This window comes from Candidatus Allofournierella merdavium, from assembly GCF_944382735.1.
Lineage (GTDB): Bacteria > Bacillota > Clostridia > Oscillospirales > Ruminococcaceae > Allofournierella_A > Allofournierella_A merdavium.
Map to the genome: position 1 here is coordinate 1 of NZ_CALWND010000005.1, position 56,616 is coordinate 56,616.

The 56,616-nt window shown below is 66.2% G+C and carries 52 protein-coding genes; 42 read left to right on the forward strand and 10 right to left on the reverse strand.

All coding sequences use genetic code 11. The features are described 5' to 3' along the window. The 6 genes from ACH2A7_RS04665 to ACH2A7_RS04690 all read left to right on the forward strand — a co-directional run. Positions 1-765, forward strand: a 765-nt coding sequence (locus tag ACH2A7_RS04665; RefSeq protein WP_394960511.1) for an acetate/propionate family kinase, incomplete at its 5' end; no start/stop codon positions are given. A gap of 349 nt (positions 766-1,114) precedes the next feature. Continuing rightward, the gene (locus tag ACH2A7_RS04670) at positions 1,115-1,501 is read left to right on the forward strand and encodes a GntR family transcriptional regulator (RefSeq protein WP_394960512.1); all 387 of its coding nucleotides are present in this window, start codon (positions 1,115-1,117) and stop codon (positions 1,499-1,501) included. Continuing rightward, positions 1,498-2,391, forward strand: coding sequence for an ABC transporter ATP-binding protein (locus tag ACH2A7_RS04675; protein WP_394960513.1), 894 nt, complete (start codon positions 1,498-1,500; stop codon positions 2,389-2,391). Before ACH2A7_RS04670 ends, ACH2A7_RS04675 begins: the two co-directional genes overlap by 4 nt. 12 nt (positions 2,392-2,403) lie before the next feature. Then, positions 2,404-3,057 (forward strand): hypothetical protein, encoded by a 654-nt coding sequence (locus ACH2A7_RS04680; protein ID WP_394960514.1) that lies wholly within the window; start codon positions 2,404-2,406, stop codon positions 3,055-3,057. A gap of 7 nt (positions 3,058-3,064) precedes the next feature. Then, positions 3,065-3,793: a hypothetical protein gene (locus tag ACH2A7_RS04685; protein ID WP_394960515.1), complete on the forward strand. Its 729-nt coding sequence runs from the start codon at positions 3,065-3,067 to the stop codon at positions 3,791-3,793. 13 nt (positions 3,794-3,806) lie between these two features. After that, positions 3,807-4,739 carry a DUF3658 domain-containing protein gene (locus tag ACH2A7_RS04690; protein ID WP_394960516.1) on the forward strand — a complete coding sequence of 311 codons (933 nt, stop codon included), beginning with the start codon at positions 3,807-3,809 and terminating at the stop codon, positions 4,737-4,739. A 109-nt stretch (positions 4,740-4,848) separates the two neighbouring features. On the opposite strand, the gene ACH2A7_RS04695 is transcribed toward ACH2A7_RS04690, so the two are convergent. Both ACH2A7_RS04695 and ACH2A7_RS04700 read right to left on the reverse strand, forming a co-directional pair. Continuing rightward, positions 4,849-5,991 (reverse strand): acyltransferase family protein, encoded by a 1,143-nt coding sequence (locus ACH2A7_RS04695; RefSeq protein WP_394960517.1) that lies wholly within the window; start codon positions 5,989-5,991, stop codon positions 4,849-4,851. 74 nt (positions 5,992-6,065) lie between these two features. Further along, positions 6,066-6,890 carry a DUF4422 domain-containing protein gene (locus tag ACH2A7_RS04700; protein WP_394960518.1) on the reverse strand — a complete coding sequence of 275 codons (825 nt, stop codon included), beginning with the start codon at positions 6,888-6,890 and terminating at the stop codon, positions 6,066-6,068. A 183-nt stretch (positions 6,891-7,073) separates the two neighbouring features. Between ACH2A7_RS04700 and ACH2A7_RS04705 the strand changes: the two genes are divergently transcribed. The 22 genes from ACH2A7_RS04705 (at position 7,074) to ACH2A7_RS04810 (ending at position 31,328) form a co-directional block, all read left to right on the forward strand. After that, on the forward strand, positions 7,074-8,321 hold the full coding sequence (locus ACH2A7_RS04705) for a glycosyltransferase family 4 protein (RefSeq protein WP_394960519.1): 1,248 nt from the start codon (positions 7,074-7,076) through the stop codon (positions 8,319-8,321). 22 nt (positions 8,322-8,343) lie between these two features. Continuing rightward, complete coding sequence (locus tag ACH2A7_RS04710; protein ID WP_394960520.1) at positions 8,344-9,303, forward strand: glycosyltransferase; 960 nt, start codon at positions 8,344-8,346, stop codon at positions 9,301-9,303. Then, complete coding sequence (locus ACH2A7_RS04715; protein WP_394960521.1) at positions 9,300-10,301, forward strand: glycosyltransferase family 2 protein; 1,002 nt, start codon at positions 9,300-9,302, stop codon at positions 10,299-10,301. The genes ACH2A7_RS04710 and ACH2A7_RS04715 overlap by 4 nt, the downstream gene beginning before the upstream one ends. Before the next feature lie 27 nt (positions 10,302-10,328). After that, a complete protein-coding gene (locus ACH2A7_RS04720; protein WP_394960522.1) occupies positions 10,329-11,324 on the forward strand; it encodes a glycosyltransferase family 2 protein in 996 nt (331 codons plus the stop codon). A 21-nt stretch (positions 11,325-11,345) separates the two neighbouring features. Then, the gene (locus ACH2A7_RS04725) at positions 11,346-12,359 is read left to right on the forward strand and encodes a glycosyltransferase family 2 protein (RefSeq protein WP_394960523.1); all 1,014 of its coding nucleotides are present in this window, start codon (positions 11,346-11,348) and stop codon (positions 12,357-12,359) included. After that, on the forward strand, positions 12,356-14,593 hold the full coding sequence (locus tag ACH2A7_RS04730; RefSeq protein WP_394960524.1) for a glycosyltransferase: 2,238 nt from the start codon (positions 12,356-12,358) through the stop codon (positions 14,591-14,593). The genes ACH2A7_RS04725 and ACH2A7_RS04730 overlap by 4 nt, the downstream gene beginning before the upstream one ends. Positions 14,594-14,597: 4 nt before the next feature. Continuing rightward, the gene (locus tag ACH2A7_RS04735) at positions 14,598-15,659 is read left to right on the forward strand and encodes a glycosyltransferase family 2 protein (RefSeq protein ID WP_394960525.1); all 1,062 of its coding nucleotides are present in this window, start codon (positions 14,598-14,600) and stop codon (positions 15,657-15,659) included. Between the two features lie 29 nt (positions 15,660-15,688). Next, complete coding sequence (locus ACH2A7_RS04740; protein WP_394960526.1) at positions 15,689-16,753, forward strand: glycosyltransferase family 2 protein; 1,065 nt, start codon at positions 15,689-15,691, stop codon at positions 16,751-16,753. 78 nt (positions 16,754-16,831) lie between these two features. Continuing rightward, entirely contained in the window at positions 16,832-17,881 is a 1,050-nt protein-coding gene (locus tag ACH2A7_RS04745) for a glycosyltransferase family 2 protein (RefSeq protein WP_394960527.1), read from the forward strand. A gap of 34 nt (positions 17,882-17,915) precedes the next feature. Then, positions 17,916-18,974 carry a glycosyltransferase family 2 protein gene (locus tag ACH2A7_RS04750; protein WP_394960528.1) on the forward strand — a complete coding sequence of 353 codons (1,059 nt, stop codon included), beginning with the start codon at positions 17,916-17,918 and terminating at the stop codon, positions 18,972-18,974. 96 nt (positions 18,975-19,070) lie between these two features. Continuing rightward, positions 19,071-19,943, forward strand: coding sequence for an ABC transporter permease (locus tag ACH2A7_RS04755; protein ID WP_394960529.1), 873 nt, complete (start codon positions 19,071-19,073; stop codon positions 19,941-19,943). Positions 19,944-19,961: 18 nt separating this feature from the next. After that, positions 19,962-21,263: an ABC transporter ATP-binding protein gene (locus tag ACH2A7_RS04760; protein WP_394960530.1), complete on the forward strand. Its 1,302-nt coding sequence runs from the start codon at positions 19,962-19,964 to the stop codon at positions 21,261-21,263. Further along, a complete protein-coding gene (locus tag ACH2A7_RS04765) occupies positions 21,260-22,267 on the forward strand; it encodes a glycosyltransferase family 52 (protein ID WP_394960531.1) in 1,008 nt (335 codons plus the stop codon). Before ACH2A7_RS04760 ends, ACH2A7_RS04765 begins: the two co-directional genes overlap by 4 nt. A 79-nt stretch (positions 22,268-22,346) precedes the next feature. Further along, positions 22,347-23,081 (forward strand): 3-deoxy-manno-octulosonate cytidylyltransferase, encoded by a 735-nt coding sequence (locus ACH2A7_RS04770; protein WP_394960532.1) that lies wholly within the window; start codon positions 22,347-22,349, stop codon positions 23,079-23,081. A 106-nt stretch (positions 23,082-23,187) separates the two neighbouring features. Beyond that, complete coding sequence (locus tag ACH2A7_RS04775; protein WP_394960533.1) at positions 23,188-24,741, forward strand: aldolase catalytic domain-containing protein; 1,554 nt, start codon at positions 23,188-23,190, stop codon at positions 24,739-24,741. Between the two features lie 4 nt (positions 24,742-24,745). Further along, the gene (locus tag ACH2A7_RS04780) at positions 24,746-25,258 is read left to right on the forward strand and encodes a KdsC family phosphatase (protein WP_394960534.1); all 513 of its coding nucleotides are present in this window, start codon (positions 24,746-24,748) and stop codon (positions 25,256-25,258) included. Positions 25,259-25,288: 30 nt separating this feature from the next. Then, entirely contained in the window at positions 25,289-27,532 is a 2,244-nt protein-coding gene (locus ACH2A7_RS04785; protein ID WP_394960535.1) for a DUF2142 domain-containing protein, read from the forward strand. Between the two features lie 23 nt (positions 27,533-27,555). Continuing rightward, positions 27,556-28,632, forward strand: a complete 1,077-nt coding sequence (locus ACH2A7_RS04790; protein WP_394960536.1) for a glycosyltransferase — start codon at positions 27,556-27,558, stop codon at positions 28,630-28,632. A 24-nt stretch (positions 28,633-28,656) separates the two neighbouring features. After that, entirely contained in the window at positions 28,657-29,808 is a 1,152-nt protein-coding gene (locus ACH2A7_RS04795; protein ID WP_394960537.1) for a glycosyltransferase family 4 protein, read from the forward strand. Positions 29,809-29,828: 20 nt separating this feature from the next. Continuing rightward, positions 29,829-30,548: a glycosyltransferase family 2 protein gene (locus tag ACH2A7_RS04800; protein WP_394960538.1), complete on the forward strand. Its 720-nt coding sequence runs from the start codon at positions 29,829-29,831 to the stop codon at positions 30,546-30,548. A gap of 1 nt (position 30,549) precedes the next feature. Then, positions 30,550-30,912: a DUF2304 domain-containing protein gene (locus ACH2A7_RS04805; protein WP_394960539.1), complete on the forward strand. Its 363-nt coding sequence runs from the start codon at positions 30,550-30,552 to the stop codon at positions 30,910-30,912. Positions 30,913-31,025: 113 nt separating this feature from the next. Then, positions 31,026-31,328, forward strand: coding sequence for a hypothetical protein (locus ACH2A7_RS04810; RefSeq protein ID WP_394960540.1), 303 nt, complete (start codon positions 31,026-31,028; stop codon positions 31,326-31,328). A gap of 65 nt (positions 31,329-31,393) precedes the next feature. Here the strand turns inward: ACH2A7_RS04810 and ACH2A7_RS04815 are convergent, their stop codons facing one another. The 4 genes from ACH2A7_RS04815 to ACH2A7_RS04830 all read right to left on the reverse strand — a co-directional run bounded on the left by ACH2A7_RS04815 (position 31,394) and on the right by ACH2A7_RS04830 (position 35,571). After that, complete coding sequence (locus ACH2A7_RS04815; protein WP_394960541.1) at positions 31,394-32,236, reverse strand: glycosyltransferase family 2 protein; 843 nt, start codon at positions 32,234-32,236, stop codon at positions 31,394-31,396. 42 nt (positions 32,237-32,278) lie between these two features. Then, positions 32,279-33,745, reverse strand: a complete 1,467-nt coding sequence (locus tag ACH2A7_RS04820) for a hypothetical protein (protein ID WP_394960542.1) — start codon at positions 33,743-33,745, stop codon at positions 32,279-32,281. Positions 33,746-33,887: 142 nt separating this feature from the next. Then, the gene (locus ACH2A7_RS04825; protein ID WP_394960543.1) at positions 33,888-34,226 is read right to left on the reverse strand and encodes a hypothetical protein; all 339 of its coding nucleotides are present in this window, start codon (positions 34,224-34,226) and stop codon (positions 33,888-33,890) included. A gap of 160 nt (positions 34,227-34,386) precedes the next feature. Next, a complete protein-coding gene (locus ACH2A7_RS04830) occupies positions 34,387-35,571 on the reverse strand; it encodes an FtsW/RodA/SpoVE family cell cycle protein (protein ID WP_394960544.1) in 1,185 nt (394 codons plus the stop codon). 198 nt (positions 35,572-35,769) lie between these two features. On the opposite strand from ACH2A7_RS04830, the gene ACH2A7_RS04835 reads away from it, so the two are divergent. From ACH2A7_RS04835 to ACH2A7_RS04865, 7 genes are all read left to right on the forward strand, one after another. Then, positions 35,770-37,176, forward strand: coding sequence for an MBOAT family O-acyltransferase (locus ACH2A7_RS04835; protein ID WP_394960545.1), 1,407 nt, complete (start codon positions 35,770-35,772; stop codon positions 37,174-37,176). Between the two features lie 15 nt (positions 37,177-37,191). After that, complete coding sequence (locus ACH2A7_RS04840; protein WP_394960546.1) at positions 37,192-38,319, forward strand: hypothetical protein; 1,128 nt, start codon at positions 37,192-37,194, stop codon at positions 38,317-38,319. 83 nt (positions 38,320-38,402) lie between these two features. Next, on the forward strand, positions 38,403-38,828 hold the full coding sequence (gene tsaE / locus ACH2A7_RS04845) for a tRNA (adenosine(37)-N6)-threonylcarbamoyltransferase complex ATPase subunit type 1 TsaE (RefSeq protein ID WP_394960547.1): 426 nt from the start codon (positions 38,403-38,405) through the stop codon (positions 38,826-38,828). After that, positions 38,825-39,526 carry a tRNA (adenosine(37)-N6)-threonylcarbamoyltransferase complex dimerization subunit type 1 TsaB gene (tsaB, locus tag ACH2A7_RS04850; protein WP_394960548.1) on the forward strand — a complete coding sequence of 234 codons (702 nt, stop codon included), beginning with the start codon at positions 38,825-38,827 and terminating at the stop codon, positions 39,524-39,526. The genes tsaE and tsaB overlap by 4 nt, the downstream gene beginning before the upstream one ends. A gap of 33 nt (positions 39,527-39,559) precedes the next feature. Beyond that, a complete protein-coding gene (gene rpiB / locus ACH2A7_RS04855; RefSeq protein WP_394960549.1) occupies positions 39,560-40,009 on the forward strand; it encodes a ribose 5-phosphate isomerase B in 450 nt (149 codons plus the stop codon). Positions 40,010-40,090: 81 nt separating this feature from the next. Continuing rightward, positions 40,091-40,723, forward strand: coding sequence for a uracil phosphoribosyltransferase (gene upp / locus ACH2A7_RS04860; protein ID WP_394960550.1), 633 nt, complete (start codon positions 40,091-40,093; stop codon positions 40,721-40,723). A 36-nt stretch (positions 40,724-40,759) separates the two neighbouring features. Further along, complete coding sequence (locus tag ACH2A7_RS04865) at positions 40,760-41,731, forward strand: hypothetical protein (RefSeq protein ID WP_394960551.1); 972 nt, start codon at positions 40,760-40,762, stop codon at positions 41,729-41,731. A 60-nt stretch (positions 41,732-41,791) separates the two neighbouring features. Here ACH2A7_RS04865 and ACH2A7_RS04870 read toward each other — a convergent pair whose 3' ends face one another. Further along, on the reverse strand, positions 41,792-42,013 hold the full coding sequence (locus ACH2A7_RS04870; RefSeq protein ID WP_394960552.1) for a hypothetical protein: 222 nt from the start codon (positions 42,011-42,013) through the stop codon (positions 41,792-41,794). A gap of 426 nt (positions 42,014-42,439) precedes the next feature. On the opposite strand from ACH2A7_RS04870, the gene ACH2A7_RS04875 reads away from it, so the two are divergent. Beyond that, the gene (locus ACH2A7_RS04875) at positions 42,440-43,684 is read left to right on the forward strand and encodes a hemolysin family protein (protein ID WP_394960553.1); all 1,245 of its coding nucleotides are present in this window, start codon (positions 42,440-42,442) and stop codon (positions 43,682-43,684) included. A 15-nt stretch (positions 43,685-43,699) separates the two neighbouring features. Then, entirely contained in the window at positions 43,700-44,707 is a 1,008-nt protein-coding gene (gene asnA / locus ACH2A7_RS04880) for an aspartate--ammonia ligase (protein ID WP_394960554.1), read from the forward strand. Between the two features lie 66 nt (positions 44,708-44,773). Here the strand turns inward: asnA and ACH2A7_RS04885 are convergent, their stop codons facing one another. Both ACH2A7_RS04885 and ACH2A7_RS04890 read right to left on the reverse strand, forming a co-directional pair. Beyond that, the gene (locus tag ACH2A7_RS04885) at positions 44,774-46,918 is read right to left on the reverse strand and encodes a Tex family protein (RefSeq protein WP_394960555.1); all 2,145 of its coding nucleotides are present in this window, start codon (positions 46,916-46,918) and stop codon (positions 44,774-44,776) included. Between the two features lie 6 nt (positions 46,919-46,924). Then, on the reverse strand, positions 46,925-49,288 hold the full coding sequence (locus ACH2A7_RS04890) for a YfhO family protein (RefSeq protein ID WP_394960556.1): 2,364 nt from the start codon (positions 49,286-49,288) through the stop codon (positions 46,925-46,927). A 116-nt stretch (positions 49,289-49,404) separates the two neighbouring features. Here ACH2A7_RS04890 and yfbR point away from each other — a divergent pair, with 116 nt between their 5' ends. Then, entirely contained in the window at positions 49,405-50,004 is a 600-nt protein-coding gene (gene yfbR / locus ACH2A7_RS04895) for a 5'-deoxynucleotidase (RefSeq protein WP_394960557.1), read from the forward strand. 3 nt (positions 50,005-50,007) lie between these two features. On the opposite strand, the gene dusB is transcribed toward yfbR, so the two are convergent. Beyond that, positions 50,008-50,934, reverse strand: a complete 927-nt coding sequence (gene dusB, locus ACH2A7_RS04900) for a tRNA dihydrouridine synthase DusB (RefSeq protein ID WP_394960558.1) — start codon at positions 50,932-50,934, stop codon at positions 50,008-50,010. Positions 50,935-51,089: 155 nt separating this feature from the next. Here dusB and polA point away from each other — a divergent pair, with 155 nt between their 5' ends. The 4 genes from polA (at position 51,090) to ACH2A7_RS04920 (ending at position 56,521) form a co-directional block, all read left to right on the forward strand. After that, positions 51,090-53,606, forward strand: coding sequence for a DNA polymerase I (gene polA, locus ACH2A7_RS04905; RefSeq protein WP_394960559.1), 2,517 nt, complete (start codon positions 51,090-51,092; stop codon positions 53,604-53,606). Position 53,607: 1 nt separating this feature from the next. After that, positions 53,608-54,045 (forward strand): ribosomal protein S18-alanine N-acetyltransferase, encoded by a 438-nt coding sequence (gene rimI / locus ACH2A7_RS04910; RefSeq protein ID WP_394960560.1) that lies wholly within the window; start codon positions 53,608-53,610, stop codon positions 54,043-54,045. Between the two features lie 36 nt (positions 54,046-54,081). Next, positions 54,082-55,098 (forward strand): tRNA (adenosine(37)-N6)-threonylcarbamoyltransferase complex transferase subunit TsaD, encoded by a 1,017-nt coding sequence (gene tsaD, locus ACH2A7_RS04915; protein ID WP_394960561.1) that lies wholly within the window; start codon positions 54,082-54,084, stop codon positions 55,096-55,098. An 85-nt stretch (positions 55,099-55,183) separates the two neighbouring features. Then, on the forward strand, positions 55,184-56,521 hold the full coding sequence (locus tag ACH2A7_RS04920) for a replication-associated recombination protein A (RefSeq protein WP_394960562.1): 1,338 nt from the start codon (positions 55,184-55,186) through the stop codon (positions 56,519-56,521). Positions 56,522-56,616 lie beyond the last annotated feature (95 nt).

The following is a 56,616-nucleotide window of genomic DNA, read 5'->3' on the forward strand; positions in this document are numbered from 1 at the left end:
TTCGACACCACCTTCCACCAGACCATGCCTCCCAAGGCTTACATGTACGGCGTGCCCTACGAGATGTACGAGAAGTACGCCATCCGCCGCTACGGCGCCCACGGCACCAGCCACCGCTATGTGAGCATGGCCGCCGCTCAGTTCCTGGGCAAGGACCCCGCCGAGCTGAAGATGGTCACCTGCCACCTGGGCAACGGCAGCAGCATCACCGCCGTGGACGGCGGCAAGTGCGTGGACACCAGCATGGGCCTGACCCCGCTGGCCGGCGTGCTGATGGGCACCCGCTGCGGCGATGTGGACCCCAGCGTGGTGACCTACATGGAACAGAAGCTGGGCATCCACGGGCAGGAGATGGCCGACTACCTGAACAAGAAGTGCGGCCTGCTGGGCGTGTCCGGCGTGTCCAGCGATATGCGGGACGTGACCAGCGCCGCCGAGCAGGGCAATGAGCGCGCCAAGCTGGCCACCGATATGCTCAAGTACCAGATCAAGAAGTATGTGGGCGCCTACGCCGCCGCCATGGGCGGGCTGGACTGCCTGGTGTTCACCGGCGGCATCGGCGAGAACGACGGCGAGGTGCGGCTGGCCGTGTGCGAGAACATGGAGTTTTTGGGCATCAAGCTTGACCCCGAAAAGAACAAGCAACGCGGCGCCGACATCATCGACCTGTCCGCCGCCGACAGCCGCGTGAAGGTGCTGATGGTCTGCACCAACGAGGAGCTGATGATCGCCCGCGACACCCTGGCGCTGGTGACCGCGAAGTAAATCCTTTCCGGCTTTGGAGGGCCGCCCCGGTTTGGGGCGGCCCTTTTTGCGTGCCCTTTTCCCGGTGGGGGCGGTTCTTTTGCGTGTTCTTTCCCGGCCGGGGGCGCCCGCCGCTTTCGCCCCGCCGCCCGGCCCCGGCCCGCCCCTGTGGGGCATTCCCCCGCCCGTCTCCTTCCCCGCCCTCGCCGCACCCTCTGCGCACCATCCCCTCCCGCCTCCCCCGCGCCGGGCGTTATTTTTGCGCGCCCGGCAAAGAATTTTTTGCGCCGGGCTTGACATCCGGCTTCAAAGGTGCTATTGTTAGTTACACAAGTAATGAACCAACAAACACAGGGCGGAGGTGAACCGGGTGCATGGAAGTTTGAGCGACCAGTCGCTGATCTATCTGCAGATCGCGCAGATGCTGGAGGACGACATCCTCCGGGGCGTCTACCGGGAGGAGGAGCAGGTGCCCTCCACCAACGAACTGGCCCGGGAGTACGGCATCAATCCGGCCACGGCGGCCAAGGGCATCAACCTGCTGGTGACCGACGGGGTGCTTTACAAGCGGCGGGGCATTGGGATGTTCGTCGCCCCCGGGGCCATGGCCGCAGTGAAAGAGAAGCGCCGCAAGGCCCTGGGAGAGCAGTACCTGCTGCCCCTGCTGCGGGAGGCGAAGTCCCTGGGTCTGGGCAAAGAAGAACTGCTGGCGATGGTGAAAGACGCCATCGAACACGAAGGAGGAACGACGGTATGACCACCGGTATTTTGCAGGCCAGGGGCCTGTGCAAGGCATACAAGAAAAACCAGGTCCTGAATGGCCTGGACATCACCATCCAGCCGGGCAAAATTTACGGTCTCATCGGCCGCAACGGCGCGGGCAAAACCACCCTTCTGGGCATCCTCACCGCCCAGAACACCCACGACGCGGGCGAGGTGAGCTATAACGGCGAGCCGGTGTGGGAGAACCCCAAAGCGCTGGCGGACCTGTGCTTTTCGCGGGAACTTCAGACCACCCTGTTCTACGGCCAGAACACCCTGAAGGTGCGCAACTACCTGCAGGCGGGGGCCACCTTCTACCCCCGGTGGGACGAGGCCTATGCCCGGCGGCTGATGAAGGAGTTCAGCCTGGAGGAGAAAAAGCGGGTGAGCCAGCTCTCCAAGGGGCAGCTGTCCATGGTGACCATCCTCATCGCCCTGGCCAGCGGCGCGCCCGTCACCATTCTGGACGAGCCGGTGGCGGGGCTGGACGTGGTGGCCCGGGAACGGTTTTACCAGCTGCTGCTGGAGGACTACGAGCGCACGAACCGCACCTTCATCCTCTCCACCCACATCATCGAGGAGGCGGCGTCGGTGTTTGAGCGGGTGCTCATTCTGGACGACGGCCGCATCATCGAGGACGCGGAGACCGAGGAGCTGGTGGACCAGTTCCGGTATGTGTCCGGCGCGGCCGAGGAGGTGGACCGGGTGTGCCAGGGGATGACGGTGGTGAGCGAGCGGCGGATGGGCCGCCGCAAGACCGCCGCCGTGCGGGATACAGACGGCCGCCGGGCCGCCGACCTGGAGGGCGCCGGCGAGGTGGACGTGGTGCACATGAGCCTGCAGAATGTGTTCGTGGCGCTGTGCGGCCACGAGGCGGCGGAATGAGGGGGTGGCGGCATGGCGCGCTGTTTTCGGTTTCTGTTCCGTTTTGCCCTTGTGGATCTGGGCATCTTCGCCGGCGTGGCGGCGGTCATCGTGGCCGGAGCCTTCGTCACCGACGTGCCCGATGGCCACACAAATCTCTTTTCCACCTACTTTGACGGTTTCCCCGCCCTGGCGCTGCTCATCCTGTTCATGATGGGCTTTTCCCTGACCAGTACCCTCACCCTGGCCCTCAACTTCGGGGCCACCCGCAAGGCGCTGTTCGGCGCGGTGCAGGGGGTGCTGGCAGTCTACGCGGTGGGCGGCTGGGCCATCTCCGCTCTCTTTTCCGCCGTGCCGGTGTGGTTCAGCTGGCCACGGCAGGGGGCGGGGTCAGCGCTGCTGCTCAACTCCGGTCCCGCCTTTCTGGTGGCGGGGGCCGCCGCCGCGGTGCTGGGCCTGCTCAGCGGCGTGTCCATGTCCCGCAGCCGGGTGCTGGGAGGCATCCTCATCGCCTTCGCGATGATCGCCATGCTGGTGGGCGTGCTGTGGCTGGTCATCACCGGCGGCACCTTCTCCGGCGGGATGTGGGGCAGCCTGCCCTGGCTGCTGCCCCTGGCGCTGGGCGTGGCCGCGGTGATCGCCGACGTTTTTTTGTATCGCTATCTCAAACGCTATGTGGTGAGGTGACAAGGCCATGTTTAAAAAATTCTTGAAGATGAACGCCGGCGACTTTGCCCTCTACGCCGCGGTGACGGGCGGGCTGTTTTTGCTGGGGGAGATCGTCATCCTCTGCGTGATGGCCATTGTGAAGCCGGATACCGGCGTTCTGCTGGCGGGCATCGTGCTGCCCATCGTGGCGGCCTTCTCCCTGTTTATCATGAGCTTCACGAACTCGTGGGTGACCTTCGACCTTGCCCTGCGCTTCGGGCGCACACGGCGGCAGGGCCTGGGCCTTGTGGCCGGGCTGCTGGCGCTGGAGGGGGTCTTTGTCATGGCCCTCGCCGCGCTTTTGGCGGCGATCGAACGCTTTCTGCTGCCGGGGCTCTGGGCGCGGCTGGCCGGCCGGGACGGCTGGACCTGGATGAGCGCCGCCCCCGTCCCCGAGGGCGCCGAGCGCCTTTCGTCCGCTTTCTTGCAGGTGGAGGACTTTGTGCTGGCCTGGTGGTGGTACCCGGTGCTGTGGGCGGCGGCGCTGGCCTTCGGCCTCTTCGCCGGGGTGCTGCTCCAGCGACTCGGGCCCAAGGGCGCCTGGGTGCTGTGGTGCCTGTGGATGGGCGCCTGCTTCGGGCCGCAGCTGCTGGGCTTCAATATGTGGTTCATCGGCGACTGGAACCTCGGCCTCATCGCCGGCTGCGTGGCGCTGGCACTGGCGGGCTTTGTGTGGGCGGTGTGGTCCATGCTCCACGCGGTTGTGCGCTCGTAAGGGGGGTAAAGGGATGGTGCACGTCGTCTTTTCCACCTCCGCCAGGGGCAGCCTGCGGATGGCGCTGGCCGGCGCGGGCGGCGCGGCGGCGGTCGGGGCCATCGGCGGAACCGGCGGCCCGCTGGGCCGCCTTGCCGCAAAGCGGGAGGCCGCCCGTTCGAAACGGGAGACCGCCGAAGCCCCGCCCCTGGAGGGCACCCCCGCCGACGTTCTCTGTCTGCCCCTGGCGCTGAGCGTGGGGGACATTTCCGAAGCTGAACCGGGCGGCCGGCGCAAAGGGGTACTGGCGGGCCTTTGGGCCATGGGCCCCTTTGAGAACGAGGAATTTGCCGACAAGATGCTCACCGAAGCCCGCCGTGCCCTGGAGGCACTGGACCGCCGGGCCGGGGCGGGCGAAACCGTGCGGGTGTGGCAGGGCCCCGGGGCGGACGATGCCTGCGGGCTGCGCTTTCTGGCACATCGGCTGCGGCCGCTGGGCTTTGACAAGCTGCGGGCGGAGCGGGTGCCGCTGCCGGAGTTCTGGCCCCGGCCGGACGGCACGGCGGTGCGCTGTGACGGCTGGGGCGAGGTGGAGCCCCGGCACTGGGCCGCGCTGGCCGACCCGGAACCGCTGGCGGCCCCGGTGCTGAACGCCCTGGCCCAGGAGTGGGCGGCGCTGCGCGCCGAAAACGCCCCCCTGCGGGCGGTGGTGAACGGCCGCCTCATGAGCGCTGCGGAAAACTTTTACGACGGTTTCGTGCTGGAGGTCTTGCGCGCCCAGCCGGAACAATTCCGGGAGGCCGAGGCCATCGGGCGGCTGCTGGGGTCTCTGCGCACCGGCGTCAGCGACGGTTTTGCCGCCATGCGCTTGGAGGCGCTGGTGCGCAAGGGTCTGCTGGAAGTGGTGAGCGGCCCGCAGCCGGGCCGCCCGGTCTACGACCGGGTACTGCGGAAAAAGGGCATGTGATCCCCGCGCGGCACGCACAGACCCTTCCCCGTTGCATTTCGACCGATCTTCCTTCTTTTGCTGCGAACACAGAGGCTCCCGGCGAAGTTTCGCCGGGAGCCTCTGTGTTTCATCCGATCTTTCCGATTTTCTTTGCGACCTTTTTGCCGAACATGTTGCTGGGAAGCTCCACCAGGCGATGCAGCACATACGCCAGCAGGATCGACAGGCCCATCGTCACCGCTACGCTCACATACGGGTCGACCCCGACCATATCCAGCACGGACATCAAAATGTAGCCATTTACACCATGCACCACATAAAGCGGATAGCTGATATCGCCAAAGAACTGGAAAAGGCGATTGTATCGGATGCGTTCCTGCATCGCATGGCAGCCTGCGAACAACAGAAGGGCAAGTGTATAGGAGGTCAGATAAATGTTGTTGATGCCGGTATCCACGCCATTGAGCAGCGCCGCAATATACAGCAAATACAGCGATACCACGGCCACGATGGTCTTCTTCAGGTCCCAATATTTTTTGTAGAAATTGTAAAAGCAGACCCCGATGAACATATAGATCAGGTAAACAAAGGACATGGCAAGAATGTACACGATCCGATAACGGATAATGCTCGTCTGGAGCAAAAGGCCATACCGGTTGCTCACCAGAATGTTGAACAGACACATCCCCGCCGCAGTCGCCAGCAGCGCTCTCGCGCTGTTCAGCCTCCGCATCGCGTGGATGACGCAGATGAGAAGGTAGAATTTCAGTTCCACTTCCAGCGTCCAAACGATGCCGTCGATGCTCGGCAGCCAGAACCAGTCTCCCAGCAGCGACCCCTGTTTCAGATAGTCAACGATCGTATAAGAATATTCCAGTCCCAAATACTGCGTGAACGCAAAAATACTCAGCATGGTCAGGGCGAGGCCCACCAGATACAGCGGGTAGATCCGGAACACCCGGGCGACAAGAAAGCTGACGCTGTTTTGTTTTTCCAGGGAGAGGGAGATCACGAACCCGCTGATCAAAAAGAACAGCGCAACGCCGAAGCACCCCAGATCCAGGTTCATTCGGGCACACGCAGCGCCGATGCCTTCCAACCAGAACGCGGCATCGTGCAGTTCTCCTGCCATCCAGGGAAACGACACGGCGAGCGCATCGTGCGTCGTCCAGAATTTAAGCGCCAGGTGATATACCATTACTATCACCGCCGCAGCTCCCCGCAGTGCCTGTAAAAAGAAGATCCGTCCCGATCCCGCATTGCTTTGCATAACTACACGCTCCGTTTCTTTCTTGGCGGCCGCCCGCCCTTTTCAGACGAATTGCGCTGCAATATTGGTTTTCTTCAGCAACCCTTTATCTTGTAATACACCGCGAAGAGCGCCCGGCTCACCGGCTCAAAGATCCCCAGCTTCACCAGCGCCCTGCGCAGGCGGTAGGCGGGGGCGCGGCGGTCCTCCTCGGTGTTGGCCACGTCCAGAAAGCAGATCTTTTCCGGCGGGAAGTTGTGATCCGCCCAGATGCAGAGCAGATACTCCGAGATAAAGCCGCACATGCGGGGTGCGAGGACGCCCGCTTCTTCCCCCAGGCGCTCGAACTCCTCCAAAAGAGGGAACATCCAGGCGCTGTATTCGCAGAAAGTCTCCCGGCTCGCGATGAGCATATTGCCGAAGCTGGCCCGCCGGCCGTAGGCGAATTTTTCAAAGGAGGGCAGGTATTCCGGGCAGCGCCGGCGCACCAGTTCCTCCAGCAGCACCATGGGCCGGTTCTGCCCCTCCTTGGGCCGGTCGTGGAACAGGATACCGTTGCAGGCCAGCTTGTAGACGGGCTTGGGCAGGATGATGTCGTACCGCTCCAGCAGCGCCCGCGCCTCGGCGGCGGTGAGGATCTGGCTGCGCACGTCGGGGGCGTACAACTCCTTCACGAAGTACCGCCGGTAGTGCACCAGGCCCATCACCCGCGGCCCGGCCAGGTTTTTCCAGGCCCAGTACTGGGCGGTGAGTTCGCAGTACTGGCGGTTTTTCCCCGAGATGTTCTCCCCCTCGTCGTCCCGCTGGAAGCCCAGGTCGGCGTCCGCCAGCGCCGCCCCCACCTGCACCGGCAGATAGCCCTCCAGCGCCGGCGGGTCAAAGGGCTTGTGGGCCGCGATCAGGATCGCCGTGTCCCCCATGGCCGTTTCCTCCTTGTTCGGCCCGCGCCGGGCGGGCGGTGTTCTTTTTCGCCTATTGTACCACAGCGGCCGGCGGCATTGCAACGCCGCCGCTTTGTTGCAACAAATGCCGATTTTTGCTATACTCTAAACTGTATAAGTGTGGGCCGCGCGGCCAAGAGAAAAAGACGGAGGCGAAACGGTATGAAGGTGATGTGGATCCTGGATTTTCTGCCCCCCGTCTTTGCCCGGCGGCTGGGCCTTTCGGCCCAGGCCAGCGGCAGCTGGGTGGGCAGCCTGCAGGCGGCGCTGCCCGCCGGGGCGCTGGAGCTGACGGTCTGTGCCTTTTCCCCCGCCCTGACCGCCCCCTGCCGGCAGGTCAGGGACGGCGTGACCTATCTGGGCCTGCCCGCCGGCGACCGCCCGGCGCTGGAGCAGGCCCTGGCCGACGAGGCGCCCGACCTTGTCCAGCTGTTCGGCACCGAGAACGACCACGCCCCCTGGGTGCTGGAACTGTTCGACCCGGAGCGGGTGCTGGTGTACATTCAGGGCCTGGCCGGGCCCTGCGGCGAGCACATGGCCGACGGCCTGCCGCCGCGGTTTCTGCGCCGCCAGCCCCTGAAGGAGGCGCTGGCAAGGCGCACCGGCGGGCTGACGGTGCGGGGGCACCGCCAGCGGTTTTTGGAGCGGGGCGAAAAGGAGCGCCGGGTGCTGGCGGCGGCGCGGCACATCCTGGGCCGCACCGACTGGGACAGGGCCTACTGCGCCCGCTTTGCCCCCAGGGCGGAGTATCACCACCTGCCGGAGATCATGCGCCCGGTGTTCTACCAGGGCGGCTGGCGGCGGGAGAGCGCCCGGCCCCACCGGCTCTTTGTGAGCCAGGGCAATGTGCCCCTGAAGGGGCTGCACCGGGCCATCGAGGCGCTGCCGGAACTGGCGGCGCGCTGGCCGGACACCCAGCTGTTTGTGGCGGGCTGGCCCCCGCCGGACAAGGGGCCGCTGCTGCGGCCGCTGCTGCACTGGCTGGCGGAGTACACCGGCTATCTGGACAGCCTTGCCCGCCGGCTCAAGGTCAGCGACCGCATCCACTACACCGGCGTTTTGAGCGCGGAGGAGATGCGGGAACAGTTTTTGCTGGCGGAGACCTATCTGCTCTGTTCCAGCATCGAGAACAGCCCCAACTCCCTGGGGGAGGCCATGCTCACTGGGGTGCCCTGCGCCGCCGCCGCGGTGGGGGGCGTGCCCAGCATGCTGCATCCGGGCGAGGGGGAGCTGTTCGACCCCGCCGCCCCCGGCGCGCTGGCGCGGGCGGTGGCCGCCCTCTGGGCCGACCCGGCCGCCGCGGACGGCATGGCCGCCGCGGCCCGCCGCCGGGCGCTGGCCGTCCACGATCCCAAAGCCGTGGCCGACGCCCTGCTGGACCTCTACCGCCGCCTTTGCCCCGGCGGCTGACACCGCAAAGGAAGTGAACCGCATGCCCACCGCCCCGCTGGTGACGGTCGTCATCACCACCTACAACCAGGAGCGCTACATCCGCCAGGCCATCGACAGCGTGCTGGCCCAGAAGACGGATTTCGACTTTGAAGTTTACATCACCGAGGACTGCGGCACCGACGGCACCCGGGCCATCCTGCGGGAGTACGCCGCCCGGTTCCCCGAGCGCATCCGGCTGAACCTGCGGGATAAAAACGTGGGCATCAGCCGCAACTGGTACGAGGGTCTGTGCGCCGCCAGGGGCTCGTTCGTCTGCACCCTGGAGGGGGACGACTGGTGGCGGGACGACCGCAAACTGCAAAAACAGGCGGATTTTCTGCGCGCCCACCCGGAATACCTGGCGGTGAGCCACACCCTGCTGCTCACCGACGACGCCGGCAACACCTACGGCACCCTGCCCGACGACGAGCGCATCCTGAACGCCGACGCCACCATGGCCCTCTTTCTGCGGGGGGTGACCTACTCCTGCACCGCCTGCATGGTGCGCAACATCTTCCAAACGCCCGACCCGGCGCGGGAGGCCTACGTCACCGCCAACCGCAGCATCGCGGATTTCGCCCTGTGCATGCTGTATCTGGACGGCGGGCGGGTGTTCGTGATGGACGATGCCATGAGCGCCTACCGGGTGTCCGGCGGGGACCCGGCCCACCAGAACTACAACACCCGGGCCAGCGCCGTGAAGAAGTACGCCGATTTCCTGGACGTGGTGCTGGCGAGCAAAGGCTACTTCGGCCGCCGCTACCCCTTCACCCGGTGCCTGTTGGCGGGCACCTTCTACCCCCTCATCGACCGGGTCAAATACGGCGGCCTCGGGCCCTTCGCAAAAGAGATGGGCCGGCTGCCCGCCGCCGCCAAGCTGGCGCTGCCCTTTTATTTTGCCGGGCGGTGCTTACGGCTTGTGTGGGGCAAGTTCTTCGGCAAAAAGGAGGCCAAGGCATGAGCGAGGTGCTGCTGAGCGTCATCGTGCCGGTGTACAACGCCGCCGCCACGCTGGAAAAATGCGCGGCCAGCGTGCTGGGCCAGGCCCCCGAAACCGCCGAGCTGATTTTAGTGGACGACGGCTCCGCCGACGCCTCCCCCGCCCTGTGCGACCGGCTGGCGGAAAGGGACGGCCGGGTGCGGGTGCTCCACCAGAAAAACGGCGGGGCGTCCGCCGCCCGCAACGCCGGCCTCGCCGCCGCAAGGGGGCGGTATCTGCAATTTGTGGACGCGGACGACTGGGTGAACCCCGGCCTCTACGCCGCGGCGCTGCCCGCTTTGGAAGCGGGGGCGGACGTCTGCTTTTTCGGGGTGGACACCCTGTTGGGGGATGTGAAGGAGACCCTGCCCGCCGGGCGGATGGAGTCGCTTTCCGGCCTTGCCGGGAATTTCGCCTATTACCTGGTGGACACCGGCCTCTTTGCCGCCCTCTACAACAAAATTTTCCGCCGCGCCGCCCTCCGCGGCGTGCGCTTTGACGAGGCGCTCAAGGTCAACGAGGATCTGCTCTTCTGCCTTGCGGCGCTGAAGAACTGCGGCCCGGCGTACTTCATCCCCGCGGCCTATTACGTCTGCGACAACCGGGCGGAGGGCAGCCTCTCCCGCCGGCTGCGCACCGACCTGCTGGACGCGGAGGAGTACACCCGCCCGGCGGTGGCGGATTTTCTGGCCCACTATGGGGCCTCGGAGGCCGAACAGCGGCAGGTGCTGCTGGCGCGCCAGGGGGGCGTGGCCGCCGCCCAGTGCGCCATGCTGCTGGGGCGCAGGGGGGCGCTGCCCTTCGGGGCATGCCGCCGCCTGTTCGCCCGGCTGCTGGCCCCCGCCCACTGCCGCGCCGCGGTGGGGTCCTGGGTGCAACGCTGCTACACCGGCCCGGCCCGCCTGGTCTACGGGGCCTGCGTGCGCTTTCGCCTTGCCGGGGCGCTGGCCCTGCTGCGCTCTTTGCGCGCCGGCCGCTGAAACCACCTTCAAGGAGGCTTTTTTGCCATGCCCGCTGTCATCAGCTGTGTGATGCCCGTCCACAACGCCGAACGATACCTTGCGGCGGCGGTGGAGAGCGTCCTCGGCCAGAATTACCCCTATTTTGAACTGATTTTGGTGGACGACGGCTCCTCCGACGGCTCCTCCGCCATCTGCGGCGAATTTTCCCGCAGGGACGACCGGGTAAAGCTGCTGAGCCAGCCCAACCGGGGGGCCTCCGCCGCCCGCAACGCCGGCCTTGCAGCCGCCTCCGGCCGCTATCTGGCCTTTGTGGACGCGGACGACATTTTGAAGCCCGGCGCCTTTGCCGCCGTGGCCCGGGCCGCCGCGTCCGACCCCGACCTTGTCAGCTACGGCTTCGAGTGGCGGGAGGGGGAAAAGAGCACCCCCGCCCTCTACCCCGCCTTCCAGTGCGATCTCGACGGCTTCTGGCCGCACTTTGTGGGCTATTACCAGTCGAACCAGTTCTTTTCCCTGTGCAACAAGGCCTACAAGCTGGAGACGGTGCGGCGGGCGGGCCTTGCCTTCGACGAGGGCCTGCGCACCGGGGAGGACATCGCCTTCAACTTCGCCTTCTGGCCTCACATCGGCCGGATGGCCCATCTGGGGGAAAGCTTTTACGAATACTGGGTGCATCCTTCCACCCTGACCCACGCCGCCACGCTGGACAACCTCATCACCAGCCAGCGGGTGCTGGACCAGATGGAGGCCTTCGTCACCGCCGCCGGCCGCCCGGAACTGGCCGCCCCCCTCATCGACAGCCAGCGCCCCCACGACGCGCTGAGTTTTTACACCCTGCTCTTGGATCGCACCAAGCTTTACCCCCTGGCCAAGCGGCAGGCGGCGCTGGCGGCGCTTTTTTCCAGCGAAGTCTGGTACCCCGCCCTGCTCAAAGGCCTCGCGGGGGTGCCCGGCCTGTACGGCAAGTATCTCCGGCTGGCCGCCCGGGCCAAAAGCCCCGCCCTGGCCTGCCTGCCCCTGCGGCTGCGGGGCGCGAAATAACCCTGTTCAGGAGGCGCATTTATGCCCACCATCAGCATCATCACCACCGTCTACGACGCGAAGGACTATCTGCCCCTCACGGTGAACAGCATCCTGGCCCAGACCTTCACCGACTTTGAACTCATCCTGGTGGAGGACGGCAGCCCCAACGGCTGCGGCGAGGTGTGCGACGAGCTGGCCAGGGCCGACGGGCGCATCCGGGTGGTGCACAAGCCCAACGGCGGCCCCGCAAGCGCCGCCAACGCGGGTCTTGACGCGGCGACGGGGCGGTACATCAGCTATGTGGACTCGGACGATCTGCTGGAGCCGGATTTCCTGGAAACGCTCTACAAGATGGTGACCGAAAGCGGCTGCCCGCTGGCGGCCTGCGGCGCCGAGTGCATCGACGAGGAGGGCCGCCGCCTGGGCCGGGGGGTGACCGTCGCCGACGACCTTGTGGGCGAGGGGGACGCCTTAAACCAGTTCTACGACGTGCTGCGGGACGGCGGCATGTACTGCATGGTCACCTGGAACAAGCTGTACGACGCGCGCCTTTTTGAGGGCGTGCGCCACGACGAGACCATGTTCTTCGGTGACGACGCCAACATCATGGACAAAATTTACGACGGGCGGCGCATCGTGGCCACCAACAGGCCCCTCTATCTCTACCGGGTGCGCACCGGCAACATGACCAGCGCCGCCTTCTCGGTGAAAAAGCTGGACGACCTGCGGCTGTACGGCGGCTGGGTGGACTTTTTCGCGAAAAAGCCGGACCGCGCCGACCTTTATCGCCGGGCGGTGGCCCGCTACTGGCAGGTGTTCTATCTCTTTTACGTCCACGCCCGCGAGGCCGGGCCCCTCTCGCCGGAACTCAAGGCGGGCTTTGCGCGGCACAAGAAAAAGCTGAACAGCCTTGTGCCCGCCATTCTGAAGTGCCCCTATGTGCCCGCCGGCGAGAAGCTGCGGGCGGTGCTGTTCGCGCTGAGCCCGGAAGGCTGCTACCGGCTGGCGGCGGCCCGGGGCGCGCTGCACAAAGAGAAGGAGGCGGGCGCATGAGCGAAGAAAAACGCCCGGCCGTCAGCGTCATCGTGCCGGTGTACAAGGTGGAGGACTGCCTGCCCGCCTGCGCGGAGAGCCTGCTGGGCCAGACCTTCACCGATTTTGAGCTGATCCTGGTGGATGACGGCAGCCCCGACGGCTGCGGGGCCCTGTGCGACAGCTATGCCGCCCGGGACAGCCGGGTGAAGGTCATCCACCGGCAGAACGGCGGCCTTTCCGCCGCACGCAATTCCGGGCTGGACGCGGCCCGGGGCGAGGCCATCGCCTTTGTGGACGCGGACGACGCGGTGGCGCCGGACTATCTGGAAAAGCTGCGCGCCGCCCTGGAAAAGGCGGGGGCGGACATGGCCGTGTGCGCCGTGGAGGATGTGGACGAGGCGGGCGCGCCGCTCTCGCCGCCGGTGCTCACCGTGCCCGAAGAGGCGGGGGTGTTTGAGGGCAAAGAACTGCTGGCCAGATTCTTCGGCCCCGCCTCCACCTGCTACACCGTGGCCTGGAACAAGCTCTACCGCCGGAAATTGTGGGAAAATTTGCGCTACCCCGCCGGGCGCATCCACGAGGACGACGCGGTGGCCCACCTGCTCTACTGGCAGGCGGAAAAAGTGGTGTGCATCCCCGACGTGCTCTATTTCTACCGGCTGCGTCAGGGCAGCATCTGCCGCACTGAACTGCGCCCCTCCGCCTTCGACGGGGTGGACGCGGCGGCGGCCCGCTGCCGCTTTTTCGCCGCCCACGGCCGCCCCGACCTGGCGGCGCTGGCCCTGCCGGGGGCCTGGCGGCGGTATCTCTCCCTCTGCGCCCGGTGCGAGGCCGCGCCCCTCACCTGGGCGCTGGCCGCCCGCTGGCAGGAGGCCCAGGCCCAAATGGCCGGCCTGCTGCCCCTCTTGAAGGGCTGCCCGGGCCTCTCGCCCCGGGAAAAGCTGGGCTGCCGCCGGTGGGCGAAGCGGGCGCTGCCCCTGCCCCCCAAAACGGACAAACTCCGGGTGGCGCTGCTGCTGCCCCCCGGCCTGCCGGTGCCCGCCGTGAAGGGCGGCGCGGTGGAGACGCTGGCGGAGCATCTGGCCCGCCAGAACGGCCGGTTCAAGGAGATGGAACTGGCGGTGCTCTGCCAGTGGGACGAGGAGGCCGCCGGCGAGTCCGCCCGCTTTGCGGACACGCTGTTTTACTACCAAACGCCCCCGGCTCAGGACCTCGCTCACCGGCTGGCGGTGCGCCTTTCGGCCCTTATGGGCCGGCCCGTCCACTGGAACCGGTGGTACGCAAAGCCCCTCCCCTTTTTGAAGCGGCTGGACGCCGACTGGTACCTGGGTGAAGGGGGCGACCTCTCCGGCTGGCGGCAGGCCAGCCGGGCGCTGGGCCGCGGCCGCTTTGCCGCCCACCTCCACGGCGAAACGGCGGGCAGCGCCGCCCTGGATGAAATTTACGGCCGCGCTCTCTGCATCAGCGAGTTCGTGCTCCGGGCCTGGCTTTCGGGCAGCGGCGAAGGGCCGGAAAGCGCCGCCCTTTTGCCCAACTGCGCGGACATCGACCTGTTCCATCCCGCCGAAAGCGAGGCGGACGCCGCCGAGGCGGCGGACCTGCGGGCGAAGCTGGGCTTTGACAAAGAGGACTTTGTGGTGCTGTTCTGCGGGCGCACCAGCCCGGAAAAGGGGGTGCATCAGCTGCTGGCGGCGCTGGGGAATATCCCCGACGAGCACATCAAACTGCTGGTGGCGGGTAGCCCCTTCTTCGGGGCGAAAGACCGCTCGGACTACGCCGACGGGCTGCAAAAACAGGCCGCCGCCCTGGGCGGGCGGGTGAAGTTCGCCGGCTTTGTGCCCAACCCCCGTCTGCCCGGTTATTACCGCATGGCAAACGCCGCCTGCTTCCCCGCCCTGTGGCAGGAGCCGGCGGGCATCACCGCCATCGAGGCCATGGCCTGCGGCTGCCCGGTCATCGCCACCGAATCCGGCGGCCTGCCGGAGTATCTGGCGGGCAGCGGGGCCATCCTCCTGCCCCGCAGCGAAGTGCGGGAGGACGGGCAGCTGCGCGGCGTGCCGGGCGTGCCGCCGCTGGCAAGCACCATCGCCCGGGCCATCCTGGCCCTGAAGGCCGACCCCGCCCGGGCCGCCGCCATGGCCAAGGCCGGCCGGGAGGCCGCCGGGCGGTACGCGCCCGAAACCTACTACCACACCCTGCTGGCGGCGCTGGAAGGGTGGAGGACCGAACGTGAAATTTCCGGAGGAGCGTGATGTTATGGCCCCCACCGTGAGCATTGTTGTTCCCGTGTACAAGGCGGAGGCATATCTGCCCGCCTGCCTTGAGAGCATCCTGGCCCAGACCTTCACTGACTGGGAGTGCATCCTGGTGGACGACGGCAGCCCCGACGGCTGCGGCGCCATCTGCGACGAGGCCGCGCGGCGGGACGGGCGCTTTCGGGTGGTCCATCTGCAAAACGGCGGCGTGAGCCGGGCGCGGAACACCGGCATGGAGGCGGCACGGGGTGAATACTGCGTTTTCGCCGACGCGGACGACCGCATCCATCCCCGGCTGCTGGAACTGGCGCTGGCGGAACAGAGGCGGCATCCCCGGTCGCTGATCGGCTGGAGTTTCACCAGCGATCCTGCCGCCTGGGAGGGGCTGGAACTCCCCGCCGACCCGCCCGTGACGCGCTACGGCCGCTGGGAACTCCTTGGCTTTTTTGCGGATCGCGTGCTTTTCAATTCAGTCTCGAACAAACTCTTCCGGCTGGACGTCATCCGCGAAAAAGGGCTTTGTTTTGACGTCTCCATGCGCTCCAGCGAGGATTACGACTTTTTCAACCAGGTCTGGAAAGCGTATTTTTCCGCCTGCCCCGACGGGGAGATCCGCCTGCTGGATCTGCCGCTGTACTATTACAACCAGGCCAACGCCGACAGCATCACCCACACCACCGGCGCTGCCCACAGCCGGGATTTCTCCGCCTATTGCCGCGAGCAGCTGGAGCTTTACGCCCAGACACAGGCCGTCTTCGGCCCCTTTGAGCAGTACCCGGCGCGGGATGTGCTGTCGGTGACCAACGCCACACTGAACAGCATCGCCTTCGGGCTGTGCAACATTCCCCACCCTCACCGGGAGATACGGCGGCTGTGGCAGCTGCCCGAGATGAGGGAGATCTCCCGCTGGCACCGCCGCCACAGGGCACACAACGCCTACCTCTTTTTCCTGCGGCTGCGCTGGGCGGGCGGGGTCCGGTGGTGGTTCCGGGTGCGGGAGACCCGCCCGGCCCTCTTCGCCACCGTCTATCATCTGGGCTACCGGAACATCCTCAAGCCGTGAGCGAAACGTCTTTCAAAGGAGGCACCGCCTTGGAACCGCAGCTTTCCATCATCGTGCCGGTGTACGATCCCGGCGAATACCTGCCCCGGGCGCTGGACCGCATCGCCGGCCAGACCCGGGGGGATTTCGAGTGCATCCTGGTGGACGACGGCTCCACCGACGGCAGCGCAGCGGTGTGCGACGAATACGCCGCCAAAGACGGGCGTTTCCGGGTCATCCACCAGAAGAACGCCGGGGCCTCCGCCGCCCGCAACGCGGGGATCGGGGCCGCCCGCGCCCCCTGGCTGCTCTTTGCCGACGCGGACGACGTCCTGGCCGACGACGCGGTGGAGACGCTGCTGGCCCGCCAGCTGGCCGAGCCGGAGGTCTTTGTGGTGTTCGCCTTTACCGAGGGTCTGGATCTGTTGGGCGTTGAACGGCGCCAGCCCCCCGAAAAGCGCTACCGTGCCCGGGATCTGGGGCGGATGTATGCCGAGACCCCCCTGGCCGCCCCCTGGGGCAAGCTGTTCGACGCGGCGCTGGTGAGGGCGGCGGGCCTGCGCTTTGACACAGCCATGCGCTGCTACGAGGACCGGCCCTTTGTGACCGACTATCTGCGGGCCTTTTTTGCCCGCGACCCGGGCGCCGGGTGCCTTTTTTTGAACCGGCCCCTTTACTATTATGAAAACGGCAACGCCGCCAGCCTGAGCAAGAGCGACCGCAGCCGCCTTGCGCCCAGCCACTACGAGGCCTTCGACCGCCTGCTCACCGACTGTCTGGAGCGGTACCGCACACCGCCCGCGGAACTTTTCAAGATCGTGCTGGAATACATGAACACCCTGCTCTACGGGGCCTGGTGCACCCCGCCCGGCGAGCGCCGCCGGGCCATGGCCCGCTTTTACAAAAGCGACGAGTACCGCCGCCTGATGGCCTATTTTGCCGACAACCGCCTGTACGAGGCGCGGTATCTGCCCCTGCGCTTTCACGCCACGGCCCTGGCGGTGGCGCTGGACCAGAGTCGGCTTGTGCCGCCCATGTCCCTCTACTGGAAATTTCACTGGCTGGGGCTGCGCACCCTGTGCCGGGGCTGGACGCCCCTGATCCCCACCGCATGATCCGCGGCGGCTTTCGCCGCCCGCGGTTTTGTGCTATAATGCCTGTGCCCCGCCCCTAAAAAACTTCGGAGGTGCTTTATGCCCGCAGTATCCGTGGTGGTCCCGGTCTATAATGTAAAAGAACTTCTGCCCCAGTGCCTTGACAGCATCGCCGGGCAGACCTTCGCCGACTTTGAATGCATCCTGGTGGACGACGGCTCCACCGACGGCTCCGCCGCCGTCTGCGACGCCTACGCCGCCAAAGACGGCCGCTTCCGGGTGATCCACAAGGCCAACGGCGGGGTATGCAGCGCCCGCAACGCGGGCGCTGCCGCCGCGGCGGCAGACTATGTGGTCTACTGCGACCAGGACGATCTGTTCGCGCCCCGGCTGCTGGAACTGGCGCTGGAGGCCCAGCGCCAGCACCCGGAGGACCTGATCGTCTGGCCCTACACCCGCGAGCGGGCGGCTTTCGCCGCCCAGCCCGAGGCCCCGGAGCACGCCGTCTACGACCGGCGGCACCTGCTGGACTACCTGGCCGGGGACATGATGATCTATGTGTGGAACAAACTGCTGCCCCGCCGCGTTCTGGCCGCCATGCCCGCCCTGTTCGACGAGTCCCTCATCGGCGGCGGTGAGGACTTTGACTTCATCGCCCGCTTTCTGCCGGTGTTCTTTGCCCAGCATCCCGGCGGCTGCGTGCGCCAGATCGGTGCGCCGCTGTACTTCTGGAACCCCGGCAACGAGAAGAGCGTCTCCCGCTGGGACTCCAACTCCCGGGGCTACTCGGTGCGCCAGCTGGCCTTTTTCGCGAAGATCAAGCAGGCCTTTCCCGATTTTTACGACCAGGACGAGGCGCAGATCGCCCGCTGCTTCAACCGCCTGATCCGGCCCATGGTGTTCGGTTTTTCGCTGGCAAAAAAGAACGGCGAGTCGCTGCATGATTTCTGGAGCAGCCCGGAACTGGCCGAGATGCTCGGATGGCTGCGGGAGCACCGCTGGTATCTGGGCCTGTATCCGCCCCTGCGGCTGCACAGCGCCGCCCTGGGCCGGCGGATGCTTTACTGGATGGACGAACGCCCCCGGCTGTACGGGCTGTGCTACGGCGTATTCTATCACCTGCTGGCCCACGGCTGGAACCACCTGTGAATCCGGTCTATCTCGTTTGAAGGAGGCACTTTCCATGGCCGACCGGCCTTTTTTCACCATCCTGACGCCGGTGTACAAGGGGATGGACTTTGTGCCCGGCTGTGCGGACAGCGTGCGCGCCCAGGGCTTTGACGACTACGAGCACCTGCTCATCGACGACGGCAGCCCCGACGGCAGCGGCGCGCTGTGCGATGAGCTGGCCGCCGGCGACGGGCGCATCCGGGTGATCCACCAGCAGAACGCCGGCGTCACCGGCGCGCGCAACACCGGCATCGCCGCCGCCAGAGGGCGGTATCTGCTCTTTCTCGACCAGGACGACCGCCTGGGCCCCTGCGCGCTGCGGGCCATCGCCGCCGCGCTGCGGGAGAGCGGCGACGACCTGGTGAGCTGGCGCCATCACGGCCAGTGGGGGGAGATGTGCGCCGACCCGGCGCTGGCCGTGCCCACCCGCTACGCCCAGCCGGACTTCGGCAAACTCTACTGCACCGGCACGGTGCACTACGTCTGGACCAAGGCCTTCCCGGTGGATTTTTTGCGGAAGAAGAACATCCGTTTCGACGAGACCATTCAGGACGGCACCGACGACCTGCCCTTCGTGATCGCCTTCTGGCGGGCCTGGTTCGGCGAGCACCCCGGCGCGGGCATTCAGTACATCTCCCAGTTCCTCTATTACTACGAGATCGGCAACGACGCCAGTGTGAGCAACCGACTGCAGCCTTTTATTCCCAGTCACCTGGCCATGTTCAGCGACCTGCTCTCCGACTTTTTGCACCGCTACCATGTGCCGCCCGACCAGATGGCGCTGGCCTTCTACCAGTGTCTGCACACCCTGGCCTACGGGGTGTATTCCACCCCCCGCGCCCGCCGGCGGCGCCTGCGGGCACAGCTGCTGGAGGACGGGCGGTTCCGGGCCATTCTGAACGAGATGGGCCGCTGCCGCCTCTACTCCCCCTTCTATCTGCCCTTTCGCCTGGGCCGGCTGGGGCTGGTGGTCTTCCTGTTCCGCTCCTACGAGGGGCGGCGCTGGTGGTTCTGGCAGGCCTACCGGCTGGGGCTTTTGCTGCTGGGGCCGGGCTGGCGACAGGTATTCTGACAAATTTTGCCCGCAAATCTGCCCTTTGCGGCAGCTTTCATGGTATAATAATAAAATGCCAACATTTCGCGGCCTGGCCGCATAAAGGAGCCGTTCATGGAAAACACATCCCAACAGCAGTGGACCACGGTGATCAGACCCCGCACCGGATGGTTCGACATCGACTTCAAGGAACTGTGGCAGTATCGTGACCTGGTGACCATGTTCGTCAAGCGCAGCTTTACGACCATGTACAAGCAGACCATCCTGGGTCCCGCCTGGCTGCTCATCAATCCGCTCATCACCACCGTCATCTTCACGGTGGTGTTCGGCGGCATCGCGGGCCTGGCCGAGGAGGGCGTGCCCAGCTTTCTGTTCTACATGGCGGGCAACGCCATCTGGTCCTTCTTCTCCGCCTGCATCACCGGCACCGCCAACACCTTTGTGTCCAACGCCGGGCTGTTCGGCAAGGTGTACTTTCCCCGGCTGACCATGCCCATCTCCCAGGTGCTCATCTCGCTGGTGAACCTGGGCATCCAGATGCTGATGTTCTTTGTCTTCTGGGCGTGGTTCTTCTTTTTCGGGCAGGCCTACGGCACCGTGCGGATGGATCTGTGGGTGCTGGCTGTGCCCGCCGTGCTGCTGCTGGTGATGGTGCTGGGCCTGGGCGTGGGCATCATCGTCTCCAGCCTCACCACCAAATACCGGGACCTGGCCATCGTGGTGGGCTTCGGCGTGCAGCTGTGGATGTACGCCACGCCGGTGGTCTACTCCATGAACGAGCTCACCGCCACCAGTCCCCGCCTTGCCACCCTCATCCGGCTGAACCCCATGACCGAGCCGGTGCTGGTGTTCCGCTACGCCCTGCTGGGCTGCGGCGAGATCCACCCCGGCTGGCTGCTGTACAGCGCCCTGATCAGCCTTGTGATGCTGGCCATCGGCGTGGTTCTCTTCAGCCGGGTGGAAAAGACCTTTATGGACACGGTGTGACGCGGGAGGTACAGAACGATGACGATGCAGACGAATACCGAACGCGAGCCGGTGATCCAGATCACCGGGCTGAAAAAGCAGTACCGCCTGGGCCAGATCGGCGGCGGCACCCTCACCGCCGACCTGCAGAGCTGGTGGGCCCGGGTGCGGGGCAAAGAGGACCCCAACCTGCCCATCGGCACCGACACCCGCCTGTTCGGCCAGACCTTCATGGCGCTGAACGGGGTGGACCTGACGGTGTACAAGGGCGAGGCGCTGGGCATCATCGGGCGCAACGGGGCGGGCAAGTCCACCCTGCTCAAGATCCTCAGCCGCATCACCGCCCCCACCGAGGGCGAGATCAAATTCAAGGGCCGCATCGCCAGCATGCTGGAGGTGGGCACCGGCTTCAACGGTGAGATGACCGGCCGGGAGAACATCTATATGAACGGCTCCATCCTGGGCATGACCAAGGCCGAGGTGGACGCGAAGCTGGAACAGATCATCGAGTTCTCCGAGTGCGCCGAGTTCATCGACACCCCGGTGAAGCGCTATTCCAGCGGCATGTTCGTGAAGCTGGCCTTCGCGGTGGCCGCCCATCTGGACTCCGAGATCATGGTGATGGACGAGGTGCTGGCGGTGGGCGACATGAAGTTCCAGCAAAAGTGCCTGGGCAAGATGAGCGACGTGGCCGGCCAGGAGGGCCGCACGGTGCTCTACGTCAGCCACAACATGAGCACCATCCGCCAGCTGTGCACCCGCTGCATCGTGCTGGACAAGGGCCGGGTCATCTTCGACGGCAACGTGGAGGACGCCATCGCCATCTACATGGAGACCACCGACGTGAACGTGGTCCACTACAACCTTGCCGACACCGGCCGCATGACCTCCGGCGCCGGCAAGCGGCTGCGGGTGGAAACGCTGGACTTCGAGGGCAAGGAGAGCAGCGTCTTTGCCGCCGGCGAGCCGCTGGTGGTGCGCATCCGCTGGCGGACCAACCAGAAGTTCGACGCGGTGAACATGAAGCTGAACATTCACTACCGGGACTCCAGCCCCGTGGGCATCACCCATCCCATCACCCTGGGGGCCGCCGAGCCGGGCCGGGTGTACACCACCACCTTCACCTTCGACACCTCCATCCTCAGCGAGGGGCAGTATTTCTTCTATCTGGACGTGTTCGAGCGGGAGCTGGCGGGCGCCATCTGCCTGGACAAGCCCAACCAGGAGTTTGCCTTTGAGGTCACCAACACCGACCGCACCCTGCCCGAGTGGTCCGCCGGCTGGGGCCATATCCACTTCCCGCCGGTGAAGGTGGTGTCCGTGGAGGAATCGGCCCAATGAAGCCGGACCTTTACATCTGCCACACCGCCTATCAGGTGCTGGTGGAGTGCTGCCGGGCCATGGAGGCCCCCTGCCCGCCGGACCTGGTGCTGAGCGCCGCGCTGCCGGGAGCCGGGGCGCTGGCCGGGCGGCTGCGCGGCGCCGGCCTGTTCCACCGGGTGCGGGTGTTCGACGAGGATGCCTGCGGCAGCGCCTTTCAGCATGGCTTCTGGCGCACGCTGCTGCTCCAGCGCGTCATCGGGCGGCGCAACGTGGAAAAATACCACGGCTTTTCCCTGGAGGGCGGGCGGTACCGGGCGGTGTACATCCACAACGACTGGAGCGTGCTGGGCCGCTACCTGCAGGACAAGGGCATCCCCTACATCCTCTGCGAGGACACCTTCGCCAGCACCTGCTCCGCCGACCACAGCCTCATCCTGCGCCAGCGGGCGCTGCCCCGTTTCGCCCTGCGCCGTGCCTTCGGCTACGGCTATCTCTACTGGGGCGACTGGAAAAAGGTGAAGGCCATCGAGACCGAGAGCCTTGCGCGCGCAACAGTGCCCTTTCCCAAAGCCCGGCTGTCCGAGCGCAGTCAGAAGGCGGCCTTTGCCGCCCTGACCAAAGAGCAGAAGGCGCTTTTGTGCTCGGTGTTCCTCACCGCGCCCCTGCCGGAAAACTGCGCCGGGGCGGTGCTGCTTCTGACCCGGGATTTCGTCTGTGAGCACCTGATGGACGAAGCCGCCCAACGGCGGATGTACAAGGCGGTGGCGAAAAAGTATTGTTCCGGCGGGCCGCTCTTCGTCAAGGCCCACCCCCGGGACGCCTCCGACTACGCCGCCCTCTTCCCCGGGGCGGTGGTGCTGGACCGGGCGATGCCCAGCGAGGTGCTCAACTTCGCCCTTCCCTTCCGCTTTTCGCGGGCGGTGACGGTGGAGTCCACCGCCCTCAAGGCCTTCGAGGCCGCCGACGAAACGGTGACCCTGTCGCTGGACGAGGCTCTGGCCCTGGCCGGCGCGGAGGGCTAAGGGCGCGTTTTGCCAAAACAATGAAAGAACGACGGCCCCCGGTTCGTTTTGATATCGGGGCGGAAAAGAGGTCTTTTTCATGAAAATTCTCGGCGTCATCCCCGCCCGCTACGCCTCCAGCCGGCTGCCGGGCAAGCCCCTGGCGGACATCCTGGGCAAGCCGATGATCTGGTGGGTGTACCAGGCGGCGAAACAGAGCCCCCTGCTGGACGATCTGGTGGTGGCCACCGACGACGAGCGCATCCTGACGGTGTGCCGCGAATACGGCATGAACGGGGTGATGACCCGGGCCGACCACGACACCCCCACCGCCCGCATCCAGGAGGTGAGCTGCCTTATCGGGGCCGACCTGTATCTTCAGATCATGGGGGACGAGCCCCTCATCGACCCGAAGGCTTTCGAGCTCATCCTGCCGAAAACCCTACCCGCCGACCCGTACTATGTGGCGGGAGTGACCAACCGGATGGACCACCCGGCGGACGTGATCGACTTCTCCAATCAAAAGGTGGTGTGCAACGCGAAGCGGGAGATCCTGCTCATCAGCCGCAGCCCCATCCCCTACCCCAAGGGCACGGCGGACTTTGAGTACGAGAAGATCACCGGCATCCAGCTGTTCAGCAAGCAGGCGCTGGATTTCTACGCCGCCACCCCCAAGAGCGCCCTGGAAAAGGCCGAGGAAAACGACCTGATGCGCTTTATCGAAAACGGCCACACCGTGCACGCGGTGCTCTCCCCCTACAAGACCGTCTCGGTGGACACGCCGAAGGACGTGGACATCGTGTGCGATATCCTCCGTCAGCGGGCCGCCCGCTGAACCGGCCCCGCCCCCGGCGCTTGCGGGCCGGAGGCCGGACCTCACCCACCACGGCGCTTTGCGGCGCGCCCCACCGCCCCCTTTGGGGCAGAAAGGGAACCCAACTATGTCTACCATCCGTTTGCTCGACTGCACCCTGCGGGACGGGGGCTATGTGAACGACTGGAAATTCGGCTTTGAGAACATCCGCGACATTGTGGAAAGCCTGGTGCAGGCGGGCACCGACATCGTGGAGGTGGGCTTCCTGCGCAACCTCGAGCCGGACCCCGACCAGAGCCGCTGGAACACGGTGACCGAGCTGAAAAAGGTGCTGCCCGCCGACCGGAAGAACACCCTGTTCTCCGGCATGGCGCTGCACAACTTCTACGATATTGACAAGCTGGAGCCCTGGGACGGCACCGGCATCGACATGATCCGGGTCACCTTCCACGACTACGACATCGAACAGGGCCTCGCCTTCTGCCGCAAGGCCCAGGACAAGGGCTACAAGATCAGCTGCAACCCCATCAACATCATGGGCTACTCCGACGCGGGGGTGCTGTGGCTGTGCGAGCAGGTGAACAAGCTGCACCCCTTCGCCTTCTCCATCGTGGACACCTTCGGCAGCATGCAGATGGGCGATCTGGAGCGCATCGTGCGCCTGGTGGACAACAATCTCGCCAAGGATATCGCCCTGGGGCTGCACCTGCACGAAAACCTGGCCCAGAGTTTCAGCCTGGCCCAGCGCTTTCTGGACATGCACCTGGTGGGGCGGGACGTGACGGTGGACGCAAGCCTTCTGGGCATGGGCCGCACCCCGGGCAACCTGTGCATCGAGCTCATCGCCGACTACATGAACCGCAACTTCGGCAAGCAGTACGACATCGACCGCATGCTGGACGCCATCCAGGAGCACATCCTGCCCATCAAGGAAAAGAGCCCCTGGGGCTACTCCCCGGCCTACTTTTTGTCGGCCAAATACAATCTCCACCGCAACTACGCCGAGCATTTCCTGGACAAGGGCGACCTTTCCAACCGGGACATCAACCACCTGCTCAGCCGCATCGCCCCGGAGAAAAAGACCGCCTTTGACGCGGCCTACGCCGACGGCCTCTACGCCGCTTACAAGGACAACCGCATCGACGACACCGCCGACCGGGCCCGGCTGGCCAAGGCGCTGGCCGGCCGCAAGGTGCTGTGCCTCGCCCCCGGCGGCACCCTGAACACCCACCGGGCCGAGGTGGAGGACTTCATCGCCCGGGAGGCCCCGGTGGTGATCGCGGCCAACTTCGCGCCGGAGGACATCAGGGCGGACTTTGCCTTCTTCTCCAGCGGCAAGCGGTTCGACAAACTCACCGCCTTCCCCTGCCCGGTGATCTGCACCTCCAACCTGGAGGGCAATGCGGACTACCGCCTGGACTACAACAGCCTGGCGGGGGCCTTCACCATGGGGGCCAACAGCCTCATCATGCTGCTGCGGCTGCTGGCGCAGCTGGGCGTTGCGGAGGTGGCCCTGGCGGGGGCGGACGGCTATGAGCCGGGCAGCGAGAACTACTGCGACCCCCGGATGAAAAACCACACCCCCCGGGGCACCGACTACAACCGGGCTATGGCCGGAGCCATCGCCGCCAGTGGCCTGGGCGTGACCTTCGTCACCCCCAGCCACTACCGGAAAGGATGACCTGATGGACGACATTCGACTGCTGGTGCTGGACGTGGACGGCACCCTCACCGACGGCGGGCTGTACCTGGATTCCGCCGGGGGCGAGACCAAGAAGTTCTCGGTGCGAGACGGGGCGGGCCTGGCCCTGGCCCGGGCGGCGGGCATCCGGGTGATGATCCTCACCGGCCGGGAGAGCGTGCCGGTGCGCCGCCGGGCCGAGGAACTGCACCTTGATTTCTGCGTGCAGAACTGCAAGGACAAAGCGGCGTATCTGGCGGCCTTTCTGAAGGAACAGGGCCTTGCCAAACACCAGGCGGCCTATGTGGGCGACGACTGGAACGACCTGGCCGCCATGGAACTGGCGGGCTTTGTGGCCTGCCCCGCCGACGCCGACGAACTGGTGCGCCGCCGGGCGGACTTTGTCAGCCCCCGCAAAGGGGGCGAGGGCGCCGTGCGGGACGCCGTGGTCCACATCCTGCGCCGGCAGGGCCGCTTTGAGGCGCTGCTGGAACAGGTGTACGGCGCCCGTGCCTGACCGCCACAAAAACAGCCGGGAGGCAACGGGATGCAGAACATTCTGAACTTTTGCAACAAACACAGGCGGGCGCTCACCGGCGCGCTGCTCTGCTTCGTGCTGTTCGCGGTGTTCGCCGCCGTCTGGCTCACCCACATCCGGGGCCAGGGCGACAAGAGCAGCAGCTGGGCCATCAACGACCAGTTCCACAGCTTCATCCCCATCGAAGAGCAGATGGAGCAGCGCTTTACCTGCGACCGGGACCTGCTGGCGCTGAGCCTGGTGCTGGCCGCCGAGGACGTGGACACGCCCCCCGAGGGGGATCTGGAACTGGTGCTCACCGACAGCGCCACCGGTGAGGAACTGGCCCGCTCCACCGGGGACATGCGCTACATCTACAACGGGTGGGACAACTACTACACCACCCTGGGGCTGGACCGGTTCGTGGAAAACCCGGGCCAGACCGCGGAGTACACCCTGACCCTGATCCCCCACTACACCGGCGAGGGCCGGCTGTGCGTGGGCTACGAGGCGGGCGGCATGCCCGCCGGCGTGGCCCTGACGGTGGACGGCGAAGCGGTGGACGGCACCGTGGCGCTGCTGGGCACCGAGGCCCGGGTGGGCGGCTTTCTAACCAAATTCTACTGGGTGTTCGCCGCGGGCTGCATCGCCACGGCGGCCCTGGGCTGGTGGCTGTACTGCCGCGGCGCGGCGCTGCACCGGCTGGTGTTCTGCGGCGTGCTGCTGCTGGGCTTTTTGTTCAACGTGCTGCTGCCGCCCTACGCCGCGCCGGATGAGAAGTATCACATCAACCAGAGTTTCACCCTGGTCAGCACCATCTACAACCCCCACCTGCCGGTGGCTCAAAGCCACATCCGGGACACCCTGCGCCGCCCCTCCGACCAGGACGCCCTCATCCAGGTGGACGAGACCACCGTCTTTACCTGGCAGCACATCGTCAGGGTGCTGGGCCGGCCCAACACCGACCCCACCGGCTACACCCAGGACTTTCCCGAGTACCAGGTGGACAGCAGCTACACCCTCTACTGGATCAGCGGCCTGGGGGTGCTCGTGGGCTTCTGGCTGCATCTGGGCTTTGCCGCCACCCTGTACCTGGGGCGGCTGGCGAACCTGGCCTTTTTCGCCTTCCTCTCCGCCTGGGCAGTGAAGCGCGCGCCGGTGGCGAAACCGGTGTTCGCCACGGCGGCGCTGCTGCCCATGACGCTGCATCTGGCCGCCTCCTACAGCCGGGATTCCAACCTTCTGGCGCTGTGCTTTTTCTTCAGCGCCCTGCTGCTGGATCTGGCCTTCGGCCCCCGGGAGCGCATCGGCTGGAAGCAGCTGGTGCTGCCGGTGGTGCTGGCGGTGCTGATCGTGCCCAGCAAGGTGGTGTATCTGCCGCTGGCGGCGCTGATCCTGCTGATCCCGGCGGCGCGGCTGGGCCGCTTTTCCCGCTGGATCAAGGGCGGCTTTCTGGCGGTGTGCGCCGCGGCCTTTTTGCTGAATTCCGGCGCGGCCGTCGCCCTCACCAACTTCACCCAGACCAGCGGCACCGCGGCCGCCGGCGCGGCCAGTCTCATCGCCCAGGAGCAGGCCCTCTCCCAGGAGGAGCCGGCCCCGGCCGCGCCGGGCGAAAGCGCGCCGGAAACACCCGCTTCAGAGCCGCAGAGTGAGAGCGCCCCTGCGACCTCCGTGCCGCAGGCACAGGGCGAGAGCGTGCCGGAACAGCCCGCCACCGCCGCCCCGGGCGGAGGCGGCGCGGTGCAGACCGACGCCAACAGCATGTCCACCGAGGAGGACCTCACCTGCTACACCCTGCCCTACATCCTCTCGCACCCGCTGGACACCTTTGAGCTGTGCGTCCGGTCGGTGGTGGAGGAGGGCGACCACTACCTGAGCACGCTGGTGGGCGGCACGCTGGGCTATTTCGGGCTGGACAAACCGCTGGACCTGGCCTGGGGCTGGGTGCTGGCGCTCTACGCCCTGCTGGCGCTGGCCTGGCTTTGCCCCGACGGCGGCGCCATGCCGCTGCCGGCCCGCTGGGGGACGCTGGCGGCGGGCCTTTGCTGCTGCGGCCTGGCGGTGCTGGGCTGCATCTCCTGGACCCCCACCTACTACGACACCATCTACGGCTTCCAGGGCCGCTATTTCCTGCCGGTGCTGCCGCTGCTTTTGCTGGTGCGGCCCCGGGCGCTGTGCCTTGCCGGCGACTGCCGCCGCGGGCTGGTGATGGCGGCGGTGCTGGTGGACATCGGCGTTCTTTTGAACGTGTTCCTGGCCGTGGTGGCCCGATAACAACCGATCCGAGGATTTAGTCTATGCAGGATTACAGAGCCATCCCGGTCATCATCCCCAGCCTGGAGCCGGACGAGCGGCTGCCCCGGCTGCTGGCGGAGATGAGAGAGGCCGGCATCGAGAACATCGTGCTGGTGGACGACGGCAGCGGGCCGGACTACGCCCCTGTTTTTGAGCGCGCGCAGCGGGAATTCGGCTGCACGGTGCTGCGCCACGCGGTGAACCTGGGCAAGGGGCGGGCCCTCAAGACCGCCTTCAACCACTGCCTGAACACCTGGCCAAACGCCCCCGGCGCCATCACCGCCGACTCCGACGGCCAGCACTCGGCGGCGGACATCCTCCGCTTCATGGAGGAACTGGCCGCCCACCCGGACAGCCTGCTGCTGGGCTGCCGCAACTTTGACGATGCGGGCGTGCCCTTCAACAGCCGCTGGGGCAACAAGATCACCTGTTTCATGTTCAAAGCCCTGTGCGGGGTGTCGGTGAGCGACACCCAGACCGGCCTGCGGGGCATCCCCACCGCTTTCATGGCGCGGCTGATGAACGTGCCGGGCGAGCGGTTCGAGTTCGAGAGCAACATGCTCATCGAAACGCGGGACCGCCTGCCCATCCGGGAACTGTCCATCCAGACCATCTACGACTCGAAGGAGAACCACTCCTCCCACTTCCATCCCCTGCGGGACTCCGCCCGCATCTACGCCATCTTCGGGCGGTTCCTCTTCGCCAGTATGTCCGCCAGCGTGCTGGACCTGGCGCTGTTCTCGCTGTTCCTGCTGCTGCTGAGCCCGCTGTTCGCCGGGCGCACCCAGGCGGTGTTCTTCTGCACCGCCCTGGCCCGGCTGCTCTCCGCCAGCTACAACTATTACATCAATCACCGGGTGGTGTTTCACAGCCAGGCCGACCACCGGCGGGCGGCGATGCGCTATGTGCTGCTGGCAACGGTGCAGATGCTGGCCAGCGCCGGACTGGTGAGCCTTGCCACCTCCCTGCTCTGCCCTCCGGGCGGCTGGGAGATCCTGATCAAGGCGGTGGTGGACATCGTTCTGTTCTTCGTCAGCTTCCAGATCCAGCGGGAATTTGTCTACAAGAAAAAGGCCTGACGGCCCGAAAGGAGGCGGGCGGCGGTGACCCTCTGCTTTTTCTCGGCCCAGTACCTGCCCACCGTGGGCGGGGTGGAGCGATACACCTACAACCTGGCCCGCCGGGTGGTGCGGGCCGGCCACGCCGCGCTGGTGGTCACCAGCGCCCTGCCCGGCCTGCCTGACCACGAGACCGACGCCGAGGGCATCGAGATCCTGCGGCTGCCGGTGTGGCCGCTGATGCACGGCCGCTTTCCCGTGCTGCGCCCCGGGCGGGACTTTGCCCGGCTGGAAAAACTGCTCTGGGGGCGGAAGATCGACTTCTGCCTCATCAACACCCGCTTTTATGTCAGCAGCCTCTACGCCGCCCGCCAGTGCGCCCGGCGGGGCATCCCGGCCATCGTGGTGGACCACTCCACCGGCCACCTGCCCATGGGCAGCGGGCCGCTGCGGGCGGCGGGCGAGATCTATGAGCATCTGGCCGCGGCGGTGCTCAGGCACTACAAGATGCGCTTTTACGGAGTGAGCCGGGCGGTGTGCCGGTGGCTGGAACACTTCGGCATCGAGGCCGAGGGCCAGCTGTACAACGCGGTGGACCCCGCCGAGGTGCGGGCGCTGGCCCACGCCCCCGACGCGGCGGACTGGCGGGCAGAACTGGGGCTTGCCCCCGACGCGCCGCTGGTGGCCTTCGTGGGGCGCGTCATCCCCGAAAAAGGGGTGGCGGAGCTGATCGAGGCGTTCACCGCCGCCGCCGTGCCCGGCGCGGCGCTGGCGGTGGCGGGGGACGGGCCGCTGCTGGCCGACCTGCAAAAAAACTGCCCGCCCCGGGTGCATCTGCTGGGGGCGGTGCCCTATCCGAAGGCGATGCAGCTGCTGGCCCAAAGCCAGGTCTACTGCCTGCCCACCTACTACGCCGAGGGCTTCCCCACCACCTTTCTGGAGGCGGCGGCCTGCGGCTGCCCCATCGTGACCACCCGTACCGGCGGCAGCGACGAACTGCTGGCGGACGACAGCTTCGGCATCCAGCTGGACTCGGCCGATCCCGGCCCGCTGGCGGCGGCTCTGCGCAAGGCGCTCACCGACGAACATTGGCGGCGCGCCGCCGCCGCCCGCACCGCCGCCCGGCTGGAGGAGCACTTCACCTGGGACGCGGTGTGCGAAAAACTTCTGGCGCTGGCCCACAGCGCCCAAAACTGACAGAAAGCGAACGGGAGAGTATGGCAAAATTATTGATCGTGATCCCCGCGTACAACGAGGAAGCCAACATCGTGCGGGTGGTGGAAAATCTGATCGAGCACTACCCCCAATACGACTATGTGGTGGTGAACGACGGCAGCCGGGACCACACCGCGGCCCTGTGCCGTCAGCACGATTTTCACCTGATCGACCTGCCGGTGAACCTGGGCCTGGCGGGGGCCTTTCAGACGGGCCTTCGCTACGCCGCCGAAAACGGCTACGACTGCGCGCTGCAGTTCGACGCCGACGGCCAGCATCTGCCCCGGTACATCGCTCCCATGCTGAAGGAACTGGAGGGAGGGGCGGACATCGTGATCGGCAGCCGGTTCGTCACGGTGAAAAAGCCCAAAAGCCTGCGGATGGCCGGCAGCTACCTCATCAGCTGGGCCATCCGGCTGACCACCGGCAAGGCCATCTGCGACCCCACCAGCGGGATGCGGATGTTCAACCGCAAGATGCTGGAGGAGTTCGCCGCCAACCTCAACTACGCTCCCGAGCCGGACACCATCAGCTACCTCATCAAGAACGGGGCGGTGGTGAAGGAGCTGCAGGTGGAGATGGGCGAGCGCACCGCCGGCACCAGCTACCTGAACTTCGCCCGCGCGGTGGAATACATGATCAAGATGGGCCTGTCCATCCTGCTCATCCAGTGGTTCCGCAAGCGGGACACCCTCACCCCCTACACCGAAAGGAGCCTGTGATATGCTGGACTATCCCCTCTCGCTGCGGCTGCTGCTGGTGCTGGGCAGCCTGCTGACACTGGTGTTCGTGCTGGGGCGCATCCGCCGCGCAAAAATGCAGATTGAGGACAGCATCTTCTGGTTCGTCTTTTCCGGTCTGCTGCTGCTTTTGAGCATCTTCCCCGAACTGGCTTACTGGACCGCACGCACGCTGGGGGTGCAGGCCCCCATCAACGTGGTGTATCTGGCCATCATCTTCCTGCTCATCCTGAAGGTGTTCTTCATGAGCCTGCGCATCAGCCAGATGGACTCCAAGCTGAAGATCCTCACCCAAAAGGTAGCCCTCAACGAGGAGAAGATCGAGCGCAGCCACCAGGACCGGTGAGCCCCGGCAGGGCCATTTGTCAAACCGCGCGGGCTGTGGTATAATAAACTGAAAACCACCTGCGGCGTCCGCCGGGCGCCGCGTTATGACGGAAACGGAGGGTCCACACAACCATGGCATACACCCCGAAACTCACCTACAAGGGCCGCCCGCTGGTGCGTTGCGGCAACGAGATCTACTATGGCAGCCTCGCCGACCCCTATGTGGTGTTCATGCAGGTGCTCACCACCAAGGAGGAGAACGGCATCACCGTGGCCGACAAGCTGCATGTGATGCTGATGAGCACCGACGCCACCAAGCCCCTGCCCGAGCGGGTGATCAAGCAGAGTTCCAAGACCGGCCTGTACACCGCGCTGGAAGTGGGCGGCATGTGGCTGGAGCGGGCGCTGAAGGAAGCGGCCGCCGCCAAAAAGTAAGTTTTGCGACACGATAAAAGGCCCCGGACCATTCGGTCCGGGGCCTTTTGCCGCGGCGGGGCCCCTCAGGCCTCCGCCACCGACACCAGGTATTTGAAGATCTGCAGTTTGTTCTCCTCGTAGAGGCCCATCTCCTCGTAGAGGTTTTTATAGTAAGCGAAAAGGCTGGCCTTCACCGAAAGGATCTTGAAGGTGTTGCGCAGCGTCACCTGGGTGGCCACAAGGCTCTGGGGATTTTTCACATAATAATACACCGGTTCGCCCAGCGCGTAAAAGCGGGCGGCGTAGCGGATGTATTCCAGATTGAACAGCAGATCCTCGCTCCAGCGCAGTTCCTCGCTGCACTGGATGTCGTGGCTTTGCACCAGATCCCGCCGGTAGAGCTTGTTCCACATCACCCCGTAATAGAAGCTGGCGGGCTCCTTCATCAGCCCCTTCGCAAAGGCGTGCTTGTCGTAAAATCCCTTTTCCAGGAACCCGAACTGCTGGATGGTCTGGTAGCTGTCTTCCTCCTTCGCGAAGAGGGGCTTTGTCTGTTCCACCCGGTAGTAGGGCGCGATGACCAGGTCGGTCTGGTTGGCCTCGGCGGCCTCCACCAGCAGGCGGGTGGCCTCGGGGGCCAGATAATCGTCGCTGTCGGCAAACTGCAGGTACTTGCCGGTGGCCATCTCCATGCCCAGGTTGCGGGTGGCGGACACGCCGCTGTTGGCCTTGTCGATGAGCAGGATGCGTTTGTCCACCCGGGCGTACATCTCGCAGACGCGCAGGCTCACATCCTTGGAGCCGTCGTTGACGATGATGATCTCCAGGTTTTCATAACTCTGCCGCCGGATGCTCTCGATGCAGCGGGCAATGTGGCTGCCGGCGTTGTACACCGGCACGATCACGCTGACCAGGGGCTGTTCCACAAAGACTCCTCCTTCACATTGCAAAAGGCGCCCCGCCGGGCGTCAACTCTCCTCCGCCGGCGGCTCCAGCAGGGCCGCGGCCGCCAGCAGCAGCAAAAACGGGGTGAAATTGAAGGCGTAGCGGGCTTTGGTCTCCCACAGGCTCAAAAAGAGGATGAGGCCGGTGACGCTCACCCCCGCCAGCATCCGCGGCCCGCCCACGGGCCGGCGCACCGCCCGCGCCGCGCCCGCCAGCACCAGCAGCTGCACCATGAAAAGGTACGCCTGGCAGTAATAGACCAGGGGCATGTAGCCCGGCTGGCCCTCCAGGATAAAGGCGTGGGTCCAGTTGGCCCGCTGGGGGGTGGCCAGAAATTCCTCGGCGTTGTACAGGCCGTCGCCCCAGGTGATCACCGCCTTGCGGGTCACAAACTCCCCCAGCTCCAGCGGCGAGTAGGCGGCGTAGTTGGCCGTGATCCGCCGATTCAGAAGTGTTTTGCGCTCGGCCACGGTGTCCACCGACATGGCGGCTTCATAATCTTCTTGCGAGTAGTTGCCGTCGTCGTGGCTGCCGTAACAGAACCACAGCTGCACCGGCAGGGCCAGGGCCTCCTCGTCGGTCCAGTCGATGAGCCAGGCCCGCTGCCACAGGCGGTAGCCCCCCGCCAGCAGGCCGAAGGCCGCCAGCAGAGCCGCCAGCGACGCCAGCGCCCGCCGGGGGTTGGTCTGCAGGAAAAACTGGATGGCCAGCGCCACGGCGATCACCACCACGCTGCCCTTCACCGCGTAGCCGAAAAACACCGCCGCCCCCGCCCCCGCGGCCAGCGCAAGCCGTCGGGCCGGGCGCGCCTCCCGCCTCCATCTTTCAAAGGCCAGCAGCGCCAGCAGGCCGAAGGGCATGGAGAGGGTGTCGGAATAAAAACAGGGGCTGTAAAGCCAGAAGGGCGCGAAGGCCGCGCAGAGCAGAAAGGTGAGGGCCACCGCCGCGTTGGTCTTCAGGATGCGCCGGGCCAGCAAACACAAAAGGGCCACCGAGGCCAGCAGCGCCAGCACGTTGAGGGCGATGCCCGGGGCCACACCCGTGAGGGAGGCGTCCGGCGCAAGGCCAAACAGGCCCGCCAGCCAGTACCAGCCGCCCAGCAAAAGGGCCAGGCCCAGGTTGTTGTTGCAGACGATGTAGTAGCCGCTCCACACGCTGAAGCGGCCGTGGGCCAAAAGGTCGGGCAGGCTTTCCAGCACCACCGCCTGGTCCATGATGGGCACCTCGGCCAGCAGCCAGGCCATCGCCGCGAACGCCGCGGCATAGAGGGCGAAGGCGGTGTAAAACACCGCCCGCCAGCGCCGCTGCGAAAGGCCGTTGAGCCGGGGCAGCACCCATCTGGAGAGGGCCCAGGCCCCCGCCGCCAGCACCGCCCCCACGGCAAGCGCCGCCGGGCCGTTGTGCCGCCAGCGGAAAACGCTGTTCAGGACGATCCAGCCCCAGACCAGGCAAAAGCCCGCCCAGAACAGCTGCTTCAGCCGTTTTTGCACCGCGCCCCCTCCTTCTGTGTCTTATTTTTGTATTATACCATATCCGCCGCCGCCTTAAAAGCCCTTGCGCCGGAACGAAACGGCGGCAAAAAAAGAGCCGCCGGAAAGCCCGGCGGCTCAGGGATGGGACGTCGTCTTTTGCTCAGGACACCTGCAGCAGGCCCTCGGTACCGTCGTCGGTGAAGAGTTCCTCCCGGGGCACAAAATAGATGAACTCGCTGCCCGCATAGGTCAGCACGCCCCGCTGGCCGGGGAAAAGCTGCCGGGCCAGGTGTTCCGGCACCGTGAGAGCGATCTCCTGCCCGCGGGCCACAAAGGTGACCGGCACCCGGTCCGCGCCGGCTGCCCCCACCCGTTTCACCGTGGCCATCAGGCTGACCTCTCCCTTCGCGGGGCGGCGGAACCTGCGCCCCCACACACCGATCAGACCAATTGCCGCAAGGGCCATCACCAGGCCCGGAATGATCCACATCCACCGCATTGAACACCCCTCCTCAGGAATGGTTTGTTTGTATCTTATAGACGATTGGCGCAGGTGTTTTATTTCACATTTTATGAGCGTTCCTGAAAAAAATTCCGGCGGGGCGTCCCCGGCCTCCCACAGGCCGGCGCGCCCCGCCGGTTTTTGCGCTCCCGCGCGGTCAGTCGCTGAACAGTTTCTGCTTGTTGTGCATGTACACGCTGGCCACCAGCCCCACGCAGAGATACATCATCAGGGCGCTGGTGCCCCCCGCCGAGAAGAAGGGCAGGGTCACGCCGATCACCGGCAGCAGCGACAGGTTCATGCCCAGGTTGATGATGATCTGCCAGGCGATAGCGGCAAACACCCCGGTGCAGATGTAGGTGCCGATGCGGTCCTCGCTGCGCAGGCCGGTGGTGAGGGTGCGGATGGCGATGAAGAACAGCGCCCCCAGCACCACGACACACCCCACAAAGCCGATGCACTCGGCCAGATAGCTGAACATGAAGTCGTCCTGGGCGTTGATCACCGAGTAGTGGTCGTCGGTGAAAAAGCCCCGGCCGAAGATCTGCCCCGAACCGATGGCCGTCATGCCGCCCAGCTGCTGACGGGCGATGTCCGGGTACTGGTCGGGGTAGAGCAGGGCCATGATGCGGTCCACCTGATAGCCCTTGAGCACATCGGGGAAAAAGCCGATGATCAGCGACAGGCCGGTGACGCCCAGCGCCAGCGCCGAGAGGATGTATTTCCAGGACAGCCCCGCCGCGAAGAGCATCATGCAGCCGATGGTGCCAAAGACGATGGCGGTGCCGTCGTCGCCCTGGATGTGCACCACCGCCACGGTGGCCAGGATGTGCGCCAGCAGCTTTGCCAGGGTCTTGGGCTCGTTGATCTGTTCGCGCACGTTGTCCAGGTGCATGGCGAAGGTGAGGATGAAGCTGATCTTGGCCAGCTCGGTGGGCTGTAGGCTCAGAGGGCCCAGGCGGATCCAGCTGTAGTTGTCGGTGCCCTCGGGGTGCCAGCCGAATTGCAGCGGGCCGACCTGCAGCCGGGTGAGGGTGAGCAGCACCAGCGTCCAGGTGCCCACCACATGCACCGGCCAGATGCGGGCCAGGCTGCGGTAGTCGATGCAGGAGAGCACGATGGCGCACACCAGGCCCAGAAGGCTGGCCACCCCCTGCACAAAGGCGTTGCGGTAGCTGCCAAGGCCGGTGATGGAGCCGTCGAAGGCGTCCCGCGCGAAGCCCCCCGCCGCCTGCCCCAGGCTGATCAGGGTGATGACGCTGAGCACCGAGCAGAACACGCAGGTGATAAAATAGGCCCGGTCGGTGGCCTTGAGGTATTGCCGGATGACCTTGAACACCATCCGCACCCCCTTTCAGGAATTGGTCGTTGTTTTATTATATCCCACCGGGCGGGTTCTGGCAATCATTTTCCCCCTGCCCGGCGCGGCCCGCCTTTTTTTTGCAGCGGGCGGGCAAATATGCTATAATGGCACCAGTGCGGGCGGCGCGGTGTTTTTGCCGCCCGCCGGGACGAAAAAACGCGGGAGGATGGACCGCCGATGCTCTTTTCAAGCCTTGTCTTTCTTTGGATCTTTTTGCCGGTGGTGCTGGTGGCCTACCGCCTTGTGCCCGGCCGGGGCAAAAACGCCCTGCTGCTGGCGGCGAGCCTGTTTTTCTATGCCTGGGGCGAGCCGGTGTATATCCTTTTGATGCTGGGCTCCATCACCCTGAACTATCTGGGCGGGCTGGCCCTGGCGCCCCTTTCCGGCCGCCGCCGGGCGCTGGTGCTGGCGGCGGTGGTGGCGGCGAACCTTTTGCTGCTGGGCTACTACAAATACTACGGCTTTGCCGCCGACACCCTGGCCTCGGTATTCGGCCGGCCGCTGCTGCCCGCCCGGGAGATCGCCCTGCCCCTGGGCATCAGCTTTTACACCTTCCAGGCCATGAGTTACGTCATCGACCTCTACCGCAGAAAGATCGAGCCCCAGAAAAACTGGTTTTTGCTGGCGCTCTACATCACCTTCTTCCCGCAGCTGGTGGCGGGGCCCATCGTGCGCTACACCGACGTGGAGGCCCAGCTGCGCCGCCGCGAGACCACGGCGGAGGGCTTTGCCTTCGGCGCAAAGCGGTTTTTGTACGGCCTGGCCAAAAAGGTGATCCTGGCCAACTGCTTTGCCGCCAAGGCGGACGAGGTGTTCGCCCTCGACCCCTCCCAGGTGGGCACGGCGCTGGCCTGGCTGGGGGCGCTGTACTACGGGCTGCAGATCTACTACGACTTTTCCGGCTACTCCGACATGGCCATCGGTCTCGGGGCCATGTTCGGCTTCACCTTCCCCGAAAACTTCGACTACCCCTATCTCTCGGCCAGCATCGGCGAGTTCTGGCGGCGCTGGCACATGACCCTCTCCAGCTGGTTCAAGGAATACCTGTACATCCCCCTGGGCGGCAACCGCAAGGGGCAGCTGCGCACCCTCTTCAACGTCTGCGTGGTGTTCCTGGCCACCGGCCTGTGGCACGGCGCCAGCTGGCAGTTCGTGGCCTGGGGCGCCTGGTACGCCCTGTTGCAGGTGCTGGAGCGCACGGTGCTCAAAAAGCCGCTGGCGGCCCTGCCAAAGCCCCTGGCCCGGGCATACACCCTTTTGTGCGTGCTGTTCGGCTGGGTGATCTTCCGGGCGCCGGGCCTCAAGGCCGGGCTGCTGTGGCTGAAGGCCATGGTCATACCGGCGGCGGGCTTTGCCGCCTGGCCGGTGAGCCGCTACGTCGACGGGCGCACCCTGGTGCTGCTGGCGGCGGGCCTTGTGCTCTGCGGCCCGGCCCAGACGCTGTGGCCCCGCTTCAAGGCCGCCCTCTATGACCGGCAGCCCGCCGGCCGGGCCCAGACCGCGGCTCTGCTGGCGCTGGGCTTTGCCTGCCTGGTGCTGCTGGTGAGCGGCACCTACAACCCCTTCATCTATTTCCGCTTTTAAAAGGAGGCGAGCCCCATGTCTGACCAGAATAAAAGCCGCCGGGGCTGCCCCCGGGCGCTCATCGCCGGCTTCGCCCTGCTGCTGGTGGGGCCGGGCCTTCTCTGGCCGCTGGCGCGGCGGCTGTGCGACACCACCAACTACGAGAACCGCACCCTGGCCGCCTTCCCCACCCTGGAGGCGGGGGTGGACGGCTGGCCCGCCGCCTTTGAGGAGTGGCTGGGGGACCACGCCCCCTTCCGCAACCAGTTCCTCACCCTCAAGGCCGGCGCCGACCGGCTGGTGGGCACGCTGGACTCCACCAACGTGCTGCTGGGCAAGGAGGGGTGGCTCTTTTTGAAGGATGTGTCCGACTCGAAAAGCCTCTCCGACTACCAGGGCCTCACCGCCTACAGCCCGGAACAGACGCAGGCCATGGCCGACGCCCTCACGGCGCTGAACGCCGTTCTCTCGGGGAAGGGCAGCCGGCTGGTGCTGCTCTTCGCCCCCGCCAAGGAAGGGGTGTACAGCCGCTATATGCCCGCCAGCGTGCCGGTGGTGAGCCGGCCCACCCGGGTGGAGGCGCTGGCCGACTCCCTCGCGGCCACCGGCGTGCCGGTGCTGTTCCCGCTGGAGGAACTGGCGGCGGCCTCGCTGGAGCGGCAGGTCTACTATAAATATGACACCCACTGGAACCAGGCCGGGGCCTGGCTGGCGGCCCAGAAGACGCTGGAAGCGCTGGACAGGCCCTTCGCCGACGCCTGGCCGGAGATGGCCCCCGACCCGGAAAAGGCCCCCCTCACCGACCTTGCCAACATGTGCGGCAGCTGGGCCTTTTGCACCGACGACGTGTACTGGGCGCTGGACGCCGAGCCCGCCGCCTGCACCCTGTGGGAGGCGGGGGGCGAGATCGCCCGCTACGCCGGCGAAGGGCAGGGCAGCCTGCTTCTCGCGCGGGACAGCTTTGGCGAGGCGCTGGCCCCCTGGCTGGCCCAGGGCTTTGGGACCACGGCGGTGTTCCACGGCAACCAGATGCAGCCCGAGACGCTGCTGGCCTGGCAGCCCGAGGTGCCGGACGTGGTGGTGCTGGAGGTGGCCGAGCGCTTTGCCGACAACCTGCCCGGCCGGCTGGAAGCCCTGCGGCAGTGGGCCGAGGCGGCGGGCTGAGCCGTGCCGGTTGCACCTTTTTCCCGCGTGCTGTATAATAGGCCGCGGACTTTGACGAACCAGCCCGAAAGGAGGGGCCGCCCATGGCCGAATACATCACCCGCAGCCGCGCCGAGACGGTGGCGCTGGGCAAACGCCTGGCGCAGCGTCTGGCGCCGGGCACTCTGGTCTGCTTTACCGGGGGGCTGGGGGCGGGCAAGACCGCCTTCACCGAGGGACTGGCGGAGGGCCTGGGCTGCACCGACCCGGTGAGCAGCCCCACCTTTGCCATCGTGAACTACTACCGGGGGCCACGGCCCCTGGCACACTTCGACCTCTACCGCATCACCAGCCGGGAGGACCTGGAGACCGCCGGCCTCTACGACTATCTGGACGAGGGGGCGGTGGTGGCCGCCGAGTGGAGCGAGAACTTTGCCGACCTGCTGGCGCTGGAGCACCCGGTGACGGTGGACATCCGCCACGCCGGCGGCGACGAGCGGGTCATCACCATCGAGGGGGTGCAGCTGTGATCACCTTTGGACTGGACAGCGCCGGCCGCACCGCCGCCGTGGCGCTGATGCGGGATGAGGAACTGCTCTACGAGGGGTTTCTCGCCGCGGGCCACACCCACAGCGAGGTGCTGATGGGGCTGGTGGACGCAGCGTTCCGGGCCACCGGCCTTTCCCCCGCCGACGTGGACCTGTGGGGGGTGTGCGCCGGGCCGGGCAGTTTCACCGGCCTGCGCATCGGCCTTGCCACGGTGAAGGGGCTGGCGCTGGTGCACGGCGCGCCCTGCGCCGCCGTGTCCACCCCGGAGGCGCTGGCCTTCGGCTGCCCGCCGGGCGAGGGCGCCGTGCTGGCGGCGCTGGACGCCCGCCGGGGCGAGGTGTACTGGGCTGCCTTTGATCTGGAACGCCATGCCCGCCTTGTGCCGGACGCCGCCGCGCCGGTGAAGGAACTGGCACAATTTGTGGAAAATTGCAAAAAGCCGCTCTTTTTTGTTGGTGACGGGGCCGCTCTGTGCTATAATGAATACGGCCGGGCGCCGGGGGTGCTGCCCTGTCCGCCCGCCCTGGGGCTTTGCCGGGGCGCGGGGGTCTGCCTTGCCGCCCGGGCGGCAAACCAGCGGGGCGAGGCCGTGCCCGCCGCCGCCCTTTCGCCCCGCTACCTGCGGCTGAGCCAGGCCGAGCGGGAGCGGGCCGCGCGGGGCCAGTCCCTGCGCCCGTAAACCAGAACGACGATCATTGGAGGATATTTTCAGATGTCTAAACCCATCGCCCTCGCCGCCGACCACGGCGGCTTTGAACTGAAAGAGGCCGTGCGCGCCCATCTGGACGAGATCGGCGTCGCCTACAAGGACTTCGGCAGCTTCGACGGCGCCTCCTGCGACTACCCCGACATGGCCGAGCCCGCCTGCCGGGCGGTGGTGGCGGGGGAATGCGACAAAGCGCTGCTCTTCTGCGGCACCGGCGTGGGCATCTCCATCAGCGCCAACAAGATCCACGGCATCCGGGCCTGCTGCTGCTCCGACGCCTTCAGCGCCGAGTACACCCGCCGCCACAACGACGCCAACGCCCTGTGCATGGGCGGCCGGGTGGTGGGGCCGGGCCTCGCCATCTACCTGGTGGACCTGTTTTTGAACACCCCCTTCGAGGGCGGCCGCCATCAGCGCCGGGTGGACAAAATCACCGCGCTGGAAGAGCGTGGCTGAATTATCAGGACGCAGAACGCGGGGGCTGCCCCGCGTTTTGACCATACATCAACCATTCTATCAGAACAAGGAGCGGTCAATATGAGCAAGGCACCCATGATTTTGGATCATCCCCTGGTACAGCACAAGGTCACCCTTCTGCGGGATAAGAACACCGGAACAAAGGAATTCAAGGAGCTGGTGGGCGAGATCGCCATGCTGCTTTGCTATGAGGCCACCCGCGAACTGCCCACCAAAGAGGTGGACGTGGAGACCCCCATCGCCGTGGCCAAGAGCCGGGTGCTGGCGGGCCGCAAGCAGGCCCTGGTGCCCATCCTGCGGGCGGGCCTGGGCATGGTGGACGGCATGCTGACCCTGCTGCCCGCCGCCAAGGTGGGCCACATCGGCATGTACCGCAACGAAGAGACCCTGGAGCCGGTGGAGTACTACTGCAAGCTGCCCAGCGACATCGCCGAGCGGGACGTCTTCCTGCTGGATCCCATGCTGGCCACCGGCGGCAGCGCCTGCGACGCCATCACCCAGCTCAAAAAGCGGGGCGCCCGCAGCATCAAGTTCCTGGCCATCATCGCCGCCCCCGAAGGGCTGGCGAAGGTGCACGCCCAGCACCCCGATGTGGACATCTATGTGGCCTCGCTGGATGAAAAGCTGAACGAAAACGGCTACATCGTGCCCGGCCTGGGCGACGCGGGCGACCGCATCTTCGGCACCAAGTGACCCCTTGTTTTATCTCCCGAAAGGAGGTGCTGGCCCTTGCGGCACCTTTTAAAAAGTCTGGTGATGACCCTGGTGGTGACCGCCGGCGCCCTGATGGCGCTGGCCATCCTGCTGAACTTCTCCTTTTTTGATGCCTGGGTCAACACCATCACCTTCTGGTGTATCATCGCCCTGATGGCCTGCATCTGGGTCGCCTTCGCGGCGGAGATCCTGGAGACGGTGCGCGCCCAAAAGCAGCGCAAGACCCGGGACGAGACCGTGGAAAAACTGCTGGACGCCGCCGCGCTGAACGAGGCGGACGACGAAGACGCCCCGCCTCCCCCTGCGGAGGACGCGCCCGCCGAGGCGGAGCCGCCCGCGCCTTTGGCGGAGGAACCGGCGCCGGCCCCCGCCGCGCCGGAGCCGCGCAAAAAAGCCGCTCCCCCGGCGGCAAAGAAACGGCCCCCCGCCCGCAAAAAAGCGCCGAAGGCGAAGGAGGACAAGCCGGCCGGCCGCGAAAAGGCCGACCGCCCCGAACAGGAGCCTGCCCTCCGGGAGGCCGCTGCGCAGGCGGAAAAACGCCCCGCCGGCCAGACGGCCGCCCCGGTGGAGGAAGCCCCCGCCGGCGGACAGGCCGCCCCGGGGGCCGGCGTTTCTGACGGGCCCGTGCCCGCTCCGCCGGCAAACGGCGCGGACTCTGCCCCGGCGCCCGCCGAGCCTGCCGTTTCCGCCCCGCCCCCTGAAAGCGCGCCCGAGCGCCCCGCCGCGCCCGCCGCGCCGGAGGCCGCAGGCCCCGAGCCGGCGCCCCCGAAAGCGCCTTTGCGGCTCACCCCCGCCCAGCGGGCCGAGCAGCAGCGGCTGGCCCAGGAGCAGAAACTGCGCCAGCTGCAGCAGGCCGCCCGCCAGAAACAGGCCGAGCGTGCCCGCCGGCTGGAGGAGGAGGATGCCCGCCAGCATCAAAAGCTGGCCGAGCTGCAGGCCGCCGCCGCCAAAAAGCATGGCGGCCATCTGCCCCCCGACGCGAAATGACAAAACAGCGCCCGGCTGTGTGTTACCACACAGCCGGGCGCTGTTTTTGCCGGCCTGCGATCAGTGGCGCACGGCGTTGTAGACGTGTTCCACCTCGGCGGGGTCCTCGCCGCAGATCTCCACAGGCTGCGAGAAGTCCAGATTCATCAGGCCCAGGATGCTCTTGGCGTCCGCCACGGCACCCTTCAGGTCCTGCACGCTGACCTCCCGCCGGCACTGGGCCGCAGCGGTCACGATGTTGTGCACCTGCTTGAAGCAGGTGACCTTGACAGGCTTGCTCATCATTGATCCCTCTTTTATACAGGCTGCCGATCGGGCGCTGCGCGGCACCGGGTGCCCGGCGTCCTCGGCCGCCGGACGCCGCCTTTCCCTGCGGTGTCCGGTTGGTGGTATTATAGCACACAAAAAATCCCTTTGTGCAATTTTGGAATCCATTTCTACCTGCTGAACGAAACCGGCTTTTCGCAAAGAAAATTTTTGGTCTATTTTGACCATAATTTTGCCCTTGTATTTGTCAAATCGCAACAAAAATCCATGCGTATGCCGCCCGTTGGCGCTGATTTTGGGCCTCGGCGCGGGCCGCGCCGTTTTTTTGTTGCAATGCGGTGGGATTTCTGCTATATATATTGCGAGGTGTTTTAGCCTCCAATTCACATTTGAAAGGTTTGATGATTTTTGGATACTCCTGGCCCCAGTATTTACATCGCAATGGTCCTTCTGGTCGTCTGCTCGGCGTTTTTCTCCGCCAGTGAGACGGCGATCTCCTCGTTCAACAAGATCCGCATGCGCAGCAAGGCGGAGGACGGCAACAAGCGGGCAAAGATGGCCCTGAAGGTGGCGGAGGATTTCGACAAGACCATCTCCACCATCCTGATCGGCAACAACATCGTGAACATGGCCAGCGCCTCGCTGGCCACCGTGGTGGCCACCGCCCTGTGGGGCCCCACCAGCGGCCCGGCCATCGCCACCTTCGGCATGACGCTGCTGGTGCTGATCTTCGGCGAGATCCTGCCCAAGAGTTTCGCCAAGGACAATCCCGAGGCCTTTGCCATACAGGTGGCGGGGATCGTTGCGTTTTTGCGCACCCTCTTTTCGCCCGTGGTGTGGTTTTTCGTCAAACTCAAGCAGCTGCTCACCGGCCGGCGCACCGCCGGGCTGGAGCTGCAGCCCAGCGTGACCGAGGACGAACTGAAGACCATCATCGACACGGTGGAGGAGGAGGGCGTACTGGACAGCCAGGAGACCGAGATCATCCAGTCGGCCATCGAGTTTGACGATATCACCGTGCAGGAGATCCTGGTGCCCCGGGTGGACATGGTGGCGGTGGACGTGAACGCCCCCGTGGACGAGATCGTGAACACCGTGCTGGACAATTCCTTCACCCGCATCCCGGTGTATGAGGGGGACATCGACCACATCATCGGCATGCTGCACACCCGTGATCTGTTCGAGTGCATGGCGCGCCGCAAGGCCATCGACGTGCGCGGGCTGTGCCGCGAACTGCCCTTCGTTTACCGCACCAAGCGCATCAACGACCTGCTGGCGGAGTTCCGGCGGGACAAACAGCACATGGCCATCGTCACCGACGACTACGGCGGCACGCTGGGCCTGGTGACCATGGAGGACGTGCTGGAGGAACTGGTGGGCGAGATCTTCGACGAGACCGACAAGGTGCAGGTGCTGCCGGTGCAGCAGCTGGAGGAGCACCTGTTCCGGGTGGCGGGCGAGGCCAACATCTACGACGTGTTCGAGGAACTGGGCGTTTCCACCAAGGATTTTGACAGCGATTATTCCAGCGCCGCCGGCTGGGCGCTGGAGTGCCTGGAGCACATCCCCGCCCCCGGCGAGAGCTTTGATTTTGAAAACCTGCACGTCACCGTGGAGCAGGTGGAGGACAAACGCATCCTCTCCCTGCTGATCCGGCTGATGCCCCCGGAGAAGGCGCAGGAGTAAAAGAAGGTGCTTTGTGTGAGCGAATATTCCCTGCCCGCGCGTTACGTCCCCTGCCTGGGCCTCTACGACACCCAGAAGGCCATCGGCATCATCAAGCAGACCTTTGAGGTGAAGCTGTGCGCGGCGCTGCACCTCAAGCGGGTCACGGCGCCCCTGTTCGTGGACCCGGCCCTGGGCCTCAACGACGATCTGAACGGGGTGGAGCGCCCGGTGAGTTTCGACATCCCCGCCATCGGCGCCAGCGCCCAGGTGGTGCACAGCCTGGCCAAGTGGAAGCGGCTGGCGCTGCACCAGTACGGCTACCGGCCGGGCAACGGCCTGCTCACCGACATGAACGCCATCCGCCGGGATGAGGCGCTGGATAACCTCCACTCGGTGTATGTGGACCAGTGGGACTGGGAAAAGGTGATCGACGCCGGCCAGCGCGACCGGGCGTATCTCCACGCCACGGTGCAGAACATCGTCTACGCCATCAGCTCCACCCTGGACGAGTTGAAGTGGCAGTTCCCCCAGCTGACCGGCACGCTGGAGCGGGAGGTGACCTTCGTCACCAGTCAGGAACTGGAGGACCGCTGGCCCGACCTCTCCCCCAAGGAGCGGGAGAACGCCTTTGCCAAGGAGCACCGCACCATCTTCATCGAGCAGATCGGCGGCAAGCTGAAGAGCGGCAAGCCCCACGACGGCCGCGCGCCGGACTACGACGACTGGACGCTGAACGGCGACCTTTTGTTCTGGCACGAGCCGCTGCAGTGCGCGGTGGAGATCAGCAGCATGGGCATCCGGGTGGATCCGGCGGCCCTGGACCGGCAACTGACCCTGGCCGGCTGCGATGCGCGGCGGAACCTTGCCTTCCACAAGATGCTGCTGGCGGGCGAATTGCCCCTGACCATCGGCGGCGGCATCGGCCAGAGCCGGCTGTGCATGCTGCTGCTGGAAAAGGTGCATGTGGGCGAGGTGCAGGTGAGCCTGTGGGACGACGCCACCCGAACCGCCTGCGAAAAAGCGGGCGTGCCCCTGCTGTGACATACATACCACACGAAAAGCGCCGCCCCCGGCATTTGCCGGGGGCGGCGCTCTTTTTTGTTTGATTCAGTTGTTCAGGCCTTTCATGGTGAGGCTGATGCGCTTTTTCTTTAAGTCCACGTCCAGCACCTTCACCTTGACCACCTGGCCCACCTTCACCACCTCGCCGGGGTGGCGAACGAATTTGTCGCTGAGCTGGCTGATGTGAACAAGGCCGTCCTGGTGCACGCCGATGTCCACAAAGGCGCCGAAGTCGATGACGTTGCGCACGGTGCCGGAAAGCTCCATGCCGGGCTTCAGGTCCTCCATGCCCATCACGTCGGTGCGCAAGAGGGGCGGGGGCAGCTCGTCCCGCATATCCCGCCCGGGGCGCAAAAGCTCGGCGATGATGTCCTCCAGGGTCTCTTTGCCCGCGCCGGTCTCGGCGCAAAGGCGCTCAAAGCCGATGGCCCTGGCCCGCTGGGGCAGGGCCGCGATGGCTTGGGTGCCGATGTCCTGTTCCGAAAAATCGCACAGCTTCAGCAATGCCCGGGCCGCGGCGTAGCTCTCGGGGTGGACGGCGGTGGTGTCCAGCGGCTCCTTCGCGCCGGGCAGCCGCAGAAAGCCCGCGCACTGCTCAAAGGCCTTGGGCCCCAGGCCCTTCACCTTTTTCAGCTGGGCGCGGCTGGCAAAAGCGCCGTTTTCCTCCCGCCAGGCCACCACGTTTTTGGCGGTGGCGGCGGAGAGACCTGCCACCCGGCTCAAGAGGGGCGCGCTGGCGGTGTTCAGGTCCACCCCCACGGTGTTCACACAGTCCTCCACCACGCCGTCCAGCGCGGCGGCCAGCCGCTTTTGGGGCATGTCGTGCTGGTACTGGCCCACCCCCACGGCCTTGGGGTCGATCTTCACCAGCTCGGCCAGGGGGTCCTGCAGACGGCGGGCGATGGACACCGCGCTGCGCAGGTTCACGTCGAACTGGGGGAACTCCTTCGCGGCCAGCTCGCTGGCGGAGTAGACGCTGGCCCCCGCCTCGCTGACCACCATGTACTGCACGCCGCCGCCCAGCTCCCGGATGACCTCGGCGGCGAAGATCTCCGTCTCCTTGCCGGCGGTGCCGTTGCCGATGGCGATGATCTGCACCCCGTGCTTTTTGATGAGGGTCTTGATGGTGGCCTTGGCCTGCTCCACCCGCTTGAACTGGGGCACCGGGTAGACCACGGCGGTGTCCAGCACCTTGCCGGTGGCGTCCACCACCGCCACCTTGCATCCCATGCGGTAGCCGGGGTCGAGACCCATGGCCACCTTGCCCTTGATGGGCGGGGCCAGCAGCAGCTGGCGCAGGTTGTCGCCAAAGACCTGAATGGCGCCCTCGGCGGCCTGCTCGGTGAGGGCGGCGCGCACCTCCCGCTCAAGGCTGGGGTGGATGAGGCGGCTGTAGGCGTCCCGCACGGCCTCCTCCACCTGTTCGGCGGCGGGGCCGCGGCCTTTGACGAACATCTTGCAGCACAGCGCGGCGGCCCGCTCAGCGTCCACCTCCACGCTCACCTTCAAAAACTCCTCCCGCTCGCCCCGGTCCAGGGCCAGCACCCGGTGGCCGGCGATCTTGCTCACCGGCTGGGAGAAATCATAATACTGGGCGTAGACGCTGTCCTCCTCCTTGGCGGCCTCGCTCTTCACCAGCCCGAAGGCCCCGTAGAAGCGGCGCAGCTCCGCGCGCAGGGCCGCGTCGTCACTCACCCGCTCGGCGATGATGTCCCGCGCGCCGGCCAGGGCGGCCTCGGCGTCGGGCACCTCCTCATTGATATATTCTTCGGCAGCGGCGGCAACGTCCAGCTTCGGATCCTGGGCCAGCAGGGCATCGGCCAGCGGCTCCAGGCCCCGGACCCGGGCCACGCTGGCCCGGGTCTTGCGCTTGGGGCGGTAGGGGCGGTAGAGGTCCTCCACCTCCGCCAGGGTGGCGGCGTTCTCCAGCTTGGCGGAAAGTTCTTCGGTGAGGGCGCCCTGGGCCTCGATGGCGGTGCGCACCTCCTCCTTGCGCTTATCCAGCCCGCGCAGGTACTCCAGCCGGTCGGCCAGGGTGCGCAGCAGCTGGTCGTCCATGGCGCCGGTGGCCTCCTTGCGGTAGCGGGCGATGAAGGGGATGGTGTTGCCCGCGTCGATCAGTTCGATGGCGGCAGCCACATGGTTTTTCGGGGCGGAAAGTTCCGCCGCCAGTCGTTTTGCGTAGTTCATTCCGGTTCAATTCTCCTTGTGACAGATGGTTTTTGAGGCGGGCGCGCCCCAGGCGCGCCGCGCTTTGCGGCGGCGGTGCCAGAAAAGATACCCGGCGAAGAGCACCGTGCTCACACCGGCGGCAACGAGGCTCTGGTCCAGGCCGAAGGTGAAGTGGTCCAGGCGCAGCTCCACCGCGCCGGCGGGGATGCGCACGGCGCACAGGCCGCCGTCCACCTGTTCCACCGGCGTCTCTTCGCCGTTCACGGTGACGGAAAAGCCCGGGTCAAAGGGCACCGCCAGCAGCACCACCGTCTCCTGCTGCAGGTTGAAGCGGGCGGAGAGGCCCCGGCTGTCCAGGCTGACCTCGGCCGCGCCCTGGATCTGCCGGTCCACCACGTCCTGATGGTAGGCCTCTTTGGAAAAGCCGGTGAGCAGGTCCTCGGGCAGGGGCCGGAGCACATCCCCCCAGGCGGCGATCTGCTCGTCGGTGAGCACCATCGCCCGCAGCAGGAGGTTCGCCCGCTGGGCCTCCGGCACCCCCTCGAACTGTTCGGCGGTGACGTAGTACTGGTAGCCGTAGGCCATGGGCAGGGCATACCGGTTCTCGTAGACCGCCAGGCTGCCCTCGGTGCCCCAGTAGACCCAGTCGTCTCCCGCCTCCTTTTCAAAGTCGGCGGCGTTGGCCACCGGGGTGACGGTGTACTTCACCGCCAGCAGGCCCCGCAGGGCGTAGTCGTTCAGCTCCGGCTCGCTGCGCACGTCCCGCTTGACGCCGAACTGGGGGTAGAACTCCATGATGGAGGGAGCCACGGTGGAGTTGAAGAACTGCAGGCAGCTTTTGCCCATCCACAGCCCCACGTTGTCGTAGCACTCGTAGTCGTCGACGCGGTAGGCCCCCGCGGGCAGGGTCTCGCCCAGGGTGCGGGCGTCCACATACTGCTGGGTGCGCCAGCCGCTGTCGTTATTCCACTGGGCAAACTTGCCGATGGAGATGTGCACGATGCTGTAAAGGCAGCCGAAGGCCAGCACCCCGGCGGTGAGCCGCCGCGCCAGCAGCGGGCGGCGGCGGTACTGCACCCAGAGCAGCCAGAACACCGCCACCCCAAAGAGGGCAAACCCCAGGTTCAGCCAGAACTTTTCGGGATACTGGATGACGCCGATGTGCCACTCCTCGTCCTCCTTCACCGGCACGAAGGCAAAGGCGCAATAGGCCAGCAGCACCGCCACGGTGGGCCGCACGCCCTTTTTGAGGTCGATGTCCCCGTCCTCCAGCGCCTTCGCGCTGGCGGCGCACATCACCAGGATGGGCATGTACCACCAGCGGGCGTAGTAGCTGGAGTTCATGGCGTAAAAGGCCGAGTTGAGGGCGGGCACCAGCGCCATCACAAGGCAGGTGAACAGGATGCGGCGGAAGGCGGTCTTCCGGGTGCAGCGCAGGTAGGCGATGACCCCCGCCATGCTCATCAGCGGCAGGTAGGCGGTCATGCTGGTCCACTTGATGACCCCTTCGTCGAAGATCACCGGCATGTAGGGGCAGTCCGGCGGGAAGAAGAGGCTGTACAGGATGGCCGCGTACTGCTGGGTGCTGGAGTAGAGCAGAAAGCCGAAACCGCTGGCCGGGTCCACCGTGCGGGGATTCTGAGAAAGGCTCAGCAGCGCCGGCCAGGCCAGCACACAGCCCATGCCGCAGCCCAAAAGGCTCTCCGCCGCCAGCGCGCCGAAGGTCCTGCCGTTCCAGCAGTACACCCCGGAGGCCGTCATGCAGACAAAGTAGATGACCAAAAAGACGATCTGCCCGGCGAAGAAGAAATAGTTATTGAGCAGGTTCAGCGCCACCAGCACGGCAAAGGGGCCCCGGCGCTTTTGCAGCACCGCCTCGTCCAGCGTCCAGAGCAGGTAGGGGAACAGCGCCACCACGTCCACAAAGTGATTGAAGAACACGTTGTAGACCGTGAAGCCGGAGAAGGCGTAAAGGCAGCCCGCCAGCACCGCCAGGTTCGCGTCCTTCACCCAGCGGCGGGCCCAGAGGTACGCCCCGGCGCCCGCCACCGCGAACTTGAGCACCAGCATGGGCGCCATCAGAAAGGGCTGCCACGCGGCGGGAAAGAGCAGGGTGAACCAGAAGAAGGGGCTGCCGGCGAGATAGAAGGAGTAGCTGTTCCAGAAGTCGCTGCCCAGATCGGTGGCCCAGCTGAAGGTACCGCCGCCGCTCTTCAAAAACTCGTTGGCGTAGTAGTAAAAGGGGATCTGCTGGCTGTTGAAGTCGCCGGCGTAGAGGAAGATGCCTCTGTCCACGATGTAAAAGGGCAGAAACACCAGCGCCGCCGCCAGCGCGCACAGCCCGAAGGTGAGCCAGAATTTGTTCTGCTGTTTTGTGAGTGGCTGCATTGCCGTCCCTTCCCTTTTCAAAAATGCGCCCCCGCCCGGGGCAAAATATGCTATGATGATATTACACTGTGTTTGTGATGAGTTTATGGCAGGAACTGCCTTCAAGGAGGATTTTTATGAAAACCTACCCCTTCAACGCGCTGGTGAGCCGGATGAAGTACATCCGCCGGTGGAGCCTGATGCACGCGGCGCGCCCCGAGACCCTCAGCGAGCACACCGCCGAGACGGCCATTCTGGCTCACACCCTCTGCCTCATCGCCCGGGAGGTCACCGGCACGCCGGTGCGCCCCGAGACGGTGGCGGTGGCGGCCCTCTACCACGACGCGCCGGAGATCATGACCGGCGATATGCCCACCCCGGTGAAGTACAAAAACGAGCGGCTGCGCTCGGCCTACAAGGCGCTGGAGGAGGAGAGCGCCCGCCAGATGGCCCAGCTTCTGCCCCCGGCGCTGCGGGCGGAGATGGGCGGCTATCTCACCGGGCGCTGCCTTTCCGACGCGGAAAAGCGCATTTTAAAGGCGGCGGACCGCCTTTCCGCCCTCATCAAGTGCACCGAGGAGGTGCAGGCGGGCAACCGGGAGTTTTCCTCGGCGCTGGCCCAGCAGAAGGCGGCCCTCACCGAGATGCACTGCCCCGAGGCGGACTATTTTCTCGAGCATATGCTGCCCTGCTACACGCAGAACCTGGACGAACTCACCCGGGCCGAGACCGACTGAGCCTCACCGGTTGCCGGCGGCGTAGACCTTGTCGATGAGTTTGTCCACGTCCAGGAAGTGCTGCAGTTCGCAGCAGGCCCGGCGCAGCGCCGCGGCCCCCTTCAGGCCCTTCATGTAGTAGAGGGCCTGGCTGCGGGCCTGGGGCATGGCCACCCACTCCCCCTTTTCCTCGCACATCTCGTAAATCTGCCGGCGCATGGCGGCCATGCGCTCGCACAGGCCCGGGCGGGCGGGAAGTTCCTCCCCCGCCAGGGCGGCCTTTATCTCGGCAAAGAGCCAGGGGTCGCCCAGGGCCGCCCGGCCCACCATCACCCCGTCGCAGCCGGTGGCCTCGATCATGGCCAGGGCGTCGGCGGCGCTGGCGATGTCCCCGTTGCCGATCACCGGCACGGCCACCGCCGCCTTCACCGCGGCGATGATGTTCCAGTCCACGGTGCCGGGGGCATACATCTGCTCCCGGGTGCGGCCGTGGACGGCGACGGCCGCCGCCCCCGCCGCCTCGCAGGCCTTTGCCGCCTCCACCGCGGTGACATGCTCGGAGTCCCAGCCGGCGCGCATCTTCACCGTCACCGGCTTCCCGCCGCTGTGTTTCACCACCGCCTCGGTGATGCGGCCGCAGAGGTCGGGGTCCAGCAGCAGGCGGCTGCCCGCGCCGGAGGAGGTGATCTTCGGGGCGGGACAGCCCATGTTGATGTCGATGAAGTCAAACTCGTATGCCTGGATCAGCTGCGCGGCCTGGCCCATGGTCTCCGGCTCCGCGCCGAACAGCTGCACCCCGTAGGGGGCATCGCCCCCGCCGCCCGCGATGAGCCGGGCGCTTTTTTTATCCCCGAAGGTGAGAGCCTTGGCGCTCACCATCTCGCTGATGGTGTACACCGCCCCGTGGCGGGCGGCCATGGCGCGGCAGGCGGTGTCGGTGAAACCGGCCATGGGCGCGAGCGCCGCCCCCCGGCCGATAGGCAAACTGCCAAACTGCATAGACTACCTCTCTCGTGTGCAAACTCGGCTATTATTGTACCACAAACCGGGTGTTTGTGGTATACTTATAGGGCAACACCGAGCAATTTTCAGGAGGGCTTTCTTGCATGAAACTGCTGGTACTGGACGGCAACAGCATCGCCAACCGCGCCTTTTACGGCATCAAGCTGCTCACCACAAAAGATGGGCGGTACACCAACGCCATATACGGCTTTATGAACATCCTTCTGAACCTTCTGAAGGAGCAGAGCCCCGACGAGGTGGCGGTGGCCTTTGATTTGAAGGCCCCCACCTTCCGCCACAAGCGGTTCGACGGCTACAAGGCCACCCGCCACGGCATGCCGGAAGAACTGGCGGCCCAGATGCCGGTGCTGAAACAGCTGCTGGCAGACCTGGGTTTTGCCATGGTGAGCCTGGAGGGGTACGAGGCGGACGACCTGCTGGGCACCCTCTCCGCCGCCGCGGCCGCCCGGGGGGACGACTGCCTCATCGCTACCGGCGACCGGGACAGCCTGCAGCTGGTAAACGAACATGTGACGGTGCTGCTGGCCGCCACCCGGATGGGCCGCAGCGAGACGGTGGTAATGGACGAGGCCGCCGTGAAGGAAAAATACGGTGTGGAGCCCAAACAGCTCATCGAGGTGAAGAGCCTGATGGGCGACGCCTCCGACAACATCCCCGGTGTGCCGGGGGTGGGCGAAAAGACCGCCCTGGACCTCATCCGGCGCTTTGACAGCCTGGACGGGGTGTATGAACACATCGACGACAAGGCCGTAAAGCCCGGCGTGCGGGCAAAGCTGGCGGCGAACGAGCCCTTGGCCCGGATGAGCCGGGAACTGGCGGAGATCTGCTGCACCGCTCCCATCCCCACCGAGGCCGGGGCCTACAAGCGCACCGCCGGCGACCCGGCGGCCGCCGCGGCCCTGCTGGCGGCGCTGGAGATGCACTCCATGGCCGACCGGCTGGGGCTGGACCAGGCGTCTGCCGCCCCCGCCGCCGCCCCCAACCTGCCCGAGGCCGCGCCCGCGCCGCTGCCCGGCTCCCCCGCCGGCCGGCTGTGCATGGCGAAGGGAGAAGGCGGCTGGTATGCCGTGCAGGGAGACAATGTGTGGGCGGTGGAGGACGCCGCCCTGCCCGCTTTGCTGGAGAGCGAGGCGGAACTGTGGGTGTTCGACGCAAAGCCCCTTTATCACATCGCGCTGGACGCAAACGGCGAGGGCAAGGCCATCCGCTTTGACGCGAAGCTGGCGGCTTATCTCTTGAACCCGGCGGCCAGCGACTACCAGCCGGAACAGCTGGAGGCGGAGTATGCCCCCGCCCCCCGCTTTGCCTGCCCGGCCCTGCCCGCCGCCGGCGCGCTGGAAGGTCTTTACGACGCGCTGGCCGCCAAGGTGGAAGAGGAGGGCATGACGAAGCTTTTGCAGGACATCGAACTGCCCCTGGCCCGGGTGCTGGCGGACATGGAGCGGATCGGCATGCCGGTGGACAAGGAGGGCCTGGAAGCCTTCGGCACCCTGCTGAAGGCGGAACTGGACAAGACCCTCGCCTCCATCTACGAGGCAGTGGGCTACACCTTCAACCTGAACAGCCCCAAGCAGCTGGCGGAGGCTTTGTTCGACAAGATGGGCCTGCCGCCCCGCAAAAAGACCAAGAGCGGCTACTCCACCGACGCGGAGACGCTGGAGAGCCTGCGCAGCTACAGCCCGGTGGTGGAGGATATTCTGCAATACCGCACCTACCAGAAGCTGAACAGCACCTATGTGGAGGGGCTGCTCAAGGTCATCGGGCCGGACGGGCGGATGCACTCCACCTTCAACCAGACCGAGGCCCGCACCGGGCGGCTTTCCTCCAGCGAGCCGAATCTGCAGAACATCCCTATCCGCACCAAGCTGGGCAGCCGGCTGCGGCAGTTCTTCATCGCCGGCGCGGGCTGCAAGCTGGTGGACGCGGATTACAGCCAGATCGAACTGCGCATCCTGGCCCACATCTCCGGCGACGAGACGATGAAAAACGCCTTCCTCACCGGGCAGGACATCCACCGCAGCACCGCCGCCAAAATCTACGGCCTGCCGCCGGAGATGGTCACCCCCCAGCTGCGCTCTTCCGCCAAGGCGGTGAACTTCGGCATCGTCTACGGCATCGGCGCCTTCAGCCTGGCCCGGGACATCGGCGTCTCGGTGAAGGAGGCGGACGACTTCATCAAGAACTACCTGGCCACCTTCCCCGGCGTGAAGGAATATATGGATTCCACCATCGCCGCCGGGCGGGAGCAGGGGTATGTGACCACCCTGTTCGGCCGCCGGCGCGCTTTGCCGGAACTGGCCAGCAAGAACTTCAACCTGCGCTCGCTGGGCGAGCGGATGGCAATGAACACCCCCATCCAGGGCACCGCCGCCGACGTCATCAAGCTGGCGATGGTGCGGGTGTGGCGCCGCCTGCGTGAGGAGGGCCTGGCCGCAAAGCTCATTTTGCAGGTGCACGACGAACTGATCGTGGAGGCTCCCAAGGCCGAGGTGCGGCAGGTGAGCCGCATTCTGAAGGAGGAGATGGAGGGCGCGGTGAACTTCTCGGTGCCCCTCACCGCCGACGTGAACAGCGGCGACACCTGGCTGGAGGCCCACTGAGATGGAGTATACCGTGCGCCCCATGGCCGCCGGCGACGCGCGCCTTTGCGCCGCCATTGCCGCCGCGGCCCCCGAACCCTGGAGCGAAAGCCAGCTTTTGAGCGAACTGGAAAGCGACGCCGCCCGGCTGTTCGTGGCCGGGGGCGAAGGGGGGCTTTTGGGCTTCGCCGTCTTTCAGCTGGCGGCGGACGAGGCCAGCCTCTGCGCCCTCAACGTGGCCCCCGCCGCCCGCCGCAGGGGGGTGGGCAGCGCGCTGCTGGCCGGCGCCCTGGCAGCCCTCAAAGCCGAAGGGGCAAGCCAGTGTTTTCTGGAGGTGCGGGCGGCCAACGCCCCCGCCCTGGCCCTCTACCGGCAGCTGGGCTTTGCCGCCGCCGGGGTGCGCCGGGGCTTTTACCGCCACCCGCCCGACGACGCGGTGGTGATGACCCTGGCCCTTTAAGTCGATTTTTGTATATTAAACGGAGTTTTATACAGTATGTATATTTTAGGCATCGAGAGCACCTGCGACGAGACCGCCGCCGCCGTGGTAGAGGACGGGCGCCGGCTCGTCAGCAACGTGGTGGCCACCAGCGTGGCGGAGCAGGCGCTCTACGGCGGCGTGGTGCCGGAGATCGCCAGCCGCCGCCACATCGAGTACATCAGCGCCACGGTGCAGGCCGCGCTGGACGAGGCGCACCTCTCCCCCGCCGATTTGGACGGCATCGCCGTCTCCTTCGCGCCGGGGCTCATCGGGGCGGTACTGGTGGGGGTGAACTTCGCCAAGGGCCTGGCCTATGCGGCCCAGAAGCCCCTCATCCCGGTGCACCACCTGCGGGGGCACATCGCGGCCCTCTACCTCACCCACCCGGACCTGCGGCCGCCCTTTTTGTGCCTGGTGGCCAGCGGCGGCCACAGCCACATCGTGCAGGTGGAGGACTACACCCACTACCGTGTGCTGGGCCGCACGGTGGACGACGCGGCGGGCGAGGCCTTCGACAAGGTGGCCCGCACCTTAGGGCTGGGCTACCCCGGCGGGCCGGCCATCAGCAAGGCGGCCCGGGAGGGCAACGCCAAAGCCTACAAGCTGCCGGTGCCCCATGTGGAAGGGGCTTACAATGTGAGTTTTTCCGGCCTGAAAACGGCGGTGCTGAACGCGGTAAACCAGGCGGAGATGAAGGGCGAAACGGTGAACGTGGCGGACATGGCCGCCAGCTTTGAACGCCGCATCGACGAAATCCTGGCGGAAAAGCTGCTGGCGGCGGCGCGGGACACGAACGCCCCCGCCCTTGCCCTGGCGGGGGGCGTGGCGGCCAACAGCCTGCTGCGCTGCCTTGTGAACGAGGGGGCGCAGAAGCTGGGAGTGCGGCTCTTTTTGCCGGAGACGAAGTTCTGCGGCGACAACGGGGCCATGGTGGCCGCCCAGGGGTTTTACGAATTGCGGGCAGGCAACGTGGCGGGCCTGGACCTGAACGGCCTGGCCACCCTGCCCATCGACTACAACGGCCCGGCGTAACGCCGGGCTTTTTGCCACAGGCCCGGCGGCAGCCGGGCGGCGGCCGGGGCAAAGGCGCGGCCCCGGCAAAAAAGGAGGTGCAGCCATGGAACAGACCACCCTCTTTGACCGGCCCCAGGACCGGCCGCTGGCCAGCCGGATGCGCCCGCGGGACCTGGACGAGTTCGCGGGGCAGCAGCATCTGCTGGGTGAGGGCAAGGTGCTGCGGCGGCTGATCGAAAGCGACCGGGTGAGCAGCATGATCTTCTGGGGGCCGCCGGGGGTGGGCAAGACCACCCTGGCCCGCATCATCGCCCACCGCACAAAGGCGGAGTTCGTGAACTTCAGCGCGGTGACCAGCGGCATCAAGGAGATAAAAGCCGTGATGCAGGACGCGGAGGCCCGGCTGCGGCTGGGCCAGCGCACCATCCTGTTTGTGGATGAGATCCACCGCTTCAACAAGGCCCAGCAGGACGCCTTCCTCCCCTTTGTGGAAAAGGGCAGCATCGTGCTGATCGGAGCCACCACCGAGAACCCCAGCTTTGAGATCAACGCGGCGCTGCTGAGCCGGTGCAAGGTGTTCGTCTTGAAGGCCCTCACCCCCGAGGACCTGACCGGGCTTTTGCGCCGGGCCCTCACCGACCCCCGCGGCTTTGGGGAGAAAGCCATCGAGATGGAGCCGGAGGCGCTGGAACTCATCGCCAACTTTGCCAACGGCGACGCCCGCACCGCCCTGAACACGCTGGAGATGGCGGTGCTGAACGCCGAGGAGAGGGACGGCAAGCTGGTGGTGGACCGGCCGCTGCTGGAGCAGTGCACCAGCAAAAAAAGCCTGCTCTACGACAAAAAGGGCGAGGAGCACTATAATCTCATCAGCGCGCTGCACAAATCCATGCGCAACTCTGACCCGGACGCGGCGGTCTACTGGCTGGCCCGGATGCTGGAGGCGGGCGAGGACCCCCTGTATGTGGCGCGGCGGCTCATCCGCTTTGCCAGCGAGGACATCGGTCTCGCGGACAGCCGGGCCCTGGAGATCGCGGTGGCGGCCTACCAGGCCTGCCACTTCAACGGCATGCCGGAGTGCAGCGTGAACCTGGCCCAGGCGGTCATCTACCTCTCGCTGGCCCCCCGCTCCAACGCGGTGTACAAGGCCTACGAGACGGCCAAGGCGGACGCGGAGAAGATGCTGGACGAGCCGGTGCCGCTGGTCATCCGCAACGCCCCCACCCGCCTGATGAAGGAACTGGACTACGGCAAGGGCTACGTCTACGCCCACGACACCGCCGACAAGGTGGCGGACCTGGAATGCCTGCCGGAGAACCTCAAAGGCCGGCGCTATTACCTGCCCACCGGCCAGGGCAGCGAAGCCCGGGCCGCCGAGAACCTGGCCCGGGTGCTGGCCCGCAAGGCGGAACTCAAACGCCGGCGGGAGGAAGAAAAATAGCAAAGAAGGAGCGGCACGGGTCAAAAAGGCCCGTGCCGCTCTCTTTTTTTCTGTTTTGTGCCCGTGTTTCCCGGGGTGCGGGCCTCTCCCCCGCC

Bases quoted from the DNA above. Each gene is read 5' to 3' on its own strand.
- ACH2A7_RS04745 (WP_394960527.1), top strand. From the start codon at position 16,832: ATGCCCGCAGTATCCGTGGTGGTCCCGGTCTATAATGTAAAAGAACTT.
- ACH2A7_RS04715 (WP_394960521.1), top strand. From the start codon at position 9,300: ATGAGCGAGGTGCTGCTGAGCGTCATCGTGCCGGTGTACAACGCCGCC.
- ACH2A7_RS04765 (WP_394960531.1), top strand. From the start codon at position 21,260: ATGAAGCCGGACCTTTACATCTGCCACACCGCCTATCAGGTGCTGGTG.
- rimI (WP_394960560.1), top strand. From the start codon at position 53,608: ATGGAGTATACCGTGCGCCCCATGGCCGCCGGCGACGCGCGCCTTTGC.
- ACH2A7_RS04685 (WP_394960515.1), top strand. From the start codon at position 3,065: ATGTTTAAAAAATTCTTGAAGATGAACGCCGGCGACTTTGCCCTCTAC.
- ACH2A7_RS04700 (WP_394960518.1), bottom strand. From the start codon at position 6,890: ATGGGGGACACGGCGATCCTGATCGCGGCCCACAAGCCCTTTGACCCG.
- ACH2A7_RS04735 (WP_394960525.1), top strand. From the start codon at position 14,598: ATGGCCCCCACCGTGAGCATTGTTGTTCCCGTGTACAAGGCGGAGGCA.
- ACH2A7_RS04870 (WP_394960552.1), bottom strand. From the start codon at position 42,013: ATGAGCAAGCCTGTCAAGGTCACCTGCTTCAAGCAGGTGCACAACATC.
- ACH2A7_RS04680 (WP_394960514.1), top strand. From the start codon at position 2,404: ATGGCGCGCTGTTTTCGGTTTCTGTTCCGTTTTGCCCTTGTGGATCTG.
- dusB (WP_394960558.1), bottom strand. From the start codon at position 50,934: ATGGCCGGTTTCACCGACACCGCCTGCCGCGCCATGGCCGCCCGCCAC.
- ACH2A7_RS04710 (WP_394960520.1), top strand. From the start codon at position 8,344: ATGCCCACCGCCCCGCTGGTGACGGTCGTCATCACCACCTACAACCAG.
- ACH2A7_RS04770 (WP_394960532.1), top strand. From the start codon at position 22,347: ATGAAAATTCTCGGCGTCATCCCCGCCCGCTACGCCTCCAGCCGGCTG.
- yfbR (WP_394960557.1), top strand. From the start codon at position 49,405: ATGAAAACCTACCCCTTCAACGCGCTGGTGAGCCGGATGAAGTACATC.
- ACH2A7_RS04875 (WP_394960553.1), top strand. From the start codon at position 42,440: ATGGTCCTTCTGGTCGTCTGCTCGGCGTTTTTCTCCGCCAGTGAGACG.
- ACH2A7_RS04705 (WP_394960519.1), top strand. From the start codon at position 7,074: ATGAAGGTGATGTGGATCCTGGATTTTCTGCCCCCCGTCTTTGCCCGG.
- ACH2A7_RS04890 (WP_394960556.1), bottom strand. From the start codon at position 49,288: ATGCAGCCACTCACAAAACAGCAGAACAAATTCTGGCTCACCTTCGGG.
- ACH2A7_RS04755 (WP_394960529.1), top strand. From the start codon at position 19,071: ATGGAAAACACATCCCAACAGCAGTGGACCACGGTGATCAGACCCCGC.
- ACH2A7_RS04760 (WP_394960530.1), top strand. From the start codon at position 19,962: ATGACGATGCAGACGAATACCGAACGCGAGCCGGTGATCCAGATCACC.
- ACH2A7_RS04825 (WP_394960543.1), bottom strand. From the start codon at position 34,226: ATGCGGTGGATGTGGATCATTCCGGGCCTGGTGATGGCCCTTGCGGCA.
- ACH2A7_RS04835 (WP_394960545.1), top strand. From the start codon at position 35,770: ATGCTCTTTTCAAGCCTTGTCTTTCTTTGGATCTTTTTGCCGGTGGTG.
- ACH2A7_RS04920 (WP_394960562.1), top strand. From the start codon at position 55,184: ATGGAACAGACCACCCTCTTTGACCGGCCCCAGGACCGGCCGCTGGCC.
- ACH2A7_RS04725 (WP_394960523.1), top strand. From the start codon at position 11,346: ATGCCCACCATCAGCATCATCACCACCGTCTACGACGCGAAGGACTAT.
- tsaE (WP_394960547.1), top strand. From the start codon at position 38,403: ATGGCCGAATACATCACCCGCAGCCGCGCCGAGACGGTGGCGCTGGGC.
- ACH2A7_RS04805 (WP_394960539.1), top strand. From the start codon at position 30,550: ATGCTGGACTATCCCCTCTCGCTGCGGCTGCTGCTGGTGCTGGGCAGC.
- ACH2A7_RS04775 (WP_394960533.1), top strand. From the start codon at position 23,188: ATGTCTACCATCCGTTTGCTCGACTGCACCCTGCGGGACGGGGGCTAT.
- ACH2A7_RS04780 (WP_394960534.1), top strand. From the start codon at position 24,746: ATGGACGACATTCGACTGCTGGTGCTGGACGTGGACGGCACCCTCACC.
- ACH2A7_RS04695 (WP_394960517.1), bottom strand. From the start codon at position 5,991: ATGCAAAGCAATGCGGGATCGGGACGGATCTTCTTTTTACAGGCACTG.
- rpiB (WP_394960549.1), top strand. From the start codon at position 39,560: ATGTCTAAACCCATCGCCCTCGCCGCCGACCACGGCGGCTTTGAACTG.
- ACH2A7_RS04810 (WP_394960540.1), top strand. From the start codon at position 31,026: ATGGCATACACCCCGAAACTCACCTACAAGGGCCGCCCGCTGGTGCGT.
- ACH2A7_RS04840 (WP_394960546.1), top strand. From the start codon at position 37,192: ATGTCTGACCAGAATAAAAGCCGCCGGGGCTGCCCCCGGGCGCTCATC.
- ACH2A7_RS04690 (WP_394960516.1), top strand. From the start codon at position 3,807: ATGGTGCACGTCGTCTTTTCCACCTCCGCCAGGGGCAGCCTGCGGATG.
- ACH2A7_RS04720 (WP_394960522.1), top strand. From the start codon at position 10,329: ATGCCCGCTGTCATCAGCTGTGTGATGCCCGTCCACAACGCCGAACGA.
- ACH2A7_RS04675 (WP_394960513.1), top strand. From the start codon at position 1,498: ATGACCACCGGTATTTTGCAGGCCAGGGGCCTGTGCAAGGCATACAAG.
- ACH2A7_RS04785 (WP_394960535.1), top strand. From the start codon at position 25,289: ATGCAGAACATTCTGAACTTTTGCAACAAACACAGGCGGGCGCTCACC.
- ACH2A7_RS04885 (WP_394960555.1), bottom strand. From the start codon at position 46,918: ATGAACTACGCAAAACGACTGGCGGCGGAACTTTCCGCCCCGAAAAAC.
- tsaD (WP_394960561.1), top strand. From the start codon at position 54,082: ATGTATATTTTAGGCATCGAGAGCACCTGCGACGAGACCGCCGCCGCC.
- ACH2A7_RS04790 (WP_394960536.1), top strand. From the start codon at position 27,556: ATGCAGGATTACAGAGCCATCCCGGTCATCATCCCCAGCCTGGAGCCG.
- ACH2A7_RS04830 (WP_394960544.1), bottom strand. From the start codon at position 35,571: ATGGTGTTCAAGGTCATCCGGCAATACCTCAAGGCCACCGACCGGGCC.
- upp (WP_394960550.1), top strand. From the start codon at position 40,091: ATGAGCAAGGCACCCATGATTTTGGATCATCCCCTGGTACAGCACAAG.
- ACH2A7_RS04800 (WP_394960538.1), top strand. From the start codon at position 29,829: ATGGCAAAATTATTGATCGTGATCCCCGCGTACAACGAGGAAGCCAAC.
- polA (WP_394960559.1), top strand. From the start codon at position 51,090: ATGAAACTGCTGGTACTGGACGGCAACAGCATCGCCAACCGCGCCTTT.
- ACH2A7_RS04730 (WP_394960524.1), top strand. From the start codon at position 12,356: ATGAGCGAAGAAAAACGCCCGGCCGTCAGCGTCATCGTGCCGGTGTAC.
- ACH2A7_RS04750 (WP_394960528.1), top strand. From the start codon at position 17,916: ATGGCCGACCGGCCTTTTTTCACCATCCTGACGCCGGTGTACAAGGGG.